Source organism: Streptacidiphilus sp. ASG 303 (assembly GCF_020991365.1).
Lineage (GTDB): Bacteria > Actinomycetota > Actinomycetes > Streptomycetales > Streptomycetaceae > Peterkaempfera.
Genome location: NZ_JAJLRA010000034.1, coordinates 1 through 54,810 on the forward strand (window position 1 = coordinate 1; position 54,810 = coordinate 54,810).

A 54,810-nucleotide genomic window follows, 5' to 3' on the forward strand; every position below is an offset into this window, starting at 1 on the left:
TGCCGGTGATCCCGCCACGGACGACCCCGCCCGTCGGCACCCGGCAGCAGCGGCGCGATCCGCTCCCACGCCGCATCCGTCAACTCACCACGACCCACCACAAGATCAATTATCAGACACGGCCTAGTGCCCCCGCCGCGCGGCCGGGCGCGGTCAGCGTGCCCGCGCCGCGCCGCCCCCAGCCGCCGCCGACGGCGCGGACGCCCTCGCGCGGGGGCGGCGGCCGCGGCCGGACCCCGCCGGACCGCAGGAGCGCGCCGCGGCCGGCGGAGGGCTCCGGCCGCGGCGCCACCGGCCCGGGGCCGCCTCAGGGCAGCAGGGCGAGTTTGCCGACGGTGGTCCTGGCCTCCAGTTCCGTCAGCGCCTCGCGGCCGCCTGCCAGTCCGTACACGGTGGGCCGGACCGGGGCGAGCACGCCGGCCGCGACCAGCTCGGACAGCTCGCCCCTCAGCTCGCCGAAGAGCTGCGGCGCGGCCTGGGCCAGCACGCCGATGTTGAGACCGATGACGTGGACCTGGTGCCCGTACACCAGCTCCCGGTTGGTGACCGGGGCCTCGCCGCCCGCCACGCCGTAGGCGACGACGCGGCCGGTGACCCGCTTGGCCGCGGCCAGGCCGGCGGCGAAGGCGGCGCCGCCGGCCGACTCCAGGACCACGTCGACGCCGGACCCGCCGGTCAGCTCCCTCACCTCGGCGGCGAGGTCGCCGCCGAGGGAGTCCAGGACGTGGTCGGCCCCCAGCGCCAGCACGGTCCCGTGCTTGGCCGGCGAGGCGGTGGCGATGACCGTCGCGCCGTAGTGCTTGGCGATCCTCACCGCGGCCTGGCCGGTCCCGCCCGCCGCGGCGGTGATCAGGACCGTCTGCCCGGAGGTGAGGCCGCCCAGGGTCCTGAGCGCGGCCAGCGCGGTGGGCCAGTTCACGACCAGCCCCAGCGCCTGCTGCTCCGTCCAGCCCGCGGGCACGGGCACGGCCGCGGCGGCGGTCAGGACCATGTACTCGGCGAAGGCGCCGCTCCCGACGCCGACGACGCGGGCCCCCGGTCGCGGGCCGGCCACCCCCTCACCGACCGCGACGACCTCGCCCGCGGCCTCGAAACCCGCCAGGTACGGCGGCCGCGGGCCGTCCCCGAACGTGCCGTACGCCTTCGAGACGTCGGCGAAGTTGACCCCGGCGGCGGCGACGCGGATCAGGACCTCGCCACGGCCGGGGCCCGGCACCGGCGCGTCGGTGACCAGGCGCATGTCCTGCGGGCCGTCGAGGGAGGTCTGCTGCAGCGCGCGCATGGTCGTGGGAATGCTCATCGGCGGTCGTCCCTTTCGTCTCCGGTGTGCACGAGGGGGGCCGGCCCGCCCGTCGTGCGGGCCGTGCCTCCCGCCATGTAGATCCCGGCCGCCGCACAAAGGAATCGGCCGCTCCCGGACCGGACAGGGCCGGCTTCCGCCGGACGCGGGCCCGCCGTCCGGTGGGACCGCACCCGCCGGTGTCCTCGCCGGCCCGCGCCGGCCGGGCGGCCGCCGGGGGCGCCGCCCGCCACCCCTCGCCGAGCAGGTGCCCCCGGGGGCCGGGCCGGCGGCGGTTGCGCGCGGGCGGCTCCTGTCCGTAGAACAGCGCACGACACCACCACGGCAAGGACGGAGCCCCCTCCCGATGGACACCGGACAGACCGGGACGACCACCTGCTACCGGCACCCGAAGCGGGAGTCGTACGTCCGGTGCACCCGCTGCGACCGCTTCATATGCCCCGACTGCATGCGGGAGGCCTCGGTCGGCCACCACTGCCCGGAGTGCGTGCGGGAGGGCAACCGGGGCGTCCGCGAGGCCCGTACGGCGTTCGGCGGCCGCCTCACGGCCGTCCCGGCGGTGACGTCGGCGCTGATCGCGCTCAACCTCCTCGCCTACCTGGTGGAGCTGGCCCGACCCGGCGTCGTCGCGCGGCTGGACGCCCTGGGGACCGGCCTGGTGGGGCCGGACGGCGGGCAGTACGTCGGCACGGGGGCCCCCTACCCGGGGTTCGAGGCCGTGGGGATCGCCCACGGGGAGTGGTACCGGCTGGTCACCTCGGCGTTCCTGCACGCGCTGCCCACCGAGGGCCTGTTCGGGATCACCCACATCCTCTTCAACATGTCCTGGCTGTGGCTCTTCGGCCGGGTGGCGGAGGAGCAGCTGGGCAGGGTGCGCTTCCTCGCCCTCTACCTGCTCTCCGCGGTCGGCGGCTCGGTCGCGGTCTACCTGATCTCCCCGGACCGGCCGACGATCGGCGCCTCGGGCGCCGTCTTCGGCCTCGCGGCGGGCTGGTTCGTCCTCACGCGCCGCCTGCGCCACGACCCGCTCGGGGGCGGCCGGATCCTCGTGTCCTTCCTGGTGTGGATGGCGATCTCGGCGCGGGTCACCTCGTGGCAGGGGCACCTGGGCGGCCTGCTCACCGGCGGCGCGGTGGCCCTGGTCCTCGCGTACGCGCCGAGGGCCCGGCGGGCCGCCGTGCAGGCGGCCGGGTGCGGGCTCGTCCTGCTGGTGCTGGTGGGCCTGGTCGTGCTGAAGACCCGTCAGCTGACCGGCGCGGCGTGAGACGGCGGCGGAACCCGGCGCCGGAACGGCGCCGGGGTCCGCCGGTGCGGGGCCGGGGTCAGCGCACGCCGGTCGCGGCGCGGGCGCGGCGCCGGCGCAGGGCGGTCCGCTCCTCGGGCGTCGTGCCGCCCCAGATCCCGGCGCGCTCGTCGACCTTCACGGCCCACTCCAGGCACGCCTCCTGCACGGGGCAGCCGCGGCAGACGGCCCTGGCCCGCTCCACCTGCACCAGCGCGGGTCCCGCACTGCCGACGGGGAAGAACAGTTCCGGGTCCGCCTCCCGGCACGCGGCGCGGTTCCTCCAGCTCATGTGTCCCACCTCTCCGTCCGTGTCGGTACCGGTGCGCCGCGGGCGGCGGGCCCGCGGCGTCAGAACCCTGCACGGAACGCCTGACCCGGATCCCGCCGTGCACACCCCCGGGGTGCGGACGACTTCGGACCGCACGGTGACGCGGCGTCCGCACGGAACGGTACGCGCCGAGGAGCGGCACGGCCGGAAGCCGCGCATGCGGCAGCCGGGGGGTTCAGGAGGCGCCGTCGAGGGCTGCGGCCACGGCCTGCAGCCGGCCGAGGGCGTGCGCCGCCCCGAGCCCGTCCAGGTAGTCGCGGACGTGGACGAGCAGGCCGCCACGGACGCGGAGCACCAGCACGCCGGGGAAGGCGAAGGGGCGGCCGTCCGGCTCCAGGGTCCCGGCGACGACCTGCTCGACGACGAGCACCTCGGGGTCGGCGCCCTCGTGGACGACGACGTCCCGGATCTCGCGCGGCCGGGCCGGGCTCGCGTCCCAGGCGGCCCGGTAGCCCGCCCGGACCTCCTCGCGCCCCTGGTGGCGCGCGGGCATGCCGGGGAAGGGGAACGGGAACTCGTGGACGGCGTCGGCCGCGTACAGGTCGGCGAGGTCGTCCGCGGACCGGTCGAGGACGGCCCGGTGGTAGCGGGCCAGGACCTCGCGCGGGGCGGAGCGGTCGGACTGCGGCATCGCGGGCTCTCCGTTTCGCGGGTCGCCCCGGGGTGCCCGGGGCGTGGACGGGCGCCCCGGCCGCCGGGCCGGCGGGGCGGGAACGCCCCCGCCCGCCGGCCCGGCGGCGGGGCGGCGCATCCGGCAGGACGACGGGGCGCCCGCGGCGGTTCCCGGTGCCCCCGCCACACTTCCGGCCCCGGCCCGCGGAGGACCGGCGCGTCAGTGGAGGCCGGCGCACCGGCATGCACAGACAGGCACCGGCGGGCACCGGCCGGGGGCGGGCCGGGCGCGGCGGAGGAGCGGAGGATCCGGCGGGCCCGGCCCCGGACGTCCCGGCCGGACCGTGGCCGGACGCACCGGGCGTCGCCTATGCTTCCCCGCATGGTCATGCTCGTCAGCCGCCGCCACGTGGACCTGCTCCGCGTCGCCAGCGCCTCCTGTCGCCGCGGCGCCTGACCCCTCGCCCCGCCCGCACGGGCGTCGCGCCTTCCCCTCCCTCCTCTCCACAGGACCGGTTCTGCCCCCGCGGCACCACCCGCGGCGGCAGCGCGTACGGCCACCGCCGGACCCCGCCGCGTCCCCGGACGACACCCGCTGGATGACCCATGCCCGAGCAGTCGCACCCGTCCGCCCCCGCCGGACCCCCGAAGACCGCCCTCTCCCCCGCCGCGAACCGGCCCGCGGCCGGCCCGTCCGTCGCGGACCTGCCCGTCGTGGACCTGCCCGTCGCGGACCTGCCCGTCGCGGACCTGCCCGTCGTGGACCTCTCCGCGGCGGACCGGGGTCCGCGGGAGCGGGCCCGGTTCCACGACGAGCTGCAGCGCGCAGCCCACGAGGTCGGCTTCTTCCACCTCGTCGGCCACGGCGTCGGCGCCGCCGAGACCGCCGCGCTCACGGACGCGGTCCGGGCGTTCTTCGCCCTCCCCGAGGCCGACCGCCTCGCCGTCTCCAACCTCCGCTCCCCGCACTTCCGCGGCTACACCCGGATCGGCGACGAGCGCACCGGCGGCAGCCGCGACTGGCGCGACCAGCTGGACGTCGGCGCCGAGCGCCCCGCCCGCGTGCCGGGCCCGGGCGAGCCGCCGTACTGGTGGCTGGAGGGCCCCAACCAGTGGCCCGCGGCCCTGCCGGAGCTGCGCGCCGCGGCCCTGGGATGGATCGACCGGCTGAGCACGGTCGCCTCCCGGCTGCTGCACGAGCTGCTGGCCGCGATCGGCGCGCCGCCCGACTTCTACGACCCGGTCTTCGCCGAGCGGCCGCACCTGCACCTGAAGCTGGTCCGCTACCCGGGCCGCGCGCCCGACGGCGCCGACCAGGGGGTGGGCGCCCACAAGGACTACGGCTTCCTCACCCTGCTGCTCCAGGACGAGGTGGGCGGGCTCCAGGTGCAGGGGCCGGACGGCGCCTTCCTGGACGTGCCGCCCCTGCCGGGTGCGTTCGTGGTCAACCTGGGCGAGCTGCTGGAGGTGGCCACGGACGGCTGGCTGCGGGCGACCAACCACCGCGTGGTGAGCCCGCCCGGCGGCCGGGAGCGGTTCTCGGTGCCGTTCTTCTACAACCCGCGCCTGGACGCGCGGATCGAGCCGCTGCCCTTCCCGCACGCCGGCCGCACTCCCGGCGCCACCCGGGACCCGGCGAACCCGCTCTTCGCCGAGTACGGCCTCAACGAGCTCAAGGGCTGGCTCCGCGCCCACCCGCAGGTGGCCGAGCGGCACCACCCGGGCCTGGCGGCGTCCTCCCGGGGCTGAGGCCCCGTCACGGGACCCGGTCCGGAGCCCCGGCCCGGGGAGCCGTACGACCGGCTCCCCGGAGCCTCCGGGCGCCGCGGCGACCGGTGCCGCCCGGAGGCCGCGACCGCAGGCGGGCGGGGGCCCGCGCCTGGGCGCTTCCGGCGGGGCGGGGCGTCGGCGGATGACCGTGCGCGCCGCACCGGCCGACAGGGAGGCCCGTCACCGGAACTCCATGGGGACGGAGCACATGACGCGTTCATGAAAGGTGGATTCCGGGACCATGTCTCCCCCGCGGAGGGCGGTCGCATGATGCCTGACAGCCCGTCGGACGGCCGGGCGGAGGTGTCAGGCCCCCGCCCGGGCAGAGCCCCCTCACCGGACGGCGGGCCCACCCACCCCGCCCCCACCCGGAGCCGTCCATGGCACGTCCCACCACGCCCCGCGCCCCCAGACGACACCCTCTCGGCCGGCACTCTCTCGGCCGGCACCTGCGCCGCTGGACGACCGCCGCCCTCGGCACGCTCGCCCTCGCCGCAGGCATGGTCACCGCCGCACCGCAGGCCTCCGCCGCCGGGCTCACCCAGGTGAGCAGCTTCGGCAGCAACCCCGGCAACCTGGCGATGTACGAGTACGCGCCCGCCAACCTGCCCAGCGGCGCGCCGCTGGTCGTCGCCCTGCACGGCTGCACGCAGAGCGCGCAGGCCTACTACGCGAACTCGGGCTGGGCGCAGTCCGCCGACAAGCTGGGCTTCGCCGTCGTCTTCCCCCAGACCAGCTCCTCCAACAACGCCCTGTCGTGCTTCAGCTGGTTCGACTCCGCCAAGAGCACCCGCGGCAAGGGCGAGGCGGCCTCGGTGAAGTCGATGGTCGACCACGCGGCCCAGCAGTACGGCTCGGACCGCGGCCGCGTCTTCGTCACCGGACTCTCCGCGGGCGGCGGCATGGCGGCCGACCTGCTGGCCGACTACCCGGACGTCTTCGCGGGCGGCTCGATCGCCTCCGGCATCCCGGCCCAGTGCGCCACGACCCAGAGCGCCGCGTCGAGCTGCCAGAACCAGAGCCAGAACCTCACCCCCGCGCAGTGGGGCGACAAGGTCCGCGCCTCCTACCCCGGCTGGACCGGCCCCTGGCCGCGCGTCGCGATCTGGCAGGGCACCTCCGACACCACCGTCTACCCGGTCAACGCCACCGAGCTGCGCGACCAGTGGACGAACGTGTGGGGCATCGGCCAGACCGCCTCCGGTACCCAGAGCCTCACCGGCGGCACCACGCTGAGCACGTACAACGACGGCTCGGGCAAACCGGCCGTCGAGCTCTACTCCATCTCCGGGATGGGCCACGGCCTGGCGGTCGACCCGGGCACCGCCGCCGACCAGTGCGGCGCGACCGGCGCGTACTTCCTCGACACCATCTGCTCCACCTACTACACGGCGAGGTTCTGGGGCCTCGACGGCTCCGGCGGGGGCGGCACCTCCTCCCTGCCGGCCCCGACCGGCCTGTCGGTCACCGGCACCACCGACACGACGGCCTCCCTGGGCTGGAACGCCGTCAGCGGCGCTGCCTCGTACGCCGTCTACCGCAACGGCGCCAAGGTCGGCTCGACGACCTCGACCTCGTACACCGACACCGGCCTGGCCACCGGGACCTCCTACAGCTACACCGTGGCGGCCGTGGACCCCTCCGGCGCCGCCGGGACGGCGTCCGCCGCCGTGAGCGCGACCACGACCGGCTACACCCCCACCTGCTTCACGGCCAGCAACTACGCCCAGACCACGGCCGGCCGCGCCCACCAGAACGGCGGCTACACGTACGCCAACGGGTCCAACCAGGCCATGGGCCTGTGGAACACCTTCACCGTCCACACCCTGGAGCAGACCTCGCCCGGCTACTACGTGATCGCCGACAGCGGCTGCCCCGCGTAGGGGGCGCACCCGTCCGGTGTCCCGCCGCACGCGGTGCGGCGGGACACCGCACGTCCGGGGCGCCGCAGGCCGGTCCGGGACGCGGCGCCGTTCCGGCGGGGGCCCGGCGAGCCGGACCACGGGCGCGCAGGCGCGCGGGCGGTCGGGTGGGGCTGCAACGGCCCGGCCGCCGGTGCGGCGGCCTCGGGTAGGGTCGGCGGCGGAGGCGGCGGGACGCCCGGCGGCACGGGGTTCCGACGGTGCGGGTACGACCCGCCGGGCCGCCGCAGATCCGGGTGCGGCCCCGGGTCCGACGGGCCCCGACCCGTGGGTAACATGTCCGCTCCCTGTCCTGCCGCACGCTTGTGGAGCAGCCATGCCAGCAGACCGCACACCGGTGCCCGTGACGAGGACCGCGCTCAGGACGGCCCTGTGCCTCGCGGGGGCGGCCGGCATCGCCGGCACCGCGTCGCAGGACATCGGCGAGCCGGGCCCGGTCGAGTTCTGGGTGTACTTCACCGTGCAGAGCAACCTGCTGCTGACGGGGTACTTCGCCGTGCTGCTGGTCCGCTCGCTGCGCCGCCCGGACGCCGACCCGGCGTTCCTCCCCGCCGTCAAGGGCGCGGTGACGCTGTACATCCTCATCACCGGCACCGTCTTCAACCTGCTGCTGGCCAACCCGGCCAGCCCCTTCTACACGGTGCAGCGCGAGTCGCACTACACGTGGGACAGCGTGCTGATGCACGTGGTGACGCCGCTCGCGGCCCTGCTGGACTGGCTGCTCTTCGGACCGCGGGGCGCGCTGCGGTGGCGGCACGCGCTGGTGTGGCTGGCGTACCCGCTGGCCTACCTGGCGTTCGCCCTGGTCCGCGGTGCGGTGGTCACGACGGGGATGCGCTACCCGTACCCGTTCGTGGACGTGGCGAAGGCCGGGTACGCGATGGTGTCCGTCAACTGCACGGTGCTGGCGGTCGCCTTCTACCTGCTGGGCACCGGCCTGGTCGCGGCCGACCGCGCGCTGACCCGGCGGGGGTCCGGCGCGGTGGCGGCGGCGTCCGTCCCCGGACCCGCCGGGGAGCCGGCGGAGCCGGAGACGGCCCCGGTCCCCGGGGCTCCGCTCTAGGCCCGGGGCGGCGCGGACGGCCGGTCCGGTGACGGGCCGTCCGCCGCCCGCACGCCGGGCCGCACCCGGGACCCGGCCCCGGGGCGGCCGGGGGGCGCCGTCCGGGCGCGCCCGTCCGGCTCCCGGCCCGCGAGGACGGGCGGACCCCCCGGGGCGGGCACGGGGGCGTGGACAGGACCGGGGAGGAGCGGGGGCGGGCCGGGCGGCCGGAGCGCCCGGAGCCGTCGCGCACAGGCGCCCCGCTGCACGGCGGCGAGTCCCGCGACCACCGCCCCCAGGACGAGCCAGCCCCCGGGGCCGGCGGCCATCACCACGCCGGTCAGCAGGGGCGGTCCGGCGGACTTCTGGACGGACTGGGACATCCCGGCCACCCCCAGGTAGGCGGCCCGGGCGTCCCGGGGTGCGAGCAGGACCGCCAGCTCCCACGAGCTCACCGAGCGCATCAGCTCCGCCAGGGTGACCAGCAGGGCCGCGGCGAGCATGAGGGCGGCCGCCGTCCAGGTCCCGCCGTGGGCGGCGGCCGCCACGACCGTGCAGCACGCACACGTCAGCACCCCGTACAGCGCGACCGCCCGTACCGCGCGGTGCGGCCCCTCGGCCCTGGCCGAGACGCCCATCTGCAGCGCCACGACCATCACGGTGTTGACGACCAGGAAGACCGGCACGAGGGCGTGCGGCGCCGGGGTGCGGTCCACCAGCCACAGCGGGAGTCCGACGCCGAGGATGGAGTCGTCGATGGTCATCGGGACGTCCAGCAGCACGAACAGGAGGTAGCCGGGGTCGCGCCACGGGCCGGCACGGCGGGAGGGCGGGCGGTCCCCGGGCTCCCCGCCGCCGCACCGCACGGCCCCGGCGTCGCCGTCCCGCGGTTCCCGGGTGCGCCGCACCAGCGCCGCCGCGGCGGCGAACGACAGCGCGTCGCCCAGCAGCAGGGCACTGTAGGCGCCGCGGGTGCCCACGGCCAGGCCGGCGGCCGCGATCGCGGCACCGAGGGCGTAGCCCGCGTTGGCCGCGCTGCGTGACAGCGCCTGGTAGGACGCCCGCCGCTCGCCCGCCGTCCGGACGGCGAACAGCATCTCCGACGTCTTGGCCGCCCGGTCGCACAGGGAGGTGACGGCGACGAGGGGGAGCAGCGCGCCGAAGCCGGTGCACGCCGGCAGCAGGCAGAGGGCCGACAGGCGGAGCAGGTGGCAGCCGATCAGCAGCGAACGTACGGGGAAGCGGCCGGCCAGCCGTCCGGCCAGGGGGGAGCCGGCGATGCCCGCCACCCCGGCCACGCCCAGCAGCAGGCCGACCTGCCGGGCGCTCAGGTGCACCACAAAGGTGAAGTAGAGGACGGAGGAGGAGGCCCACAGCCCGGTGCCGGTGCGGTCCAGGGCCAGGGCGAGCAGCATGGTCCGCGCGTCGCGGCCGCCCGGTGGACGGCGCAGCTGCGCCCACAGGCCTCGCCCGCGCCGCAGGGTCCTCCGCCCGTCTGCGCCCTGCCGCATCGGCTGCCCCCGAATGTATCTCGACGTCAAGATATCAGGGGAAGCCTGCCCGGATTTCGTCTCGATGTCAAGATACTTGACATCGACCTACCTGTCGCACCGCCGACCGGGACCCGCCGACGGGACCGCGCAGGCCGGGCCCCCACCCCTGCTCACGGACGGCACGGACGGCGCCCTGACGGACCGCCGCACGGCGGCGCGACGCGGAGGCACCGGACGGACAAGCCACATGGAAACGCCGTGACCGGCCGCCACGGGGGCGGCCGGTCACGGCGGACGGACCTGCGGCACGGCGCTCACCGCGCCGGGGGCGCCGGGAGCACACGGAGGACCGGGCGCGCCGGGCCGGGGTCCCGGCCCGGCGGCGCCGGGGTCGCGAGGGTCAGGAGCGGCGGCCGGAGCGGCGGCGGGTGAGGACCAGGGCGGCGCCGCCGACCAGGACGACGGCCGCACCGCCGGCCGCGAGGCCGAGGGTGTCGCCGGCGCCGGTCTCGGCCAAGCCGGGGCCGGTGCTGCTCGGGGAGGGGGCGGCGGAGGTGGGGGGCGCCGGGGAGACCGTGGGGTTGGTGGTCGGCAGGCCGCCGCCCTGGGAGGAGCTGGGCTGCGGGGACGACGGGGTCGCGGAGGGCGACGGCGAGTCGGAGGCCGGCGGGGCGCTGGACTCCGGGGCGCTGGGCTGCGGGGACGACACGCTCGCGGAGGGCGACGGCGAGTCGGAGGCCGGCGGGGTGGACTCCGGGGCGGAGGAGTTCGGCGGCGGGGTGGTCTCGGTGCAGCCCTTGGTTCCGCCGTTCCACGCGGCGATGAGGTCGTAGGGGGTGACGACCCCGCCCGGCTGGTACGGCAGGGGGCCGTGGCCGGGGGCGGTGCCGCCGTCGTAGACGGTGTCGTTGCCGTAGAGGTCGATCTGGCCGTAGCAGGTGCTGTCGAAGGACGCCTGGACCGTCAGCTTGTCGCCGTCGCCGCTCCCGTCCTCGGCCGCCACGTCGTCGGCGGTCAGGTAGACGGTGTCCGAGCCGAGGTAGGCCTGGCGGCCGGAGTTGCCCCAGTTGGGGCCCTCGGTGCTGTAGAGGGAGAGGGAGACCGGGTACCGGCAGCCCTCGCCGATCTGCTGCCCGGCGGCGAGCCGCACCTGGACGGCGGTGGGGGCGTCCTTCCAGCCGTGGAAGCCTCCCGCCGAGGTCCAGCCCTCGACGGGGCTCCCCTGGCCGTCGAGCGCGCGGTACTCGACCTTGGCCGACCCGCACTCGGGGGTGGAGGCGGCGGCCGGGGCCGCCCCGGACGCCGCACCCGCGAAGGAGGCCAGGACGGTGAGGGCGGATGCGGCCGCGAAGCGGGCGTGCCGACGAGAGGACAAGGGGACTCCCGGACTGGGTCGTGACGGGTGGGGCCCTACCTCCAGACGTGCACACGACAGATAGACGTGGCCATCCCGCCCCTGCGAAGGAGTGGAGGAGCATACGTGAAGGTGGGCGACCAGATTCTTGCGATCTATGACCGCATCCGTCAACCTTCGTCCGCACAAAGGCTTTTGGACCTCCGGCCGGAGTCCGGGACACGGAAGCCTCCGGAGAGAGGAACGCGGGCAGGGCGCGCATGGTTCACCCTGCCCGCCCGCCTTGCCCGCCCGCCCCGCACGCCCTGCCCGTCCGTCCGTCCGTCCGTCCGCCCACGGCAGCACGGCACCGGACCGGCCGGGGCGGGCCGGTCCGCCGTGCACACCGCCCCTGCGCGGAGCCGGCGCCGGCGCACGGGGCCCCGCCCCCTCCCGTCGGCCCGCGGGTCAGCCCGCGGGCCGGTCCCGCCGGGGCGCCCGGGCCGGGGGCGGCTCAGGCGCCGCCGCGGAACTGCGCCTTCAGGTAGGTGTCGAAGACGCGCGCACCGAGGAGCCGCCGGGTGTGGACGAGCGCCTTGGCGGCGGGGGTGACGACGTACCGGATCCGCGGGCGGGGGTGGGTGGCCGCGTGGTCGATGACCCGGGCGACCGCCTCGGGCGGCGCGGAGAGCGCGGTGGAGCGGTAGGACTCCGCCATCTGCCGGTCGACGGCGGCGGTGAGGGCGGCGTACGGGCCGTCCTTCGCGGAGGAGCCCGCCAGGGTGTGGGCGGCGGTGTCGCCGAAGGAGGTGCGGATGAGACCGGGCTCGACCAGGCTGACCCGGATGCCGAAGGGGGCGACCTCGAAGCGCAGGGCGTCGGTGAGCGCCTCCACCGCGTACTTGCTGGCGTGGTAGTAGCCGCCGCCGGGGAAGACGATCCGGCCGCCCATGGAGCCCACGTTGACGATCCGCCCCGCCCCGGCGGCGCGCATGCCGGGCAGGACGAGCTGGGTCATGCGGGCGAGGCCGAAGACGTTCGTCTCGAACTGGCGGCGCACGCCGTCCAGCCCGGTCTCCTCGACGGTCCCGTACTCGCCGTAACCGGCGTTGTTGACGAGGACCCCGACGGCGCCGTGCTCGGCCTCGACGGCGGCGACGGCGGCGCGCATCGACTCCTCGTCGGTGACGTCGAGGGCGAGGGTGCGGGCGCCGGCGTCGGCGAGGTCGGCGACGGCCTCGGTGCGGCGGGCCGTCGCGTAGACGGTGAGGTCGGGGCGGCGGGCGAGCCGGAGGGCGGCGGCCCGGCCGATGCCCGAGGACGTTCCGGTGATCAGTACGGCGGTGGTCACGGTCGCTCCAGGGTCGGGGTCGCGAGGTCGGGGTCCCGGGGTCGGGAAGGGCGGGAGGGGGCGGGTCCGGACAGGTCCGGGGCGGGCGGGGAGGCGCCGGGAGGTGCGGTGCGGCCGCAGGCAGGGTCAGGCCGGGCCGGGGCCGCCGACGGCCTCCGCGGGCAGGCCCAGGCCGGCGACGAGCAGGGCCACGCCGCGGCGCAGCAGCCGGACGGGGGCGCCGGGGTCGGAGAGGTCGCCCTCGACGCCGCGGGCGAAGGCCAGGAGGAGTCCGGCGAACTCCTCCGCCTCCCCCCTCGGCAGCGCGGTGCCCGCGGTGTCCGCGAGGAGGCCGCGCATGGCGGTGTCGTAGGAGGCGATCAGGTCGGCGGAGAGGCGGGAGTCGACGCCGAGCAGTTCGGCGGCGTGCGCGGGGCTGTCCTGCCACAGGCCCTGCACCAGGGCGAGCTTGGCCTCCAGGGCTGCGCCGAGGCGGTCGGCGAGGCCTCCGGGGGCCTGTGCGGCGGAGCGGGCGTCGGCCAGCGAGCGGTCCAGGAGCCGCGAGGCGAGCCGCCGGAAGGCGTCCTCCTTGTTGCGGACGTGCTGGTAGACGGCGGGACGGGACATGCCGGCCTGCCGGGCGATGTCGTCCATGGTGGTGCGCCGGACGCCGTGTCGGGTGAAGCAGGCGTAGGCGGCGTCCAGGACGAGTTCGGCCTTCTCACTGTCGGACATGCTGACAATCCTTGCATGAAATGTCAGCATGTCAAGCGACGAGACGCGGGACGCCCCGCCCTACGGGAGGCCGCCGGCGCCGCGCGCGGCGGCGTGGTGGAGCCTGCGGTAGGCGGCCGGCGGCATCCCGCACGCCTCGGTGAAGCACGAGTAGAAGCGGCTCTGCGAGCCGAACCCGGCTGCCTCCCCGACCTCGGCCACCGGCATGGCCGTGGTGACGAGGAGCCGCTGCGCCTCGGCGACCCGGCACTGCGTCACGTACGCGGTGAGGGTGGTGCCCACGACCTCCCGGAAGAGCCCCATCGCGTAGTGCGGGTGCAGCGGGACCGCCGCGGCGATCCGCTCGGCCGTCAGGGGCTCGCGGAAGTGCAGGGCGACGAACCGGGCCATCCGGGCTGCGCGTTCGACCGCTCCGTCCGCCCCCATCCCCGTTCCTGCTCCCGCCCCTGCCCCGCCGGCGTCCTCCGGCCCGCCGCCGCGTCCGGCCCCGTCCTCCGCCCCTCCCCCGTCGCGGCGGCCGGCGGACGCCGCCGCGACGAGCCGGCGCAGCCGCGCCTCGATCTCCAGCAGGGTGATACGGCGCAGCTCCCCGTCCCCGTCGGCCAGGTCGGCGGACCACTGGCGGAACAGGGCGGCGTCCGCCTCCTGCCGGTCCGCGGCCCCCGCCACCAGCGGCTGCCCCCGCAGCAGGGCCTGCACGGCGTGGTCGGGCAGGCCCCAGCGCAGGAAGACGGCCAGCGGGACGGTCAGCCACCGCACCGGGGTGCCGGGGTCGGCGCCGACGAGCTGGTGCGGCACGGCGGCCCAGAACGCCGCCATCGCACCGCGCTCCAGGACCACCCGGCGGCCGCCGAAGAGGTAGACCAGCTCGCTCCCGGCGGCCAGGTTGACCTCGATGTCGTCGTGCCGGTGGGCGTGGTCCATGAGGGAGGCCGGCCCCTGCCAGCAGGCGAGGCCGAAGACGTCGTCACGGGGGTCCGCGGAGAGGCGCATGTGAGGATCCGGGAAGGTCGCAGGAGGAAGGAGGAGGAAACCACAGGTCGGAGCGGGTTGAGTGGAGGACGCCAGAAGCTTTGCACCCGGATCCACCGATGTCGACCAGGAGAAGCCATGACCGGCACCACCACCCCCGCCCCCGCCGGCGCGGCGGCCGCAACCCCGACCAGCCCCTTCCACCTCTCCGACGAGGAGGTCCGCTTCTTCGACGAGAACGGCTACCTCGTCCTGCGCGACCGCATCCCCCGCGACCTGGTGCAGCGCCTCGCGGAGGCCTCCGAGCGCTGGATGGCGGACGGCCGCCGGGCGGAGGCCGAGGGCCGGAACACCGGCGACCACCACTTCGCCGACCGCCCGAGCGGCCGCGTGCTGTTCCGGGTCGACTACCTGCACGGCAAGGGCGAGCCGGTCTCCCTGGAGCTGCTCGGCTGCCCGGAGGTCCTCGGGATCGCGGAGAGCCTGGCCGGTCCGAACCTCGTCCCCACCTACGAGTCCCTGGTGCTCAAGGACGAGGGCGACGGCGCGGCCGTCCCCTGGCACCAGGACGCCGTGCACCCCCGCACGCACCGCATCTTCAACATCGACGTCTACCTCGACTCCTCGCTGGCGGGCGGCGGCGCGCTGCGCGTGGTGCCGGGCTCCCACCGCCGGCGGGCCGACGTGTGCGCACTCACCGACGAGCACGGCTGGGACGTCCCCGGCACGGTCGTGGTGGAGATGGAGCCGGGCGACGTCCTCGTCCACGACGTGATGGTGGTGCACGGCTCGGAGCCGGTCCTCGGCAACCGGCTGCGCCGCACCGTCTACTACGAGTTCCGGGCCGCCGAGCAGATCCTCGCCGAGGGCCCCTGGGACCGGGAGTGGGTCGACGCCCGCCTGCGGCTGCTGCCCCTCGCCCTGGACCGGTGGGCGGCCGTCCACCCGGACGGCCCCCGCTTCCCCTGGGCCGTCGACGACGCCCTGCGCCCGGAGCCGCGGGGCGACGCCGCGGCCGAGCTGCGGATCGTGCACGGCGTCCACACACCCGGCTCGTACTGCAGCGCCGGCGACGTCCCCGGCGGCGCAGCGGACGAGTGAGCCCGCACCGCGCGGGCGCGCGGGCGTGCGGCGGCCCCGGCCGCCGCACGTCCGGGCGGGAGCCGCGGGCACGGGGCCGGACGGGAGCCGCGGGCGGGGGCGGCCACGCCGCCCGCGCGCGCCGGGTACGGCGGACGTACGGTGGAAGGCGGAACCACCGGGAGGCGTCATGACCGACCTGCAGAACGCCGCGCACCGCACCCCGCCGGCCCTGATACCGCCGACCGAGACCCCCGAGTGCGAGAGCAGCACGACGGCCGGGATCTCGACACCGGAGTCGCCGGCCCTGCACAACGCGTGGAGCGGCCGCTGGCCGCTCGTCATCATCGGCCTCCTCGTGATCGTGGTGATCGGCTTCTTCGCGGCACGCATCGCCGCGTTCTGACCCCGGCCGCACCCGGGCCCGGCCACCGGCGCCGGACGGCACACCCGTGCGGGTGTGCCCTCCGGCGCCGCCCTGCTGTCCGGCCGCGTTCCCGCAGGCAGCGTTCCCGCCGGCCGCGTCCCCGCCGGGCCGGGGGCCAGGCCGGGAGACCGGGCGGACGCTCGGGAGCCGACCCCGCCCGCCCCGACCCCGCCCGCCCCGGACCGCGGCGCCCCCTCCCGGGCGTCTCCGCCGCAGGTCCCCCGGACGGTCCACGGGACGACCGCCATCCGGCCCTGTCCGGGGTGCGGCGCGGCCGGAGCCCTGCCGAGACTGACCGCATGGCAGAGCAGAGCCGACCGCGCCCCCGTCCCGCGGCGAAGAGCACGGAGAAGACGGCGGACAGGGCCGCGGGCAGGACCGCTGCACGACCGGCCCGCCGTCCGGGCGTCGGCCCTGCGGAGGCGGCCCGCAACGCGTGCGACGCCCTGGAGGAGCTCATCCGCCACCGCGTCGAGGGCGTCTCCGGCGTCGAGCGCACCGAGTACGGCTGGTGCGTCTCCGTCGACATGCTGGAACTCCCCCGCATCCCGGACACGACCAGCCTGCTGGCGACCTACGAGGTGCAGCTGGACCGCGACGGGGAGCTCGTCGGGTACCGCAGGGTCCACCGGTACCGCAGGGGTGCAGCCGACTCGTGACCGCCTCCACGCCGCCGGGACCGCACCGGACCCGGTCCGGGCCCGCCCCCGCGTGAACGACCTGAGAGGACGCCCCACCCATGAGCACCACCTACACCGACGAGGTCGTGTGCGTCCCCCGCACGGGCACGCTGTACGACACGCTGGAACTCATCCTCGACCGCGGCATGGTCATCGACGTGTTCGTGCGGGTGTCCCTCGTGGGCATCGAGATCCTGAAGATAGACGTCCGCATCGTCGTGGCGAGCGTCGACACCTACCTGCGGTTCGCCGAGGCGTGCAACCGCCTCGACCTGGAGCACGACACCCGGAGCGCGACCGTCCCCGAGCTGTTCAGCGGACAGGCGGCCAAGAAGATCGGCAAGCGCAAGGTGAAGAAGGCCGTCTCGTCCGTGGGCGACACGGTGCGGAAGGCCTTCTCCGGCGGGGACGGGGACGAGGACGAGCTCGAACCCGAGCCGGACGACCGCCCGCGCCGCCGCACCTCCTCCTCGTCCTCCTCCGACCGTCCCCGCAAGCGCACCGCGGCGGCCGCCCGGTGAGCGGCCACGGGGTCTACGTCTACGCGATCGTCCGGGCCGGCCGGGGCGGCCCGGGGCGGAGGTCGGCCGCGGAGGGCGGGCCGGGCGCGGGGAGGCGGTCCGGCGCGGCGGGGAGGTCCGGCGGCCGTCCGCTGCCGGACGGGGTCCGGATGCTGCGGGAGGGGCCTCTGGCGGCGGTCGTCGCCGACGCCCCCGAACGGGTCCGCCCCCGGCGCCGCGACCTGATGACGCATCAGGAGCTGCTGCTGGCGCTGGCGGAGGAGGGCGCCGTCCTGCCCATGCGCTTCGGCATGGTCGCGCGCGACGAGAACGTGGTGCGCGACCAGCTCGCCACCGGGCGCGAAGCCCACCTGGCGGCGCTGGACCGGCTGGACGGACGGGTCGAGATGAACCTCAAGGCGCTCCCCGCCTCCGACGCCCTCGCGGCGCTGGTCACCGAGGAGCCGAAGGTGCGCAGGCTCCGGGAGGAGGCGCGCCGCCGCCCGGGCTACGAGGCGAACCTCCGGCTGGGCGAGGCGGTGTCCGAGGCCCTGGCGCGCCGGGCGGCGGAGGCCGCGGACCGGGCGGTGCGCGAGCTGGCGGCGCTGGCCGAGGCGGCGGTCCCGGGGCCCGATGTCGCCGGGTGCGTCCGCAACGTCTCGTTCCTGGTGCGGCGGGAGGCGGCGGCCGGCTTCCTGTCGGCGGCGGACCGGCTGGCCGCGGCGTACCGCGACCGGGCCGAACTGAGGGCGGTCGGGCCGCTGCCCTGCTACAGCTTCGCGGCGCACGAGCCGTCGTCGGCAGCCGGGGCGGCGGTCTGACGGCGGCCCCGGACCGGTGGTCCGGCCGCGGCCGTTTGGCAGGAACGGAGCGGCAGCGGCGGTCCGGCAGCGCCGGTCCGGCAGGGGTGCGGCGTGTGGAGGACGACAGGAGGAGGACCGCGTGAGGAGGACGGTGTGGGACTGCTGACCGGGATCCTCTGCCTGCCGCTCGCCCCCGTCCGCGGTGTGGTCTGGGTGGCCGACCGGGCCGTGGAGGCCGCCGCGTGCGAGGTCCGCGACCCGACGGTGCTGCGGGCTCGGCTCGCCGCGCTGAACCAGGCACTGGAGGACGGGGAGATCGGCATGGAGGAGTTCGAGAAGGAGGAGGACCGCCTCCTCGACCTGCTGGAGGGGCGGCAGCCCGGCATGGTCCGGCCGCCCGGGGCGGTGGGGCGGTGAACGGCGGCCGGGGCGGCCCGGGGGGCGGCGTCGAGGTGTGGTCGGAGCACTCCGTCCCCGGCCCGTCCGCCACCAACCTCGCGGACCTCCTGGAACGCATCCTCGACAAGGGGATCGTCATCGCGGGCGACATCAAGGTCGACCTGCTCGACATCGAACTGCTCACCATCCGGCTGCGGCTGTTCATCGCCTCGGTGGACACCGCGAAGAAGGCCGGCATCGACTGGTGGGAGACCGACCCCGCGATGTCCTCCCGCGCCGCGCGCAGCGAGCTGCTGGAGGAGAACCGCAGGCTGCGGGAGCGCGTGGAGCTGCTGGAGGCGGTGGAGGACGGCTCCGACGACCCGGACGGCGAGGACGGGCTCCCGCCGCTCCGGCTGAGGACGAGGAAGAGGGAGTACCCCAGGCGATGACGGACACCGCACCGGCACCGGCCACCGCACACGACCGTCCGGCCGCCGCACAGGACGGCCCGGCCACCGCGCACGACCGTCCGGACCGCACCGTGGCGACCTGGGTCTTCGCCGTCGGCCGCGCCTACGGGGCGGAGGACCTCGCCGGGGCGGCGGGACTGTCCGCCGCCCCGGTGCGCCCGCTCGCCTTCGCCGGACTCACCGCCGTCGTCCAGGACGTGCCCGCGGCCCTCTTCGGGCGCGAGGCGCTGACCGAGCGGCTCTCCGACCCCGGCGAGCTGGAGCGCTGCGCTCGCGCCCACCACGCGGTGGTCACCGCGGCCGCGGCCTGCGGACCGACGGTGCCCATGGCGCTGGCGACCCTCTACCTCGGGGACGAGCGGGCCAGGGCCGCCCTGACCGCCGACGCCGGACGCTTCCGGACCGCCCTGGAGCGCGTCGGGGGCCGCGTGGAGTGGGGCGTCAAGGTGTACGCACGGCCGGACGCCGCCGGGGCGCGGCCCGGCGTCCCGGCCGGCGGGGTCCCCGGACCGGACGCCCCCGGTGCCGGGCGCGCCTACCTGGAGCGGATGCGCGGGGTCCAGCGGGCCCGGGAGGAGGGCCGGTCCTCCGCCCTGCGGACCGCCGAGGAGGTGCACGCCGCGCTCTCCGCACTGGCGGTCGCCGCCCGCAGGCTGCGGCCGCACGGCCCCGGCGCGTCCGGGGAGCGGCGCACCCAGGTCCTCAACGCCGCCTACCTGCTGCCCGAGTCCGGCGCGGACCGGATCGCGGCGGCCGTGGAGGAGCTGCGCGGACGGGCGGGGGCCGGGGTCGACATCGAGACGTCCGGGCCGTGGGTGCCGTACTCGTTCGCGGGGGAGGCGTAGCCGATGGGGGTCGCCGACCCGGTGCCCTGGGACGCGTCCGACCCCGGCCTCGCGCCGATCGGCGTACCGCTGGTGGACCTGCTGGACCGGGTGCTCGCCACCGGGGTCGTGATCAGCGGCGACGTCGTGATCGCCATCGCGGAGGTCCCCCTGGTCCGCCTGTCGCTGCACGCGCTGCTCTCCTCCGTGAGCAGGCGCGTGCCCGCGCCCTGGACGGACGGGGGGCCGCTGTGAGCACGTCCCGGCTGGACGTCGACGAGGAGTCGGTCGGGCGCGACCTGGTCGCGCTGGTCCTCACCGTGGTCGAGCTGCTGCGGCAGCTGATGGAGCGTCAGGCCGTCCGGCGGGTCGACGAGGGGGACCTGACCGACGACCAGGTGGAGCGGATCGGCCTGACGCTGATGATGCTGGAGCGGCGGATGCGGGAGCTGTGCGACGCGCACGGCCTGCGGATGGAGGACCTGAACCTCGACCTGGGGCCGCTCGGGACCCTGCTCCCGAACAGCTGAGGCCGGACCGGCCGCCCGTCCCGCACACCGCCGACCCGGCCGGACCGCCCCGGGCGGCACCGCCGCCGGGCCCTCAGCGGCTCCTGGCGGCCGACCGCCGCCTCGGACGCCTCGCGGGCTCCTCCTCGGGCTCCTCTTCCTCCTCGGGCTCCTCCTCGTCGGCGGGCTCCTCTTCCTCCTCCTCGGGCTCCTCTTCCTCCTCCTCTTCCTCGGGCTCCTCGCCCTCCTCGTACTCGTCCTCGGGCTCCTCCTCGCCCTCCTCGGGCTCCTCTTCCTCCTCCTCTTCCTCGGGCTCCTCGGGCTCCTCTTCCTCCTCCCCCTCCTCGGGCTCCTCGCCCTCCTCGTACTCGTCCTCGGGCTCCTCCTCGCCCTCCTCCGGCTCCTCGCCCTCCGCGCCTTCCACGCCTTCCTCCGGCTCCTCGCCCTCCTCGGGCTCCTCGCCCTCCTCGTGCTCCTGCTTCTCCTCCTCGAGGGCGTCCTCGTGGGACTTGACGACCTCGCTGTCCCGGATCTCCCCGCGCCAGCCCTCGACCTCGTCGGGGTTGAGCAGGGTCTTCGTCATGACGTGCCGCCGGAAGTGCTTGAGCTCCAGGCGGGCCCGCCGGCCCTGGGCGCGCCAGATGTTGCCCGTGCGCTCGAAGAGGCCCTGGGGGTGGTACTCCAGGACCACCAGGATCCTCGTCAGGTTCGGGGTGACCTCGTGGAAGGTGACGGCGCCGTCCACGTGGCCCTTCGGGCCCTCGGACCGCCAGACGATCCGCTCGTCCGGGACCTGGTCGACGATGGTCGCCTTCCAGGTGCGGTGGGACCAGAAGACCTGCGCCTTCCAGGTCGCCTTCTCGTCGGACTCGTGGTTGACGCCCTCCACCTTCTTCATGAACTCGGAGAACTGCCCGAACTCCGTCCACTGGTTGTAGGCGACACGCAGCGGGACGCCGACGTCGATGTCCTCGACGATGTTCGTCACCTTCACCTTCTTGCCGCCTCCGCCCTTCCCCCCGCCGCCGCCCCCGCCCCCGAAGGCCTGCTTGACCTTGTCCTTGATACCGCCCGCCCCGGCCCCCAGGGCGGCCCGCAGCGGCGACTTGCCCTCGGCGATGCTCTTGCCGCCCCTGAGCGCGGCCTTCAGACCCGGGTTGTCGGCCTTCTCCGCGTAGTCGGTGAGGCGGTCGGTGATGCCACCCATCCTGTCGGTCGCCGCGGAGACCGCCCGCTCCCCGAGGGCGGACATGACGTTCTGGGCCTGCTCACGCAGGCGGTCGGTCGGCAGCTCCTCGGCGATCCGGCCCAGTCCGCCGGACGCGCCGCTCTTCTCGCCCTCCGCCACGGCCGTCACCTCCCGCGCCGGGGCGCCGCGGACCGCGCGGCGGTCTTCTTGGCCGTACGGCCGGCGGTCTTCTTCGCCGCCGCCTTGCGCGGCTCGGCCTTCTTGGCCGCAGCCTTCTTCGCTGCCGCCTTCTTGGCGACGGCCTTCTTGGCGGCGCCCTTCCTGACCGGACCGCCGGCGCCCTCCCCCTCGCCCTCACGCCCGGCCCCGCGCCTGCCGCGGCGTGCCTTGGGCGCCCGCTCGGGCTCCTCTTCCTCCTCCTCGGGCTCCTCCTCCTCGGGCTCCTCCTCGGCCTCGGCGCCCTCTTCCTCCTCCGACTCCTCTTCCTCCTCTTCCTCCTCGGGTTCCTCCTCCTCGGCCTCGGCGCCCTCTTCCTCCTCCGGCTCCTCTTCCTCCTCGTACTCCTCCGGCTCCTCCTCGTACTCCTCTTCCTCCTCGGCGGGCTTCTTCCCGGCCCGCAGGAGGTCGGCGCGCTCCTGGAGGCGGTCGCTGAGGCTCTCCACCTGGCGGGTGGCGGCGGCCATCGCGGCCTTCTTGCCCGCCTCGACGACCTGGCCGCGGACGACACCGACGAGCTGCTCGACCTGCGGCGAGGACTTCAGGAGGTCCCCCGCCAGCGCTCCGGGCCCGGCGGACTGCCCGAGCTTCCTGCCCGCGGCCATCCCGGCGAGTGCGAGGACCCAGCGGGTCTTGTGGAAGCGGCCGAGCACGTAGCCCGCCGCCAGGCCGGCGGCAAGTGTGGTGTTCTTCATGACGGTGTCCCATCTGGCGCCCGGCCGCCCGGGCCGGGTCCGCGTGAGGGTGGTTCCGTAGCGCGTGGAGGGGCCGCACGGGAGAGGTGCGGTCGTCCGCGGGAACGGCGGAGCCGCTGCGGGGCGCGTGTACCGCGCCGGTCCGCCCGGTCCCAGCCGTGCACGGTCGGCGGCGCGTCGGGTCCGGAGACCGGTCCGCCGGGGCCGCACCGGGGGGTGGCGGCGTGTCAGAGTCCTCTCCTCCCATGCTCCACCCGGGGGACGGGGGCCGCACCTCGGGTGGCGGCGCGGGCGGGGCCCGGGCCCCGGGGAACGGGACGGCCCCGCGCCCCCGGATCGGGGACGCGGGGCCGCAGGGGCACCCGGAGCGGGTCAGATGTGGACGACCGGGGCGTGCGCCTCCTCGGTCCGCTGCTGCGGCAGTGCGGCCGAGGGCCGCCGGTACAGGAGCCCGGTGACGACCAGGCCGAGGGTGAAGATGCCGGCGGACCACCAGAAGGCCGTCGTGTAGCTGTGCAGCTGCGCCTGCGCGAGGGTGGCGGGGCTGGGGACGCGGCTCGCGAGGTACGCGGTGGCGGCGCTGGTGGCGAGGGTGTTGAGCAGGGCGGTGCCGATGGAGCCGCCGACCTGCTGCATGGTGTTGACGGTGGCGGAGGCCGCGCCGGCGTCGGCGGGGGCGACGCGGGCGGTCGCCTGGCTCATGGCGGGCGGCATCACGTGGCCGAGTCCGAGGCCGAGGACGAGCAGCGGCGGCAGCACGTGGGTGGCGTACGAGGTGGTGAGGCCGATGCCGGTGAGCCAGACCATGCCGGCGGCGGCGAGCGCCATGCCCGCGGGGACGGCGGCCTTGGCGCCCAGGCGGGGGACGGAGAGGTTGGTCGCGACCTGGGCGGAGACCATGAGTGCGGCGATCATGGGCAGGAAGGCGAGGCCGGTCTTCACGGGGGTGTAGTGCAGCGTGGCCTGGAGGTAGTACGTCAGGAAGAGGAAGACGCCGAACATGCCGGAGGCGGCGACCATGACGGCGGCGAAGGAGGCCCCGCGGTCGCGGTCCAGGACGATGCGCGGCGGCAGCAGCGGGTGCGGGGCGCGGGTCTGCCGGAACGCGAAGGCGGCGACGAGCAGGGCGCCGCCGGCGAGGAAGCCCCACGTCATCGGCGAGGACCAGCCGTGCGACTCGGCGTTGGACAGGCCGTACACGACGCCGAAGAGGCCGGCGGAGACGAGCACGGTGCCGGGGATGTCCAGCGTGGCCTCGCGGTTGCGACGGCTGCGCTGGAGCAGCAGCACGCCGCCGGTGAGGGCGAGGGCGGCGAAGACGAGGTTGACGTACAGGGTCCAGCGCCAGCTGAGGTGCTCGGTGAGCAGGCCGCCGAGCAGGAGGCCGATGGCGCCGCCGGTGCCGGCGATGGCGCCGTAGACGCCGAACGCCTTGGCCCGCTCGCGGGCGTCGGTGAAGGTGGTGTTGAGCAGGGACAGCGCGGCCGGGGCGAGGAGCGCGCCGAAGAGGCCCTGCAGGGCGCGGCCGCTGACGAGGAGGGTGAAGCTGCCGGCGGCCCCGGCGAGCGCGGAGGCGGCGGCGAAGCCGACCACGCCGACGAGGAACACCCGCTTGCGGCCGACCAGGTCGGCGAGGCGGCCGCCGAGCAGCAGCAGGCTGCCGAAGGCCAGGGAGTAGGCGGTGACGATCCACTGCCGGTCGGCGTCGGAGAAGCCGAGGTCGCGCTGGGCGGAGGGCAGCGCGATGTTCACGATCGTGGCGTCGAGGACGACCATCAGCTGGGCGAGGCCGACGACGGCGAGGATCCACCAGCGGCGGCTGGGCGGCTGGTCGGCTTCCCTGAGCGCGGTGGCCCCGGCGGGCGTGCGCTGCGACATGTGGCTGGTCATGGCGAGAATGCTCCAGGGAGGGGGGAGGTCGGCTGCGGGTCGGCTTCGGGTCGGCTGAAGGTTCCGCTGGGGGTTCCGCCGCACGGGGGCGGCGGGATGCGCCGAGGTGCACGCACGGGCCGGTCGCCGCGGGAACGGCTCGGGACGCACCCGGTGCAGGGGAGCGACGTGTCCTAGAATCAATTCAACACGTGATGATTCTGCATCCGTTGAATTTCTGCTGTCAACCGCACGGAGGACGAGCCGTGACCACCCGCCCCCGCGCCGGGCGCCGCCCGGGGGGCAGCGGCACCCGCGAGGCGATCCTCGACGCCGCGCGCCGCCGCTTCGCGGAGCTCGGCTACGACCGCACCACCCTGCGCGGCATCGCCGCGGACGCCGGGGTCGACGTCGCCCTGGTGTCCCACTACTTCGGCCCCAAACAGCGGCTCTTCGCCCAGGCCGCCTCCCTGCCCTTCGATCCGGCCCTGGTGCTCCCCGGACTGCTGGACGGCCCGCGCGAGGACATCGGCCGCCGGCTGGCGCGGCACGTCCTGGAGACCCTGGACTCCCCCACGGGCCGCAGGCGGATGACCGGGCTGATCAGGGCGGCCGCCTCGGAGCGGCAGGCCGCCGACGAGATCCGCGAGCGCGTCAGCCGCGAACTGCTCGTCCCGCTCGCCGAAGGCCTGGGGGCGCCGGACGCGCCGCTGCGCGCCTCCCTCGCCGGCTCGCAGATCGTGGGGCTGGTGATGGCACGGCACGTGGTCGGGCTGGAACCGCTGACCGAGAGCGCCTCCGGGGTGCTCGTCGACGCGGTCGCGCCGGTCCTGCAGCACTACCTCACCGGCACCCTGGCACCCTGACCGCGGCTCCGGGCCGACGCGGCACAGGCCCACGGGCGGCAGCGCGGGCGGACGGCAGCGCGGGCCCACGGACGGCAGCGCCGGCGGACGGCGGAGGCAGGCGGACGGGGGCGGCACGGACGGGGGCGGACGTGCGGACGCCCCCGCCGGTCGGGCGGGGGCGTCCGCACCTGCCGCCGGGGTGCGGGTGTGCCCGCACCCCGGCGGCAGGGGTCAGGGCTTGGCCTGGAAGGCCACCGCCGGGTCGTTCTGGGCCGCGGAGCCCCAGACCCGGTCGTACATGCCGGTGTCGCCGGTCAGCGTGTAGAGGAACCACGCCGTGGTGACACCGCGGGTGAGCTGGAGCTGGGCCGCGCGCGTGATGCCGCCGCTGTCGCAGCCGAACCCGGACGAGTCGGTGAACCCGCAGTGGAAGCCGCCGGTGATCGTGCGCAGCTGGGTGGCGGCGGGCTTGGCCGCGTACATCTTCTGCTGGTTGCCGGCGGGCGGCGCGATGGTGTCCTGGCTGCCCGCGACGTACTGGACCGGGGCCGCGATCGCCGCGGAGGCGGTGACGGCCGACGGGTTGGTCTCGGCCGCGGCGAGGGTGGAGACGCTGCGGACGGCCGGGTTGCGGGAGGCCGCGAGCAGGGCTGCGCCGCCCCCCATCGAGTGGCCGGACAGGCCGAGGCGGGCGGTGTCCACCCGGCCGTTGAAACGCGAGCCCGCCGCGGTGTTCTGGGCGGTGATCCAGGCCAGGGCCGCGTTGAGGTCGTCGGCGAAGGCGCTGTGACTCGGGAAGAGGCCGCCCTGCGACTTGGGGGCGACGGCGATGAACCCCCAGGAGGCGTACTGCTGCAGGGTGGTGGCGTACTTGGAGACGTCCTGGAAGAAGCCGTGGCCGAAGGCCAGGGCCGGGTGGCTGCCGTCGGCGACCGGGGTGCCGGCCCCGGCCGTGGTGGCGGGGTACCAGACACGGGCGGAGAACGAGCGGCCGGAGGCCGACACCGTCAGGTCGCTGTAGCCGACCGCGAAGGGGCCGGGGGCGGCGGGATCCGCCGCGGCGGGCGCGGCGGTCCGGGGCTCGGCGGACGCCGGCCCGGTCGCGGTGGACAGGGCTCCGGCGGCGAGGAGCAGGCCGGCGAGACCGGTGAGCACTCTTCGGAACAACATGGGGCCTCCGTGTGAGGGAACGGTGGTCCACATTGGAGCGACTAGTTGCATACATGACAAGAAGTCGCGACAAGATTCTTCCGACGAGGGCAAGGGGTGGCGCCCGGGGGGCCCGGCGGGTAAAGTCCGGCCGCCGCACCGGGCGGAGCCCCGCGCCGCCCCGCGAGGCGACCGGGAGACGTCCGGGGCCGGCAGGGTCCGGCCGGGGACCGGGCGGATCAGGCCAGGGCCAGGAAGAGCTTCTCCAGCTCCTGCTCCGTCATGGGCGGCGCGTCGCCGTCGGCGGCGGCCATGCACTGCCGCATGCCACTGGCCACGATCTTGAACCCGGCCCGGTCCAGCGCCCGCGAGACGGCGGCGAGCTGGGTGACCACGTCCTTGCAGTCCCGGCCCGCCTCGATCATGGCGATCACGCCGGCCAACTGGCCCTGGGCGCGGCGCAGCCGGTTGAGGACCGCACCCGTCGCCTCCTCGTCCACCTGCATCGACACTCTCTCCTTCCCTGCACGACGGAAGCCTCCAGGATACCCCGCCCGGTATAGAACCCGGCGTGCGCGAGGCGGACCCCGGGGCGGCCGGGCCATACCGGCGGGGGTATCGTCGACCCGGCACGTGAAATACGGGTGGGGGTATACGCTGTTGAGGCAGACATACCCCCCCTGGTATCGGACACGAGGAGATGCGCATGTACTTCGTCGAGACGCTGGCCGTGGAGGGGCTCGGCAACCGCAGCTACCTGGCCGGCGGTTCCGCCCACGCGGTGGCGGTCGACCCGCCGCGCGACGTCGACCGGGTGCTCGCCGCGGCGGCCCGGCGCGGCGTACGCATCACCCACGTCGTGGAGAGCCACCTCCACAACGACTACGTCACCGGCGGCCTGGAGCTGGCCCGCATCACCGGCGCGGCCTACCTCGTCCCGGCGGGCGCCCACGTCTCCTTCGACCGGGTGCCGGTCGCCGACGGCGACACCGCCGCCCTGGAGGACGGCCTGGTGCTGCGCGCGGTGGCCACCCCCGGCCACACCCCCCACCACACCTCCTACGTGCTGGAGGACGCCGGAACCCCGGTCGCCGCCTTCACGGGCGGTTCGCTGCTGATCGGCGGCGTCGGCCGCCCCGACCTGGTCGAGCCCCGGCTGACCGAGCGGCTCGCCCGGGCCCAGCACGCCTCCGCCCACCGCCTGGCGCAGCTGCCCGACGAGGTGCGCGTGCTGCCCACCCACGGTTTCGGCTCCTTCTGCTCCTCCTCCCAGGCCGAGGGCGGGTCGAGCACGATCGGCGGGGAGAAGGCCGCCAACGCGGCGCTGCTCAAGGACGTCGACTCCTTCGTCGCCGACCTGCTGGCCGGCCTCGACGACGTCCCCGCCTACTACGCCCACATGGGCCCCGCCAACGCCGCGGGCCCCGCCCCCGTGGACCTGACCGCCCCCCGGCGGGCCGACGCCGCGGAGGTCGCCGAGCGGCTCGCCGCCGGGGAGTGGGTCGTCGACCTGCGCAGCCGCACCGCCTTCGCCGAGGGGCACGTCGCGGGCGCCTTCAACTTCGAGCTCGACGGGCAGCTCGCCACCTACCTGGCCTGGCTGATCCCGTGGGGCAGGCCGGTGACGCTGCTGGCCGAGACCCCCGAGCAGGTCGCCGCCGCCCAGCGCGAGCTGGTCCGGGTCGGCATCGACCGCCCCGCCGCGGCCGCCACCGGCCGCCCGGAGGAGTGGACCGCGGACGGCGCCCTGCGCTCCTTCCCCCGCGCCGACTTCGCCGCCCTCGCCGCGGCCCTCGCGGCGGACGGGGACCCGGTGGTCCTCGACGTGCGCCGCGACTCCGAGCGTGCGGCCGCCCGCATCGGCGGCTCCGTCCACATCCCCCTGCACGAGCTGCGGGGGCGGATGGCCGAGGTGCCCGCCGGGACGGTGTGGGTGCACTGCGCCGGAGGGATGCGCGCCGCCGTCGCCGCCTCCCTGCTGGACGCGGCCGGCCGCGACGTGGTGGCCGTGGACGACTCCTTCGACAGCGCCCGCGCCGCCGGCCTGGTCACCGCGGCCTGACGTCCGAGACCCCCTGGAGCACGACCATGCCGATCTTCGCCCGCACCCCCGGCCCCGGACGGATCACCGTCACGGACGCCCACGAACGCGCCCGGACGGGCGGGGCGGTGCTGCTCGACGTCCGCGAGGCCGACGAGTACGCCGCAGGCCACGCCCCCGGCGCCCTGTGGCAGTCCCTCGCCGCCGTCGCCGCGGGGGCCCCGCTGCCCGACGCGGCCGAGGGCCGCACCGTGCTGGCGGTCTGCCGCTCCGGCAACCGCTCCCGGCGCGCCGCCGAGATCCTCGCCGCCCGCGGCGTCGAGGCCCTGAACGTCACCGGCGGGATGCACGCCTGGGCCGCCGCCGGACTCCCCGTCCACGACGGCACCGGCAGCAACGGACAGGTCATATGACGGCCCTGGTCCTCGCCCTGGTCGCCGGTGCGGTCGTCGGCCTCGCCCTCGGCGGGCTCGGCGGCGGCGGCAGCATGCTCGCCGTCCCCGCCCTGATCTACCTGCTGGGCTTCGCGCCCGCGCAGGCCACCACCGCGGCCCTGCTCATCGTCGCCGTCACCTCGGCGACCGGCCTGGTCGCGCACGCCCGCGCCGGGCGGGTCCGCTGGCGCACGGGGGCGCTGTTCGCCGCGGCGGGCCTGCCGGCCGCGGCCGCGGCAGGCGCCCTGTCCTCGGCGGTCCCCGGGGCCGTGCTCACCCTCGCGTTCGCGCTGCTGGCCGCCGTCGCGGCCTGGCGCATGCTCACCCCCCGGCGCCCGGCGGGCCCGCCCCGGGCGGCCGGTCCCGGCCGGTCGGCCGCCGCCGGCGCCGGCCTCGGCGCCGTCACCGGACTGCTCGGCGTGGGCGGCGGCTTCCTCGCCGTCCCCGCCCTGGTCTCCGTCCTGGCGCTGCCGATGGCCGAGGCCGTCGGGACCAGCCTGCTGGTGATCACCGCCAACAGCGCGGCCGCCCTCGTCCCCCGCCTGGGGAGCGCAGGTAGCCTCGACTGGGCCGTCGTGGCCCCGTTCACCGCCGCGGCGGTGCTCGGCGCCTGGGACGGCAAGCGCCTCGCCGACAGGCTCTCCGGACCCGCCCTCCAGCGGATCTTCGCCTTCGCCCTGCTGGCCGTCGCGGCGCTCATGCTCCTCGACGCCCTCACCTGACCCGGCCCGCCGCGGGGACGGCCCGGCCCCACGGGACCCCGCCCGCACCGCAGACCCCCGTCCCACAGCAGACCCCCCCGCCGCGGATCCCCATCGCGGATCCCCGGCAGCACCCGGACCCCGGAAGGAAACGGCAGCGTGTCCACCACCACCCCCCTGACCACCGACCAGCTCCACCCCCGCCTGGAGGAGCTCACCGTGATCGACGTGCGCTCCCCCGGCGAGTACGCGGGCGGCCACATCCCCGGCGCCCACAACATCCCCCTCGACCAGCTCCAGCGCGCCCTCCCCGCCCTGCGCGCGGCCGCAGACCGCGGCGGGCTCGCCGTGGTCTGCGCCTCCGGCGCCCGCTCCGAGGCCGCCTGCCGGCAACTCGCCGCGGCCGGCGTCCCCGCCGCCACCCTCACCGGCGGCACCTCCGCCTGGGCCGCGGACGGCAAGCCCCTTGACCGGCCCGCGGGCGCCCGCGCCACCTGGGCCATGGACCGGCAGGTCCGCCTCGCGGCCGGCTCCCTCGTCCTGGCCGGACTGCTCGCCGACCTCGCCCGGCCCGGCGCCCGCTGGTTCTCCGCCGCCATCGGCGGCGGCCTGGTGTTCTCCGCCGTGAGCAACACCTGCGCCATGGGCAACCTGCTCGGCAGGCTCCCGTACAACCGCCCGCGCACCGCCGCCGCCGACCTGGACGAGACCCTGGCCGCCCTGCAGCGCTGACCCGGCGGCCGGCCCGGCACCCGGACGGCGGACGCATCGCGCGCCGCCGTCCGGGCAGGCAGCACCCCACGGCCCCTCCCGGCACGTGCCCCGGCCCTCCGCAGGGCCCGGCAGGGGGGCGCCGGCCCGGAGGGGACGCCTCCGGCGGACACACCAGGAGGACGCATGGACGGGCGCACGGAGGCGGCCTACGGCCGCACGGTCGAGCTGGACCTGCCGTTCGAGGCGGCGGTGGCCAGGACCAGGGAGGCGCTGGCCGGGCAGGGCTTCGGCGTGCTCACCGAGATCGACGTGCAGGCCACGCTGCGGGAGAAGCTGGGCGCCGAGATGGAGCCCTACCTGATCCTGGGCGCCTGCAACCCGCCGCTGGCCCACCGGGCGCTGGAGGCCGACCGGTCGATCGGCCTGCTGCTGCCCTGCAACGTGGTGGTGCGCGGCACCGGGGAGGGCACCTCCGCCGTGCAGGCCCTGGACCCGCAGACGATGGTGGGGCTGAGCGGGAACGCAGCCCTGGGGCCGGTCGCCGACGAGGCGTCCCGGCGTCTGGACGCCGCCCTCGACGCGCTCGCCTGACCGGCCGGAGCCCGGCCGCGCCCCCGCACCGGCGCACCTCCCCGCCTCCGCACCTCGGCACCGACGCGCCTCCGCAGCGCCGCACGGACGTACCGGCGCGCCTCCGCACCGGCGCACCGGCCCGGGGCCCTCCCCCGCGGTGCGCCGGCGTCGGCACGCCTCCGCGCCGCCTCCCCGCCGACATACAGCGGTCACCGACTATCTCTGTATCCGAGGTAACCTGTCGGCAGGAGCCCGCACCGGGCGGACGCGAGAGGGAGGCCGAGCACACCATGGAGCCGTCACCGGTCCGCCGGCACCCCTGGCCGGCCCTGCTGGTGCAGGAGCGGCCGCGGCCCCGGCGCGTCCGGGAGCACCCGGGCGCCTGGCGCCTGGCGGTGGCGACGGTCTGCCTCGGCGCGTTCATGGGGCAGCTCGACGCGAGCATCGTCACCCTCGCCTACCCCTCCCTCGGCGCCGGCTTCGGCGCCTCCCCGGCCGCCGTCGAGTGGGTGTCGCTCGTCTACCTCCTCGTCCTGGCCGCCCTGCTGGTCCCGGTGGGACGGCTGGCCGACGCACGCGGCCGCAAGCTCTGCTACCTGTACGGGTTCGCGGTGTTCACGGCGGGCTCGGCGGCCTGCGGGCTCGCCCCCTCGCTGCCCTCCCTGATCGCCTTCCGCGCGGTGCAGGCCGTGGGGGCGGCGATGCTCCAGGCGAACAGCGTCGCCCTGGTGACGACGAGCGCCCCGCGGGAGCGGATGCGGTCGGCCCTCGGCATGCAGGCCGCCGCCCAGGCCCTCGGCCTGGCCCTGGGTCCGACGGTGGGCGGGGCCCTGGTGGGGACGGCCGGCTGGCGCTGGGTGTTCGGCATCAACGTGCCCGTCGGCGTCGCGGCCCTCGCCGCCGGCCACTACCTGCTGCCGCGGACCCGGAACCGGACCGGCGCCGCGGCCCCCGGACGGGGCCGTTCCGACCCGGCGGGCCTGCTGCTCATGGCGGCCGCGACCACCTGCGCCCTGCTGGGCCTGTCGGCCGCCTCCGGCCTCGGACTGCCCGGATGGGCGGTCGCCTCCCTCTTCGTGCTGGCCGCCGCGGCGGGGTGGGGCTTCGCCGCCCGCCAGCGCCGCGCCGCCGACCCGCTGGTCGACCCGGCCGTCCTGCGCGGCCGGGCCGTCCCGCTCGGCCTGGCCGGGGCGCTCTGCGGCTACCTGGTGCTGTTCGGACCGCTGGTGCTGGTGCCCGCGGTCCTGGACGGGCACGGGGAGACGGCGCTGACGGCGGGCCTGGTCCTCACCGCGCTGCCCGCCGGCTTCGCCCTGGCGGCGGTGGGCGCCGACCGGGTCCTGCCGCGCGGCCTCGGGGACCGGGGGCGCTGCCTGCTGGGGGCCGCCGCCGCCGCCGCGGCGCTGGCGGGGCTGCTCGCCGCCCCTCCGACCGCCGCCCGGCTCGCGCCGCTGCTCGCCCTGCTCGGCGTGGGCCTGGGCGTGTTCACCCCGGCCAACAACTCCGCGGTCATGCGGGCGGTGCCCGCCCGGGCCGCCGCGGCGGGGGGCGGCCTGGTCAGCATGGCCCGGGGCCTGGGGACGGCCCTGGGAGTGGCGGTGGTCACCCTCGCCCTGCACCTGGCGCCGGACGGCGCGGCGGGCTTCCGGTGGGCGGTGTCCGTCCTGCTCGCCGCGGCGGCGGGGGCGGCCGCGACCGCCGCGTACGGCGCGGGCCGCCGCCCGGCCGGCTGACACCGGGCGGACGGTGCGGCCCCGGCAGGCCCGGCGGAGACGCATGCGGCGAGGTCCGCGCCGGCGGGTCCCCCTGCCGGACGGCCGGGGCCCGCGGCGCGGCGGACCGGTCGGCCGGGACGGGGGGACCAAAGCCCCTCATCCTCCGGGCCGCCGCCCGCGACGCTGGGGGGAGAGGCCCGCCGACCGCCTTCCGGGCCTCGGGGACGGTGAGGGCGATGATGTGGTACGACGGCGGCTGGGGCTGGGGCGGCTGGTTCGCGATGGCCGTGGCGATGGTCGTGTTCTGGGGCCTGGTCGTCGCCGGCGTCCTGGCGCTCGCCCACCTGCTGGGCCGCAACCGCACGGGCCCGCGGCCCGGCGCGGACACGCCGGTGTGGGGGCAGGCCGCCGGGAAGCCCGCGGGAGGGCCCGCGGCACCCGCGGAGGACGTCCTCGCGGACCGGTTCGCGCGCGGGGAGATCGACGAGGAGGAGTACCGCCGGCGGCTCGCGGTGCTGCGGGAGCACCGGTGAGCCCGGTGCCGGCCGTCGGCAGGCGGACCGTCGCGGCCGGTGCGGCCGCCGCCGTGGTCCTGGGCCTCGCCACGACGGGCGTCCTGGCCGCCACCGGCGCGTTCCGCACCTCCCCCGCCCCGCACCCGGGCCGGTACGGGGGCCCGGCGGCCGCGGCACGGTGCGCCGTGCCCGCCCTGCCCGGGCGGACGGTGGACGTGGTCCTGACCGACATGGGGCCGGGCATGATGCAGGGGCCGGGACCCGGCCCGGGACCGGGCGTGACGCCCGCGCCGGACGGCTCGGCGCCCTGGGGGCCGGGTCCGCACGGCGGCAGGATGCGGGTCCTCGCCGCACCGCAGGAGGTGCCGGCGGGCACGGTGTCGTTCCGGGTCGTCAACGCCGGGATGCGCCTCCACGAACTGGTCGTCCTGCCGCTGCCCGCGGGCGGGGACGCCGGGCGGCTGCCGGTCGGCGCCGGCGACCGGGTCGACGAGGCGGGAAGCCCCGGCGAGGCGTCGCGCAGCTGCGGGGCGGGGGCGGGCGGCGGCATCGTCCCCGGTGCGGCGGCCTGGACGACGCTGACGCTGCGGCCCGGCCGGTACGCGCTGGTCTGCAACCTCCCCGGCCACTACCGCGCCGGGATGCACACGGAGCTCGACGTCACCGCCCGCTGACCGGGTCCGCGCAGCGGTGCGGGCCGGCGGACGGCCCGCACCGGGGGCCGCACCGGGGGCCGTACCGGAGGCCGCTCCGGGCGGACGGCCGCTCCGGGCGGGCCGTCACGCCTCGCCCTCCGCGCTGAGGTGCGGGACGATGCGGTCCAGCCAGCCCGGCATCCACCAGGCGTGGCGGCCCAGCAGCGTCATCACGGCGGGGACCAGCAGCAGGCGCACCACGGTCGCGTCGATGAGGACGCTGACCGCTAGGCCCAACCCCATCATCTTGACCACGATGTTGGTGCTGATCACGAACGCCGCGAAGACGCTCACCATGATGAGCGCGGCGCAGGTGATCACCCGCGCGGTGATCTCCAGGGCGTGGGCGACGCTCCCGCGGCTGTCCCCGGTGCGCAGCCACCCCTCGTGGACGCGGGAGAGCAGGAAGACCTCGTAGTCCATGCTCAGGCCGAAGACGATGGCGAACATCATCATCGGCACGTAGCTCTCGACGGGGACCGTGCCGGAGACGCCCAGCGCCGGGCCGCCCCAGCCCCACTGGAAGACCGCCACCAGGACCCCGTACGAGGCCGAGATGGAGAGCAGGTTGAGGACCGCCGCCTTGAGCGCGACGAGGGGGCCGCGGAAGACGCCGAGGATGATGAGGAAGGCGAGGCCGACGACGACCGCGATGACCAGCGGCAGCCGGGAGGCGATGAGGTCGCGGAAGTCGACCTGGGCGGCGGTGGTCCCGGTGGTGTACGCGCGGGCTGCGGTGCCGGAGACGGCCTGCGGCAGGACGCGGTCGTCCAGGCGGTTGACGAGGTCCGTGGTGGCCGCGGACTGCGGCGCGGCGGCCGGGACGACGGTGGACACCAGCACCTCGCCGTCGCCGACGGGCTGGACCGGGGTGGCCCCGGCGGCGCCGGGGACGCCGGTGAGGGACTTCTGCACCTGTCCGGTGAGGGCGGCCCGGTCCGCGGCGGGGACGCCGCTGCGGTCCACGACGACGGTCAGCGGGCCGTTGACGCCGACGCCGAAGGCGGAGGTGACCAGGTCGTAGGCGCGGCGGTCGGTGAAGCCCGCCGGGTCGGCGCCGTCGTCGATGTGCCCGAGCCGGAGGGAGAACAGCGGCACGGTCAGGACGGCCAGCACCGCGACGCCGCCCGCCAGGAACCACCAGGGGCGGCGCTCCACCCGCTGCGCGTAGCGGCGCCAGCCCCCGCCCGCGCCCGCGCCGGTATCGGTGCCGGTGCCGGTGGCGTCCGGGGCGGCGGGGGTCTCGGCGACGGGCGTGCGGACGCGGTACCGGTCGATCCGGCGCCCGATGAGGCCGAGCAGCGCCGGGACGAGGGTGAGCGCCCCCGCCACGGCGGTGATCACGGTGATCGCCGCGGCGGCGCCCATCCGGCCGATGAAGCTGACGCCGGAGGCGTTCAGGCCGACGAGGGCGACGACGACCGTGCAGCCGGAGACCACGACGGCGTGGCCGCTGGTGGCGACCGCGCGGGCCGCGGCGGCCTCGGGACCGGCGCCGTCCATGAGCTGCTGCCGGTGCCGGGTGAGCAGGAAGAGGGCGTAGTCGATGCCGACGCCGAGCCCGATCATGGTGGCCAGGGTGGGCGAGACGCTGGCGAAGGTGAGCACCCTGGAGACCAGGCCGAGGACGCCGACCCCGACGACGACGCCGACCAGGGCCGTGAACAGGGGCACCCCGGCGGCCAGGACGCTGCCGAAGCCGATGAGCAGGACGACGACCGCGACGGCGAAGCCGACCGACTCGCTCAGGACGTCGGCGGGCCTGGGCCGGGCGAGTTCGCCGAGCGGCCCGCCGTACTCGACCTGGACGCCGGCGGCGCGCAGCGGGGCGACGGCGGCGTCGACCTGCGGCAGGTAGCCGGGGCCCAGCGCCTCGGGGTTGGTGTCGAACCGGACGGTGGCGTAGGCGGTGCGGCCGTCGGCGGAGAGCGGGCCGAAGGACTGCGGCGGCGCGGACGCAGGGCTGCCCGGGGAGCCCTGGGCGGGGGGTGCGGAGGAGGGCAGGGGGTTCTGCACGGAGAGCACGTGCGGGAGCCGCGCCAGGGACCGGACCGCCTGGTCGACCTGGCTGCGCACCGCCGTCAGCGGCGTCCCGGCGTCGTGCAGCACGACCGTGCCGGTCTGGCCGGCGACGGCGGGCGCGTGCCGGGTCAGGAGGTCGGCGCCCTCCTGGGCCGAGGTGCCGGGGAGGGAGAAGTTGTCGGAGTACGTCCCGCCGAAGGCGCGGTCGGCGGCCACGGAGGCGGCGAGGACGAGCAGCCAGGCGCCGAGGACCACCAGGTGGTGGCGGGCGGACCAGGAGCCGGTCCGGCGCAGCCGGCCGGCGGGTCGGGCGTCCGTCTCGGCGGCGGGGCTGGCGCCTCGGTCGTACGGCATGGACGGCTCCCGGGAGGGTGGCTGACGGGGGACGGCTCGGGGCGGCGGACGGACGGGCGGCGGACAGGCGGGCGGCGGTAGGCGGTCGGCGGGGCGGCCGGGTCGCGGTGCGGGGGCGGTGCGGCGCCGTGACGGCGGGCGACGGTATGCACCCTAGATCCGCTTTTCAACGGTTCCGGGGATCCCGGACGGCGCGGCCGGACGCGCCGCCCGCCGGGAGGGGCGGACCGGCCGGACCGGCGCAGGAGGCGGCCGCTGCGGCGCGGTGCGTGCGCCTCACCGGCACCCGGGCCATCCGGCCGGGTATGCGGGTGGCCACCGCCCGGACGCGCCCCGCGGACGCGCCGCGCGGGGAGGACGGGCCGCGGGACATCACCCGGGGAGCCCGGAGCGGGCAGCGGGGCCGGGACCGCCGTCCGCGCCCTCGGGCGGTGGACGGCCGCGGCGGGGGGCGGGTGGCCGTGGCGGGGGCGGGTGGCCGTGGCGGGGGCCGGCGGCCGTGGCGGGGGCCGGCGGCCGTGGCGGGCGGTGGTCGGCCCCGCCGCGGCCGCACCCCGTCGGGCGCGGCCGCGGCGGGTGCGGACCGGGCGGCTCAGCGGCCGGGCGCCGCCCCGACGGAGCGCCAGGCGCCGAACGCCAGCCCGTCCTCGTCGTCCTTCCGGCGGCAGATCGACAGGCCCCCCTCCGGTCCGATCGAGGCGAGCGTCAGCCGGCCGGAGCCGTCCGCGAGCATCCCCGGCGTCCCCGTGCCCGGACCGCCGGTCGGCGTCCACCAGACGTCGCTCTCCTCGGCCTCGGTGGGGTACGCCGCGACCTCCGCACGGCCGTCCGCGCCGCGCTGCACCAGGACCGTGCAGTCGTGCCCGTCGACCAGGGTCCGGGCGGCCGCCACCGGACCGGAGCCCGCCGTGCAGCCGACCGCTGCCGGCTCCGAGGGCCCGTCCCCGTCCGCCGGGGCGCGCCAGGCGTGCACGCCCCCGTCCTGCGTCCGCCAGAACCAGGTGGCGCGTCCGGGAGCGGTCTCCAGGGCGACGTAGCTGCGGACGTCCGCCTTCGCCTCGGGCTGCCCCAGCCGCTCGAAGGGCTTGCCGGCCGCCGGACGGCGCCAGTGCACCGCCCCCTTGCCGTACGGCGCGAGCAGTTCGGCACTGCCGTCGCTCCCCGCCCGGGCCGCGACCGGGGCGGAGATCCACTGGCCCTGCATCCCCTTCCACCAGTTCCAGCGGCCCTGGGTGTCGCGGATGCGCACCCACAGGCCCTTGCCCCGGTGCTGGAAGAAGAGCATCAGCTCGTTGTCCGGGCCCACCGCGAGGCGCGGCGCCCCCTGGCCGGGGGTCACCTGCTCGACGGCGTCGGGCAGGTTGAGGGGGTGCCACTCGGACAGCGGGCGCCCGGACTGGAACTGCGTCGCCACCAGGATCTGGGACCGGACGCCCTCGGCTCCGCCCGGCCGCAGGGCGGCCAGGTGGACGTAGCCGAGGTCGGGGTCCTGCGCGAGCGTCACCTCGACCGCTCCGTCCGGCAGCGGCAGCGTGTCCGGACCGGTCCACACGTCGGAGCCCGGTGTCTGCTCGGTCCAGCGCACCAGCGCCGCCCCGGCCGTGGCATAGGCGCTGAGCCGCCCGTCGCGGCCGAGCGCCAGCCACTGCGGGGCCAGCGGCACCACGGGCACCGCGGACGCCGCCGCTCCGGGCGTCCGCTCCTGCGGGGTGCTCTCCGCTCCGGCGCGTCTCCGCATCGAGGCCACGTCCCTGCTCCCTGGTCGTCACGGGTCCGGCGGCCCCCGCACCCGTGCGCGGGGACACCTTCCCGCCTCGCAGGACCCGTCCCTATCCTCCCGGAAGGGCGGGCAGCACGGTACACCCGAGGGGGTCGGCGGCGCCGCGCCGTGTCGCCGGTGCCGCCACCCCGGAGGCGGCCGGGCGGCCGGACGGCCGTCAGGACGACCGGACGGGCCGCCGCCCGCCGGCGCCGTCGTGCGCGGGGGCCAGGGGCCGGCGTCCCACTGCGGGCGGCGGCCGCACCCCCGCCCCCGGGGCACGGGCGGGGGGACACCGCCCCGGGCCGGACGGTCCGTCCGGCGGTGCGAGGCGGTCCGGTGGGGTCCGGCATGATGACCGTTCATGGAGCAGCAGCGGACGGACGGGGCGCGCAGGGCGACGGCGGCGGACGCCGAGGAGCTGGTGAGGCTCCGCGAGGTGATGCTGGCCGAGGTCGCGGGGACGGTGGGCGACGGGTGGCAGGAGGCCTCCGTCGAGATCCTCCGGGCCCGGCTGTCGGCGGCGGACCCGGCACTGGTCGCCTTCGTCGCGGACCGGCCGGACCGGCCGGGCGCGCTGGCCGCCTGCGTGGTCGGCACCGTCGAGTACCGGCTCGGCGGCCCGGGCAACCCCGGCGGGCGGACCGGGTACGTCTTCAACGTGGCGACCGATCCCGGCCAGCGGCGGCGGGGCCACTCCCGGCGCTGCATGACGGCGCTGCTCGGCTGGTACCGCGCCCAGGGGGTCAGGACGGTCGACCTGCGCGCCTCGCAGCAGGGCGAGCCGCTCTACCGCTCGCTGGGCTTCGTCCGCACGCCCGACCCCGCGATGCGGCTGCGGCTGCCGGCGGCGCCGGACGCCTGACCCGCCCGGGCCCCGTCCGGCCTGCGGCGCGGGGCGGCGGGCCGGCGCGGGTGCCGGACGCGGCGGCCCGGTCCGCAACAGCCCGGTCCCCGGCGGCCGGGAGGGCGCGGACCGGTCCGGGCGGGCGTCCCCGGAAGCCGGGCGGCAGGAGGACCCGGAGACCGTGCAGGTTGCGCAGGTCCGGCACCGGGACGGCCCGCCAGCCGCGGGCGTAGGAGGGCGGCACGCCGCCGGGGGCCGCGAGGAGGGCCACGGGGAGGCGGCGCACGGTGGCCAGGACGGCGGCGGGCGTGGCCGAGGCGTCGTGGCCGCCGGTCTGCCGGGAGGCGCATCCGGCGTAGTAGGCGGCCGGCGGGGCGTGGTCGCCCGTCAGGAGGCACGGCGGGCGGACGCCCAGGCGGTGCAGGGCCGCGGCCAGGCGGGCGTAGTCGCCGCTGGAGGTCCTGGCACCCGCGACGACGCTGCGGAGGACCGCCTGCTGCACCGCCAGGTGGCCGGCCAGGGCCAGGACGAGCACCGCCGCCGCGGCAGGGCGCAGGGCCGGGCGCACCCGGCCGGGCAGCCACAGCAGGCCCTGGGCGACGGGGAGTGCCAGCAGCGCGTAGGCGGGGAGCAGGAAGCGGGGCGCGGCGTAGTCGACGCCGAAGAGGTACGGCGCCGCCAGGCAGCCCGCCGCGGCCGTGGTCAGGACCGCCTCCGCGCGGCGGCCCGCGGCGCCCGCCGCCGCCAGGCCGCCGGCGGCGAGGAGCGGCAGGGCGAACCACCAGGCGCCGGTGGCCCGGTGCCGCCAGGGGCCGGTGCAGGGGCGGCAGAGCGTGCGTCCGGCCAGGGCGCGCAGCTGGTCGTCGACGGCGAGGTGGGGGCCCAGGCCGCCCTCGATCGCGCCCGCGCGGTGCAGTCGGGCGAGGACGCCGCCGTACCGGAGCTCGGCCTCGGCCACCCAGGGCGCGGCGCCCGCCGCGAGGCCCGCGGCGAGCGCGGCGAGGACGGCCGGACGGCGCCAGCGGCGGACCAGCAGGACCGAGGCGGCGAGCGGCAGCGCGAGCCAGGCGGCGTCCGGCGGCCGCATCAGGGCGACGGCGGCCGTGGCGGCGGCCAGGCCGGGCAGCGCGGCGCGGTCGGCGGGACCGCGCACGGCGCGCAGGTGGAAGCCGACGGCGGCCAGGGCCGCGAGGGCGCTCCACAGGTTCGGCATGGCCGCCGGGCCGTAGAAGAGGGTGGTCCACAGTCCGGCGAGGAGCAGTCCGGCCAGGGCCAGGGTGCGGACCGGCAGCAGCCGCCGCCACACCGCGAGGGCCGCCGCCAGGGCGCAGCCGGAGAGGACGGCGAGGAAGACCCGCAGGACGGTGGTGGACGGGCTCAGCGCGACGGCGGGGGCGGCGAGCCAGCTGATGCCGCGGGCGCGCGGGGCGCTGAAGAAGGCGGCGGGCACGCGCGGGTCGACCTGGCTGACGTAGACCGTCTCGTCCCAGCCGAGGCCGGTGCCCGGGACGACGAGCAGCAGCTGGGCGGCGGTGAAGGCGGCGGCGACCGCGGCGAGCGGCAGCAGGGACCGGGCGCGGGCGGCCGGGGACGGCTGGGTCCGGTCCCGCTCTCCTCCCGGCGGCGGGGTCCGACGGCGGGTCCGGGGCGCCCGGGTGCGCGGCGCAGGGGTCTGCGGCGTCGGGCTCTGGGGCGTCGGCTGCACGGCTGGACCTCGGGGGCGCGCGGGGGAAGGGGGCGGTGTCTTCCTAACACCCGCACCGGGGGCGGGCGACCGGGCGGAGCACGGCCTGTGGGCCGGTCGGAGCAGCGGCGGGCGGCCGCCGGAAGGCGCGGAGCGGCGGTCCGGTCCAGGCTCGGGGACGAGGACGAGGACGAGGACGAGGCCGGGGACGGGGGTCCCGGGCGGGGGCCATGCGGTGGAGGAGGCGGTGTGGAGCAGGTGGTGGAACCGATGGGCGGCCGGGCCGAGGTGGTGGTGATCGGCGTCGGCAGTGAGTTCCGCCGCGACGACGGCGTCGGGTGTGCGGTGGTGCGCAGGCTGGACGGCCGGCTGGGCGAGGGGGCGGCGCTGGAGCTGTCCGACGGGGATCCGGGCCGGTTGATCGCGCTCTGGGAGGGCGCGGGCCTGGCGGTGGTGGTGGACGCGGCCCACGCGCATCCGGGACGTCCGGGGCGGGTGCACCGGCTGGAGACGGCGGGCGGGGCTGACGGGAGCGGGAGCGCGGGCCGGGGTCAGGGCGCGGGCGCGGGGGCGGGTGCGGGCAGGGATGTCCGCGCGGACCTGCGGGACCGGCCCGGGACGGCCGGCGGGGCGGGTGCGGACGAGCCAGGGGCCGGGGGGGCGGGGATCGGCGGGGCGGGTGCGGACGGGACGGGGGCCGGCGGGACGGGCGCCGCCGCCCCGGCGGGCCGGTCCGGGCAGGCGAGCTCGCACGGCCTGGGGCTGGGCGAGGCGGTCGAGCTGGCCCGCGCCCTGGACCGGTTGCCGGAGCGGCTGGTCGTGTACGCCGTGGAGGGCCGGGACACCTCGTGCGGCACCGGGCTGTCCGAGCCGGTGGCGGAGGCGGTGGGTCCGCTGGCGGACCGGATCGCGGCGGAGGTGGCCGGGTACCTCGCCCGGACCGGCGGCGGGTGAGGGCCCGGCGGCCGGACGGGGACGGGGCGCGGACGGCACCGGGCGGGGACGCGGCGGGCGGGGTACCCGCGGGGCGGGCACGCGGCGCGGAACCGCCTTTCGGCCCTTCCCGGGGGCCCGGTCGGCGGCCGGGGCGGATGATGGAGGGGAGCACACCGGTACAGAACCGGATGAACCGGAAGGGGCGGCGATGGCGGCCACCGACGGCGCCGACGGCGCGGTCATCGGCACCGGGGGCCTGGCGGCGCTGGTCCGGCTGCTGCGGGAGCGCGGCCGGACCGTCGTCGGCCCCACGGTGCGCGACGGCGCCGTGGTCCTCGCCGAGCTGGAGTCCGCCGACGAGCTGCCGTACGGGTGGGGGGTGGAGCTGGAGGCCGGGCGGTACCGGCTGCGGCGGCGCGCGGACGGCGCGGCGTTCGCGCACAGCGCCGGGCCGCAGTCGTGGAAGACCTTCCTGTACCCGCAGCGGGTGCGGCGCTGGAGCGCCGACCGCGGCCCGGACGGCGCCCTGGCGGTGGCCGCGGAGCCGGAGCCCGCGGTGTCGTACGCCTTCCTCGGCGTGCGGCCCTGCGACCTGCGGGCGATCGCCGTGCAGGACCGGGTGCTGACCGGCGGCCGGTACGCCGACCCGGACTACCGGGGCCGCCGCGCGGGCGCCTTCCTGGTGGCGGTGGAGTGCACCGAGCCGGGGGCGACCTGCTTCTGCGCCTCGATGGGCTCGGGGCCGGGCGCCGGACCCGGGTACGACCTGGCGCTGACCGAGGTGGTCGACGCGGACGGCCACCGCTTCCTGGCGCGGCCGGGCACGGACGAGGGCGCGGAGATCCTGGCCGCGCTCCCCCGCCTCCCGGCCGACGGCGGCGCCACCGCGCAGGCGGCCCGCACGGCGGTCGCCGGGGCGGCGGACCGGATGGGCCGGTCGATGCCGCCGGTGGACCTGCGGGCGCTGCTGCGCGGTACCCTGGAGGCCGACCGCTGGGACGACGTGGCGGCGCGCTGCCTGACCTGCGGCAACTGCACCATGGTCTGCCCGACCTGCTTCTGCACCGCACCCGAGGACGTCACCGACCTGACGGGGGACCACGCCGAGCGGTGGCGGGTCTGGGACTCCTGCTTCGACCTGGAGTTCTCGCACCTGGCGGGCGGCCCGGTGCGCTCCTCGGGGCGCAGCCGGTACCGGCAGTGGCTCACGCACAAACTGGGCACCTGGCACGACCAGTTCGGCAGCTCGGGGTGCGTGGGGTGCGGCCGCTGCATCGTGTGGTGCCCGGTCGGGATCGACATCACCGAGGAGGTCCACGCCCTGCACGCCGAGGCACGGGGCGGGTGCGGCGCCGGCGGGTGCGGGTGCGGCGCGGCAGAGGACGGCGCGGCAGAGGTCGGTGCGGGCGGGGTCGGCGCGGGCGGACCGGGCGCGGCGCCGGGGACCGGGCCGTGAGCACGCCCGCGGGCGGCGCCCTGGCCGCGCTGACGGCGGGTCAGCGGGAGCGGCTGGCCGCACTGGCCCGGGAGGCGGCGTTCCCGGCCGGGGCCCGGATCTTCGAGGAGGGGGAGCCCGCCGACCGGTTCTGGGTCGTCCTGGAGGGCCGGGCCGCGCTCGACGTCTCCGTTCCGGGCGGGCCGCGGCCGGTGGTGGAGACGCTGGGGCCGGGCGACCTGCTGGGCTGGTCCTGGTTCTTCCCGCCGTACGTGTGGCACCTGGGCGCGGTGGCCGACGGGCCGCTGCGGGTCCGGGAGTTCGACGCGGCGGCGGTGCGGGTGGTGTGCGACGAGGACCCGGTGCTCGGCTACGCCCTGGCCCGCGCCGTGGGCGGCGTGGTGGCGCACCGGCTCAAGGCCACCCGGATGCGGCTGTTGGACCTGTACGGGCCGCGGCCCGGCGGGGGCGCGCCGTGACGGCGCCCGCCGCGGCCGTCCGCGGCTCCGCCGCCGTCCCGCTCCCCTACCGGGTGGTGCGCCGCGACGAGGAGACGGCGGACACGGTGACGCTGGCCCTGGAGCCGGCCGGGGAGGGCCTGGAGCCGTTCCGGCCGGGGCAGTTCGCGATGGTGTACGCCTTCGGCCGCGGCGAGGTCCCGGTGTCGGTGAGCGGCGTGGAGCGCGGGGGGAGCGGCGGACGGCGCGGCGAGCGGCTGCTGCACACGGTGCGGGCGGTCGGCGCGGTGTCGGCGGGCCTGCACGGTCTGCGGCCCGGCGACGGGGTCGGCGTGCGGGGCCCGTACGGGACGGGCTGGGAGCCGGCGGCGGCGGAGGGCGGCGACGTGCTGGTGGTGGCGGGCGGCCTCGGGCTGGCGCCGCTGCGCCCGCTGGTGCGGGAGCTGCTGGCCCGGCCGGAGCGGTACGGGCGGCGCAGCGTCCTGCTCGGCGCCCGCACGCCCGCCGACCTGCTGTACCGGGAGCAGGTCCGGGCGTGGTCGGCCGCCGAGGGCCTGCTGGTGGGCGCCGCCGTGGACCGGCCGGGGCCGGGCTGGGACGGCGACGTCGGCACGGTGGTGGCGCTGCTGGGGCGCGCCCGGTTCCACCCGCCGGACACGGCGGCGTTCGTCTGCGGGCCGGAGGTGATGATGCGGGCGACCGCGCGGGAGCTGGTCCACCGGGGGGTGCCCGCGCACCGCATCCGGGTCTCCCTGGAGCGCACCATGCACTGCGGCACGGGCCACTGCGGGCACTGCCAGCTGGGTCCGGTGCTGCTCTGCCGGGACGGACCGGTCCTCGGCTGGGACCGCGCCGGGCCGCTGCTCGGCGTGCGGGAGCTCTGAGCGCCGTGGAGGGACGGGAGCAGGAGCACCGGCCGCGGCTCGCGGTGTGGAAGCTCGCCTCGTGCGACGGGTGCCAGCTCACCCTGCTCGACTGCGAGGACGAGCTGCTGGCGCTGGCCGGTCGGGTGGAGATCGCGCACTTCCTGGAGGCGTCCAGCGCACCCGGGCCGGGCCCGTACGACCTGTCGCTGGTCGAGGGGTCGGTGACGACGGCGGAGGACGCGGAGCGGGTCCGGCACATCCGGGCGGTCTCCCGGCGCCTGGTCACGATCGGCGCCTGCGCCACGGCGGGCGGCATCCAGGCGCTGCGCAACTTCGCGGACGTGGAGGAGTTCCGCGCCGCCGTGTACGCCCGGCCGGAGTACGTGGCGACCCTGGCGACCTCCACGCCGGTCTCGGCGCACGTGCCGGTCGACTTCGAGCTGCAGGGCTGCCCGATCGACCGCGGGCAGCTGCTGGAGGTCCTCACGGCGCACCTGGCGGGCCGGAAGCCGGGCATCCCGGCCCACAGCGTCTGCTTCGAGTGCAAGCGGCGGGGCACGACCTGCGTCACCGTCGCCCACGGCACGCCCTGCCTGGGGCCGGTCACCCATGCGGGCTGCGGGGCGCTGTGCCCCGCGTACGGGCGCGGCTGCTACGGCTGCTTCGGCCCGTCGGACTCGCCGAACCTGCGGGCGCTGGTGCCGCTGCTGCGCAGCGACGGGGCGGACCGGCGGGACGTGGTGCGGCTGCTGCGGACCTTCAACGCGGCCGCGCCGGCCTTCGCCGAGGCGTCGGCGGAGGTCGAGGCGTCGGCGGAGGCCGAGGCGTCGGCGGAGGCCGGGGCGTCGGCCGGCGGTCCGGCGGAGGCGGGGGCGCCCGCCGGGAACGGCGACGAGAACGGTACGGAGGGCCCCGGCGAGGACGGGCCCCGCGACGGACGGAGCACCCCGTGACCCACCGCGGCTCCCGCGTCCTGCACGTCGGCTCCCTGGCCCGGGTCGAGGGCGAGGGCGCCCTGCACCTGGCGGTGGACGGCGGCGCCGTCACCGCCGCCCGGCTGCGGATCTACGAGCCGCCGCGGTTCTTCGAGGCGTTCCTGCGCGGCCGCGGCCACACCGAGCCGCCCGACATCACCGCCCGCGTCTGCGGCATCTGCCCGGTGGCGTACCAGCTGAGCGCGTGCGCCGCCGTCGAGGACGCCTGCGGGGTCACCGTCGACGGCTCCCTGGCGGAGCTGCGGCGGCTGCTCTACTGCGGGGAGTGGATCGAGAGCCAGACGCTCCACGTCCACCTGCTGCACGCCCCCGACTTCCTCGGCCGGGCGGGCGCCGTCGAACTGGCCCGCACCCACCGGGCCGAGGTCGAGCGGGGCCTGCGGCTCAAGCAGGCCGGGAACGCCCTGGTGGAGGTGCTGGGCGGCCGGGCGATCCACCCCGTCAACGTGCGGCTGGGCGGCTTCCACCGCACGCCGCACCCCCGTGAGCTGGCGCCCGTCCGCGAGCGGCTGCGGCGGGCCCTGGACGATGCGTGGGGGGCGCTGCGGTGGGTGGCGGGGTTCGACTTCCCCGACGCGCACGCCGACGAGGACCTCCTCGCCCTGGCCGAGCCCGGCCGGTACGCGATCGCGGGCGGCGTGCCCACGGTGGTGCCCGGGACGGGGGCCGGCGGGGGCGGGGCCGGGGGCGGCCGGGCGGACGTGCGGACGTTCCCGGTGCGGGAGTTCGCAGCGCACGTGGCGGAGGAGCAGGTGCCGTACTCGACCGCGCTGCAGTCGCGGCTCGACGGGCGGCGGCACCTCACCGGGTCGCTGGCCCGGTACGCCGTCAGCGGGGCGCTGCTGTCGCCGCTGGCGCTGGAGGCCGCGCGGGAGGCGGGGCTCGGCGACCCGCGCGAGGGGGCCGTGTGCCGCAACCCCTTCCGCAGCATCCTGGTGCGGTCCGTGGAGGTGCTGTACGCGGTGGAGGAGGCGCTGCGGATCATCGACGCGTACGAGCCGCCGCCGCGCCCGTACGTCGAGGTGCCGCCGCGGGCCGGGACCGGCCACGGCGCGACCGAGGCGCCGCGCGGCCTGCTCTACCACCGCTACACCCTGGACGCGGACGGGACCGTCGCCGAGGCGTCGCTGGTGCCGCCCACCGCCCAGAACCAGGGCGCCATCGAGGAGCACCTGCGCCGGGTGGCGCAGTCCCGGCTGGACGCCGCCGGGCCGGAGGGGGCGGACGACGCCGAGCTGACGGCGTGGTGCGAGCGGGCCGTGCGCAACCACGACCCGTGCATCTCCTGCTCCGCCCACTTCCTGGACCTGGCCGTGGACCGCCGCTGAGCGGCGGGCCGCACGTGCCGCGGCCGCCCGGTCGGGTGGGACCAGGGCGGCCGCGGTGCGCGTGCGGGGGGGGGCTCAGCGCAGGTTCTTCAGCGCCTTCTGGAAGGCGGCGGCGTGGCGCGCCTCGTCCTTCGCGGTGTCGGCGAAGAACCGGGCGACGGCGAGGTCGCCGGCGGCGCGGGCCCGCTTCGCGAAGCGCGGGTACATCGTGTCCGCCTCGTAGCGCTCGTTCACGACGGTCCGCCCCAGGTTGACGCGGGTGCTGCGGACGAGCCCGGCCAGGACGGCCTCACCGGCGAAGTGCTCGCGCAGCTCGACGGCGGCCGAGCCGGAGAAGAGCCGCGCCAGGGCCGGGTTGCCGCTGCGCAGGGCGCGGGCGGCGTACTGCAGGTAGAGGGCGTTGGCGCGGGCCTCGCCGTGCATGGCGGTGTCCAGGTCGGCCTTCGTGCGGGCGGCGCGGACCTTGGGCATGCCGGCGGGCACCGCCACGGGGTCGAGCTTCGGCGGGGCGGGGATGCGGCCCTTGCCGGTGAGGACGACGGCGAGCGCGGCCTTGAACCGCTTGCAGTGGGCGGCCTCGTCGCGGGCGATCTCCGTGAAGAGCTCGGCGGCCTTCAGGTCGCCCGCGCGGCGGGCGGCGCGGGCGAAGCCCGGGTACATGACGGTCGACTCGTAGGTCTCGCCCTTGATCGCGGCGCGCAGGTTCGCGGCGTTGCTCCCGACCAGGCCGGCGAGCGCCGCCCCCTCGCGGAAGTGCTCGCCGAGCTCGACGGCGGCGGTGCTGCGGTACAGGCGGCCGACCGAGGCGAGGCGCTGCCGGTCGGCCTGGGCGGCGAAGAAGGTGTAGGAGGCGTTGGCGAACGCCTCGCCGCGCAGGGAGGCCGTCAGGTCGACGCGGGTGCCCGGGTGGAGGGCGGCGGCGGCCCGGGGGCGGCTCGCGCTCGGCGGGGCGGCGGAGGCTGCGGTGCAGACGGACGCGCCGGCGGCCAGCGTACAGGCGGCGGCGAGCAGGGCCTGTATCCGGTGGTTCATGACGTGGCTCCTTTGCCTGGCGCCGTCGGACGGCGCCCGCAGCCCATCAGAGCAGGGGCGGCCGGGCGGAGCGCCCGGAAGTGCGCCGTCTGGGTGAGCGGAGCGTGTTCTTCCACGTACGGAAAGTCACCGCACGGCCCGGTCCCGGTGGTGGGGGCGGGAGGCCGCGGCCATGCTGGGCGGTGTCGGTTCAGCATGCGGCGGAGGAGGCACCCGTGGCCCAGGAGGACCTGCGGAACCCCGTGGTGGTCGGGGTCGACGGGACGGACGAGAGCGGGCACGCCGTGTCATGGGCGCTGGAGGAGGCCGCCCGGCACGGGCTGCCGGTGCGCCTGGTCCACGCCTTCGAGTACCCGCCGCCCCTGCTGCCCTTCTACGACGCGGCCACCGGCCTGGGCGAGGACCACCTGCGGGAGGTCGCCCGCGGCGCGATGGCCCGCGAGCTGTCCTGCGCGGTCGGCCGGGCCCGGACGCTGCCGGTCACGGGCGAGGTCGTCGACGGGCCGCCCGTCGACGCTCTGCTGGCGGAGGGCCGCCGCGCCGCGCTGCTCGTCGTCGGTACCCGCGGCTTCGGGGCGTTCGGGGAGCTGCTGGTGGGATCCACCGGTACGGCGCTCGCGGCGCAGGCCGTCTGCCCGGTCGTGGTGGTGCCCGCGCCCCGGCCCGAGAACGTCCCCGGCGGGCCGGTGGTGGTCGGCGTGGACGGCTCGGCCTGCTCGCAGGCCGCCGTGGCGCTCGCCTTCGGGGAGGCGTCGCTGCGGGGCGTGCCGCTGGCGGCCGTGCACGCGTGGCGGGAGTCGCTGCGCGGGCTCGCGGAGGGGGCGGCGGACCGGGAGCGGGGTGCGCAGGGGGAGGAGGCGGAGCACGGGATGCTGCTGTCGGAGGCGCTGGCGGGCAACCGGGGCCGGTACCCGGACGTGGAGGTCGACGGCGGCGCGGTGCGCGGCCACCCGGTGCGGGCCCTGCTGGAGGCGTCGCGGGGCGCGTCGCTGCTGGTGGTCGGCGCGCGCGGCGCCGGGGGCTACGAGGGCATGCCGCTGGGGTCGGTCGCGCAGGGCGTGCTGCACCACGCGAACTGCCCGGTCTGCGTGGTGCCGCCGGCCTGACCGGCCGGGTCCGGCGGGTGCGGCCCGGCCGGTGGGCGCGGAGGGACGGACGGGCGGGCCGCGGGCGCGGGCCGCCCGTCCCGTGCCGTCAGTCGACGGGGTGCGGGTAGCGGAGCAGGACGCCGAGCCCGTCGTCCAGCGGCAGCTCCTCGCGGTCGACGACGACCAGTTCGGCGCCCGTGCCGACCACGGCGCGGATCAGGGCGGCCCCGGCCGGCTCCTCCCAGCAGGACTGGACACCGGCCTCGTGCAGCTCCCCGGCGGTGAGGGCGACCTGCCGGGGCGCCATGCCGACCCAGAGCGTCCCGGGGAGGTCCGGCGGGTCGTTGACCAGCAGGGACTCCGCACGACCGGCCCGCAGCGCGCCGACGGTGGCGGCGAGCCCCTCCTCGGCGCCGCGGCCGCGGGCCCGCTGGGACAGGAACCGGTCCACGCGGTCCCTGTCCCGCCCGGGCATGCGGCCCCGGAAGACGTAGCCGAGCTCCTCCTCCAGGAGGGCGCGGCCGGGGCCGGACCCCGCCCCCGCGTCCTGGAGGCCCACGACGCGGTCCCGCAGCCGCCGGGGCAGCTCGCGGACGAGGACGCCGCGCACCCACGGGTCGGCGGCGACGACCAGGGCCTCGGCGTCGCCGCGGTCCGCGAGGCCGGTCAGCTCCTCGGCGAGCCGGGCCGCGGCCTGGCGCCACTCCCCCGCCGGGATGCGGCGCCGGACGCGTCCGCCGCCCGCGGCCCGGGTGGCGGGCCACCGTCCGACCTGCACCTCGACGTCCAGGTCGTGCGGGGACTCCCGGGACGACGGCCCGGTGTCCGCCTCCCGTTCCGCGCGGCGCACGGCGACCGCCGCGTAGGGGATGTCGGGGGCGTGCTGGAGGGCCAGCGGCAGGGCGTCGGGCAGCATCGTGTACCGGGCGGTGTCGCGGGCCGGGGGCTCGGGCAGCTCCTCGGTGAGGGCCAGCCGGCCGTGCGCGGCGAAGACGGCCTGGCCGTGCCGGCCGGACACGTCGCGGTCGGTGCCGACGACGTGGGCCAGCGCGCCCGTGGTGGCCATGTCGGCGCCCTGCGCGGCGAGGTCGTCCCGCAGGTGGCGCCACCGCAGGCCGATGGCCCGCTCGGGGTCCTCGATGTCCCGGGAGGTGTCCAGGTACGCGCACGCGAAGGGGCCCTGACGGGCGTACAGCGGGCTGAGGAACGTCAGTTTCACGGGTCGCCTCCTCGTCGGACCACCGGGACGGCCGCCCTCCCCGGGCGGGCGCCCCGTGCTCCGGCCGGGCGCGCCCGTCCGCTCCGCAGACCTCCTGACACGCTACCCGCGGCGGGGCCCTGCTCCACCGGGCCGAACGGCCCCGTCGCCCGGCCGGTGGGCCTGCGGGCCTGCGGGCCTGCGGGCTCCCGACGACGGGCGCCCGGCACCGCGGGCGGACCCCTGCGGACGGACCACTGCGGGCGGTCGGGCCCGGGTGCGGCGGGCCGATCGGCCCTATGGGCGTGCGCCGCGGCCGTCGAGCCTGGAGGTACGGGCCGTGGGGACGGCCCGCGGGCGAGAGGAGGCGGTCGTGCCGGTGACACCCGGGCAGCCGGTTCCTCCCGGACGGGCCGCCCCCGCCGCGCGGGCGGTCCCGGAGCGGCACGCGGGTCGGGACACGCGTGCGGACCGGGACCCGCAGGCACCCGCGGACGGCGGGCGGCCGGCCCCGGGCGGCGGCCTGTGGCGGGCCGCCGCCCACGAGACGCACACGGCGGTGGTCTTCTTCGCCGCGGACCGCGCCTACAAGGTCAAGAAGCCGGTCGACCTGGGATTCCTGGACTTCACCACCCCCGCCGCGCGCCGCGCCGCCTGCGAGCGGGAGGTCGCCCTCAACCGCCGCTTCGCCCCCGACGTGTACCTGGGCCTCGGCGAGCTGTCGCCGCCCGGCGGCGGCCCCCCGGAACCCCTGGTGGTCATGCGGCGGATGCCCGAGGACCGGCGGCTGGCGCACCTGGTGCGGACGGGGGCGCCCGTCGACGACCACCTGCGCCGGGTCGCCCGGCTGCTGGCGCGCTGCCACGCGGACGCCCCGCGCGGACCGGACGTCGACCGGGAGGGCACGGCCGGGGCGCTGCTGGGGCGCTGGGAGGCGAACCTCGCCCAGCTGGACGACCTGGGCCCGGAGCCGAGCCTGAAGGACACGGCCGCGGAGGCCGGACGCCTGGTGCGGCGCTACCTGTCCGGGCGCGGCGCCCTGTTCGAGCGGCGGATCCGGGAGGGCCGGGTCGTCGACGGGCACGGCGACCTGCTGGCGCAGGACGTCTTCTGCCTCGACGACGGGCCGCGCGTCCTGGACTGCCTGGAGTTCGACGACCGGCTGCGGTACGTCGACGGCCTCGACGACGCCGCGTTCCTCGCCATGGACCTGGAGCGGCTGGGCGCCCCGGCCGCCGCGGCGTTCCTCCTGGAGCGGTACGGCGAGTACTCCGGCGACCCGGCGCCGCCGTCGCTGTGGCACCACTACGTGGCGTACCGGGCGTTCGTCCGGTGCAAGGTGGCGCTGGTGCGGGCCGGGCAGGGCGACCCCGGGGGCGCCGCCGAGGCGTACGGGCTGGCCGGGGCCGGGCTGCGCCACCTGCGCACGTCGGCGGTCTCCCTGGTGCTGGTGGGGGGCCTGCCGGGCAGCGGCAAGTCCACCCTCTCGGGCGCGCTGGCCGACCGGCTGGGGCTGACCCTGCTGAGCAGCGACCGGCTGCGCAAGGAGCTGGCCGGCCTGCCGCCGGACCGGCCCGCGCCGGCGGCCTGGGGCGAGGGCCTGTACACCCCGGAGCGGACCCGGCTCACCTACGACGCCCTGCTGGAGCGGGCCGCCGCGCTGCTGGCGCAGGGAGAGTCGGTGGTGCTCGACGCCACCTGGACGACCCGCGAGCGGCGGGAGGCGGCCGCGGAGACCGCCCGGCGGGCCTGCGCGGACCTGGCGGAGCTGCGCTGCGAGGTGCCGCGGGAGCTGGCGGAGGCGCGCCTGGGCGGGCGGCCGGCGGGGGCGTCGGACGCCGACGCGGCGGTGGCGGGGGAGCTGGCGGCGCGGGCCGACCCGTGGCCGCGGGCCTCGGCGGTGGACACCGGCGGGTCCCTGGACGCGGCGGTCTCCCGGGCCGTGGCGGTGGTGCGCCCGTACGGCACCGGGCAGGCCCCGCCGTTCCGGCGCCCCTTCATGGAGCCGGACTGACGCGGGGGCGGCACGCACGGGGCCGGGGTCCCGCGACCGGGGGAGGACGTGACGGGGGGGGGGGCGACACGGCGGGGGGACGACGTGACGGGGACAGGCACGGGAGCGGCGACGCGCCCGGTCGGAGAGGAGCGGTCATGAAGGCGAGCATCGGGGACCGGCTGATCGTCGAGAGCGCCACGACGGGCGTCGCCCGCCGCGACGGCGAGATCGTCGGCGTGCACCACGCCGACGGCACCCCGCCGTACGACGTGCGGTGGTCCGACACCGGGCACGTGTCGATGGTCTTCCCCGGACCCGACGCGCACGTCCACCACTACGCCGGGCACGGTGCCGGGCAGGAGGAGCGGACCGGGACGCCCGCCTGACAGGCCCGTGCGGCGCCCCCGGCGGGCCGCCGCACGTGCGTGCGCAGGACGGGCATGTCCAGGACGGGCATGTGCAGGACGGCGGGTTCCCGGCGGCGCAGGCGGGTGCCGGCGGCCCGGGGCGCGGGCCGGCCCTCAGCCGGCGGCGGACCCGCCGGCCCGGGCGCGGATGCGCCGCCCGCTGAGGCGCTCCATGCCGATCCGGATCCACAGCGGCCGGTCCCCGCCCGCCCAGGGCGGTGAGGCGGCGAGCGCCGCGAGGCGGCGCTGCCCCGCCTGGTCGGTGACCTGCACGGCGTGCCCGGTGACGAGCACGCTCCAGCCCTCGCTGAGGGTCTCGTCGATGTGGTCGACCTCGAAGGAGACCGCCGCGCCGGCGCCCGCGGCCCGCGCCGTCTCCGTACCGGGTGCGGTGCGGAAGACGACGGCGTCCTCGTCGACCGCGTAGTTGACGGGGATCGCGGCGGGCCCCTGCTCCGTGGTGAGCACCACCCTGCCGACGCCGCGGGCGGCGAGGTGGGCGCGGCACTCCGCCGGCTCCAGGACCAGCAGTTCGGTGCCGGGCGCCGCCCAGCCCGCTCCGGGCGGTACCGCGGCCTGCTCGCCGCGGAGTTCGGCGGCGGTGGTGTCCAGGGCCCCGGCCAGCCGGAACATGCCCTCCCGGTTGGGCCCGACGGGCCGCTCCTCCAGGTACTCCAGGTAGCCGGGCGACATCCCGGCCCGGTGGGCGACCTCCTGGCGGCTGAGGCCGAGCTGCTCGCGGCGGCGGCGCAGCCGCCGGCCGAGCTCGGTGCTGTCGGACCGGCCGCCGGCGCCCGCTCCGGCGGGCGTGCTGTGCTCCGGCACGGATGCTCCCATGGACGTCAGGCCTCGTGGAGGTGGTGGACCGGGCGGGGCGCCGTGCTGTCGACGGTGCCGGCCTGGATGAGCCGGTGGCCCAGGTCGACCAGGGCGCGTCCGACGGCGAACTCGTCGCCGATCTCGGGCACCTGCGGGTCGCGCGGGCTGCGGCGGGCCTCGCCGTGGCCCTCCAGGACGTTGTCGCCGGTGTCGAGCACGACCCGTGCGGCGGTGGCGTCGCCCTCCTCGAAGAGGTAGAGGCGCACCTGCCAGGACTTGGTGTGTGCGGCCATGGCCTCGCTCCTTGCGGCTCCTCGCGGCTCACCGCGTCCGGGGCCGGCTGCCCGGACCCGCCCCGCGGCTCCTGGTCCTTCCCTCCCCTGCGGCTCCTCCCCCGGTGGTGCGGCCCCACTCCCCCGCACCGGGCCCACTCCCACTGTGCGGCGGGGGCCCGGGGCCTGCCAGGGACCTTCGGCCCATCCGGGTGCACCGTGCACGGGGTGATGCTCGAAGGTGCGGAGCGCCCCCGGTGGAGGGAGCTGTGATGCCGGCACTGCGCGTGCGACCGAACGTCACGGACTACGGGCAGGCGTGCCGCGACTTCTCCTGGCAGCGGGCGCGGTCCCTGCTGAGCGGCCTGCCGCACGGACGCGGCCTGAACATCGCCCACGAGGCGGTGGACCGGCACGTCCTGGCCGGGCACGGCGACCGGACGGCGCTGCGCTGCGTGGCGGCCGACGGCTCCGCGGAGCCGGTGTCGTACGCGGAGCTGGCCGCGCGCACCGGCCGCTTCGCGAACGTGCTGCGCGGCCTGGGCGTGGGGCGCGGCGACCGGGTGGCGTCGCTGCTGGGGCGGTGCCCGGAGCTGTACGCGGCGGTGCTGGGGACGCTGAAGAACACGTCGGTGTTCTGCCCCCTCTTCCCCGCGTTCGGCCCTGCGCCGGTCGCGGAGCGGCTGCGCCTGGGCGGCGCCCGGGTGCTGGTGACCACCGAGGAGCTGTACCGGCGGAAGGTCGCCGGGGTGCGGGAGGGGCTGCCGGAGCTGGAGCACGTCCTGGTGGTGGGGCCGTACCGGGACCCGGTGCCGGGCGGGCGCTCCCTGGAGGAGCTGCTGGCCGCGGCGGAGGAGCACTTCACCGTGCCGCCCACCGACCCGGGGGAGACGGCGCTGCTGCACTTCACCAGCGGCACCACGGGCACGCCCAAGGGTGCGCTGCACGTGCACGAGGCGGTGGTCGCCCACCACGCGACGGCGGCGACGGCGCTGGACCTGCACCCGCACGACGTGTTCTGGTGCACGGCCGACCCCGGCTGGGTCACCGGCATCTCGTACGGGGTGGTGGCACCGCTCACCCACGGGGTGACGGTGGTCGTCGACGCGGGCGAGTACGACGCCCGCCGCTGGTACGGGATCCTCGCCGGGGAGCGGGTCACCGTCTGGTACACGGCGCCGACGGCGGTGCGGATGCTGATGCGGGCAAGCCCGCGCGGCGGGCCCGCGGAACTGCCGCGCTCGTTCGACCTGTCGGCGCTGCGGCTGGTCGCGAGCGTCGGCGAGCCGCTCAACCCGGAGGCGGTGCGGTGGGGGCAGGAGGTGCTGGGCCTGCCGGTGCGGGACAACTGGTGGCAGACCGAGACCGGCTGCATCATGATCGCCAACCTGGCCTCGGACGAGGTGCGGCCCGGGTCGATGGGCCGGCCGCTGCCGGGGGTGGAGGCGGGGCTGCTGGCGCGCGGTCCCGACGGGCGCGCCCTGGTGGAGGACGGCCGGGTGCGGCCGGTGGCGGGGCCGGACGAGGTGGGCGAGCTGGCGCTGCGCCCGGGGTGGCCGTCGATGTTCCGCGGCTACCTCCACGACGAGGAGCGGTACCGGGCGTGCTTCGCGGACGGCTGGTACCTCACCGGGGACCTGGCGCGGCGGGACCGCGACGGCTGGTACTGGTTCGTGGGCCGGGCCGACGACGTGATCAAGTCGGCGGGGCACCTGGTGGGGCCGTTCGAGGTGGAGAGCGTCCTGATGGAGCACCCGGCGGTGGCCGAGGCCGGGGTGGTCGGGCGGCCGGACCCGGTGGCGGGCGAGGTGGTCAAGGCGTTCGTCTCGCTGCGGCCCGGGCACGAGCCGGACGAGGCGACGGCCCGCTCGATCACGGCCTTCGCGCGGCGGCGGCTCGGCCCGGCGATCGCGCCCCGGGAGGTCGCCTTCGCGGCGGACCTGCCCCACACCCGCAGCGGCAAGGTGATGCGGCGGCTGCTGCGCGCCCGCGAGCTGGGGCTGCCGGAGGGGGACGTCTCGGCGCTGGAGACGCCGGCGGCGCCGGAGGCGCGGGGGGCGCCGGAGGCGCGGGGGGCGCCGGAGGCGCGGGGGGCGCCGGAGGCGCGGGGGGCGCCGGAGGCGCGGGGGGCGCCGGAGGCGCGGGGGGCGCCGGAGGCGCGGGG

The 54,810-nt window shown here is 77.6% G+C and carries 55 protein-coding genes and 1 pseudogene; 35 read left to right on the plus strand and 21 right to left on the minus strand.

Annotated features, from left to right (window positions below; genetic code table 11):
* The coding region (locus LO771_RS31510; protein ID WP_374228235.1) for a transposase at positions 1 to 101 on the minus strand (101 nt) is incomplete at its 3' end.
* A 206-nt stretch (positions 102 to 307) separates the two neighbouring features.
* Complete coding sequence (locus tag LO771_RS26890) at positions 308 to 1,300, minus strand: zinc-binding dehydrogenase (RefSeq protein WP_230747307.1); 993 nt, start codon at positions 1,298 to 1,300, stop codon at positions 308 to 310.
* A gap of 346 nt (positions 1,301 to 1,646) precedes the next feature.
* Between LO771_RS26890 and LO771_RS26895 the strand changes: the two genes are divergently transcribed.
* Positions 1,647 to 2,564 (plus strand): rhomboid family intramembrane serine protease, encoded by a 918-nt coding sequence (locus LO771_RS26895; protein ID WP_230747308.1) that lies wholly within the window; start codon positions 1,647 to 1,649, stop codon positions 2,562 to 2,564.
* A gap of 58 nt (positions 2,565 to 2,622) precedes the next feature.
* Here LO771_RS26895 and LO771_RS26900 read toward each other — a convergent pair whose 3' ends face one another.
* Both LO771_RS26900 and LO771_RS26905 read right to left on the minus strand, forming a co-directional pair.
* Positions 2,623 to 2,874: a WhiB family transcriptional regulator gene (locus LO771_RS26900; RefSeq protein ID WP_230747310.1), complete on the minus strand. Its 252-nt coding sequence runs from the start codon at positions 2,872 to 2,874 to the stop codon at positions 2,623 to 2,625.
* Positions 2,875 to 3,088: 214 nt separating this feature from the next.
* Positions 3,089 to 3,544 (minus strand): nuclear transport factor 2 family protein, encoded by a 456-nt coding sequence (locus tag LO771_RS26905; protein WP_230747311.1) that lies wholly within the window; start codon positions 3,542 to 3,544, stop codon positions 3,089 to 3,091.
* A 363-nt stretch (positions 3,545 to 3,907) separates the two neighbouring features.
* Between LO771_RS26905 and LO771_RS31750 the strand changes: the two genes are divergently transcribed.
* The 4 genes from LO771_RS31750 (at position 3,908) to LO771_RS26920 (ending at position 8,280) form a co-directional block, all read left to right on the plus strand.
* Positions 3,908 to 3,982, plus strand: a complete 75-nt coding sequence (locus LO771_RS31750) for a putative leader peptide (RefSeq protein ID WP_374228261.1) — start codon at positions 3,908 to 3,910, stop codon at positions 3,980 to 3,982.
* A gap of 149 nt (positions 3,983 to 4,131) precedes the next feature.
* Positions 4,132 to 5,274: an isopenicillin N synthase family oxygenase gene (locus tag LO771_RS26910; protein WP_230747312.1), complete on the plus strand. Its 1,143-nt coding sequence runs from the start codon at positions 4,132 to 4,134 to the stop codon at positions 5,272 to 5,274.
* A 521-nt stretch (positions 5,275 to 5,795) separates the two neighbouring features.
* The gene (locus LO771_RS26915) at positions 5,796 to 7,178 is read left to right on the plus strand and encodes a PHB depolymerase family esterase (protein WP_230747384.1); all 1,383 of its coding nucleotides are present in this window, start codon (positions 5,796 to 5,798) and stop codon (positions 7,176 to 7,178) included.
* 355 nt (positions 7,179 to 7,533) lie between these two features.
* Positions 7,534 to 8,280, plus strand: a complete 747-nt coding sequence (locus LO771_RS26920) for a Pr6Pr family membrane protein (protein WP_230747314.1) — start codon at positions 7,534 to 7,536, stop codon at positions 8,278 to 8,280.
* Here LO771_RS26920 and LO771_RS26925 read toward each other — a convergent pair.
* The 5 genes from LO771_RS26925 to LO771_RS26945 form a co-directional block, all read right to left on the minus strand.
* Entirely contained in the window at positions 8,277 to 9,770 is a 1,494-nt protein-coding gene (locus tag LO771_RS26925) for an MFS transporter (RefSeq protein WP_230747315.1), read from the minus strand. The genes LO771_RS26920 and LO771_RS26925 overlap by 4 nt on opposite strands.
* 382 nt (positions 9,771 to 10,152) lie before the next feature.
* Positions 10,153 to 11,127 (minus strand): LPXTG cell wall anchor domain-containing protein, encoded by a 975-nt coding sequence (locus LO771_RS26930; protein ID WP_230747316.1) that lies wholly within the window; start codon positions 11,125 to 11,127, stop codon positions 10,153 to 10,155.
* Between the two features lie 472 nt (positions 11,128 to 11,599).
* Positions 11,600 to 12,436 carry an oxidoreductase gene (locus LO771_RS26935; protein ID WP_230747319.1) on the minus strand — a complete coding sequence of 279 codons (837 nt, stop codon included), beginning with the start codon at positions 12,434 to 12,436 and terminating at the stop codon, positions 11,600 to 11,602.
* Positions 12,437 to 12,562: 126 nt separating this feature from the next.
* A complete protein-coding gene (locus LO771_RS26940; RefSeq protein WP_230747321.1) occupies positions 12,563 to 13,150 on the minus strand; it encodes a TetR/AcrR family transcriptional regulator in 588 nt (195 codons plus the stop codon).
* Between the two features lie 60 nt (positions 13,151 to 13,210).
* On the minus strand, positions 13,211 to 14,143 hold the full coding sequence (locus LO771_RS26945) for a helix-turn-helix domain-containing protein (protein WP_230747322.1): 933 nt from the start codon (positions 14,141 to 14,143) through the stop codon (positions 13,211 to 13,213).
* A gap of 117 nt (positions 14,144 to 14,260) precedes the next feature.
* Between LO771_RS26945 and LO771_RS26950 the strand changes: the two genes are divergently transcribed.
* From LO771_RS26950 to LO771_RS26995, 10 genes are all read left to right on the plus strand, one after another.
* Positions 14,261 to 15,223 (plus strand): phytanoyl-CoA dioxygenase family protein, encoded by a 963-nt coding sequence (locus LO771_RS26950; RefSeq protein WP_230747324.1) that lies wholly within the window; start codon positions 14,261 to 14,263, stop codon positions 15,221 to 15,223.
* Positions 15,224 to 15,392: 169 nt separating this feature from the next.
* Positions 15,393 to 15,608, plus strand: coding sequence for a DUF6480 family protein (locus LO771_RS26955; protein WP_230747326.1), 216 nt, complete (start codon positions 15,393 to 15,395; stop codon positions 15,606 to 15,608).
* Positions 15,609 to 15,928: 320 nt separating this feature from the next.
* A complete protein-coding gene (locus LO771_RS26960; protein ID WP_230747328.1) occupies positions 15,929 to 16,288 on the plus strand; it encodes a gas vesicle protein in 360 nt (119 codons plus the stop codon).
* Between the two features lie 80 nt (positions 16,289 to 16,368).
* Positions 16,369 to 16,830, plus strand: a complete 462-nt coding sequence (gene gvpJ, locus LO771_RS26965; protein ID WP_230747329.1) for a gas vesicle protein GvpJ — start codon at positions 16,369 to 16,371, stop codon at positions 16,828 to 16,830.
* Complete coding sequence (locus LO771_RS26970) at positions 16,827 to 17,630, plus strand: GvpL/GvpF family gas vesicle protein (RefSeq protein ID WP_230747331.1); 804 nt, start codon at positions 16,827 to 16,829, stop codon at positions 17,628 to 17,630. The genes gvpJ and LO771_RS26970 overlap by 4 nt, the downstream gene beginning before the upstream one ends.
* Positions 17,631 to 17,765: 135 nt before the next feature.
* Positions 17,766 to 18,029 carry a gas vesicle protein GvpG gene (locus LO771_RS26975; RefSeq protein ID WP_230747332.1) on the plus strand — a complete coding sequence of 88 codons (264 nt, stop codon included), beginning with the start codon at positions 17,766 to 17,768 and terminating at the stop codon, positions 18,027 to 18,029.
* A 35-nt stretch (positions 18,030 to 18,064) separates the two neighbouring features.
* Positions 18,065 to 18,442: a gas vesicle protein gene (locus LO771_RS26980; RefSeq protein WP_230747386.1), complete on the plus strand. Its 378-nt coding sequence runs from the start codon at positions 18,065 to 18,067 to the stop codon at positions 18,440 to 18,442.
* Complete coding sequence (locus tag LO771_RS26985) at positions 18,439 to 19,308, plus strand: GvpL/GvpF family gas vesicle protein (protein ID WP_230747333.1); 870 nt, start codon at positions 18,439 to 18,441, stop codon at positions 19,306 to 19,308. The genes LO771_RS26980 and LO771_RS26985 overlap by 4 nt, the downstream gene beginning before the upstream one ends.
* 3 nt (positions 19,309 to 19,311) lie before the next feature.
* The gene (locus LO771_RS26990; RefSeq protein WP_230747334.1) at positions 19,312 to 19,542 is read left to right on the plus strand and encodes a gas vesicle protein; all 231 of its coding nucleotides are present in this window, start codon (positions 19,312 to 19,314) and stop codon (positions 19,540 to 19,542) included.
* Entirely contained in the window at positions 19,539 to 19,817 is a 279-nt protein-coding gene (locus LO771_RS26995; RefSeq protein WP_230747335.1) for a gas vesicle protein K, read from the plus strand. Before LO771_RS26990 ends, LO771_RS26995 begins: the two co-directional genes overlap by 4 nt.
* A gap of 73 nt (positions 19,818 to 19,890) precedes the next feature.
* Here LO771_RS26995 and LO771_RS27000 read toward each other — a convergent pair whose 3' ends face one another.
* The 3 genes from LO771_RS27000 to LO771_RS27010 form a co-directional block, all read right to left on the minus strand.
* Entirely contained in the window at positions 19,891 to 21,144 is a 1,254-nt protein-coding gene (locus LO771_RS27000) for an SRPBCC family protein (RefSeq protein WP_230747336.1), read from the minus strand.
* Positions 21,145 to 21,149: 5 nt separating this feature from the next.
* A complete protein-coding gene (locus LO771_RS27005) occupies positions 21,150 to 21,896 on the minus strand; it encodes a histone protein (protein ID WP_230747337.1) in 747 nt (248 codons plus the stop codon).
* Between the two features lie 372 nt (positions 21,897 to 22,268).
* Positions 22,269 to 23,774 carry a DHA2 family efflux MFS transporter permease subunit gene (locus tag LO771_RS27010; RefSeq protein WP_230747388.1) on the minus strand — a complete coding sequence of 502 codons (1,506 nt, stop codon included), beginning with the start codon at positions 23,772 to 23,774 and terminating at the stop codon, positions 22,269 to 22,271.
* Positions 23,775 to 24,031: 257 nt separating this feature from the next.
* Here LO771_RS27010 and LO771_RS27015 point away from each other — a divergent pair, with 257 nt between their 5' ends.
* Positions 24,032 to 24,631: a TetR family transcriptional regulator gene (locus LO771_RS27015; protein WP_230747339.1), complete on the plus strand. Its 600-nt coding sequence runs from the start codon at positions 24,032 to 24,034 to the stop codon at positions 24,629 to 24,631.
* Positions 24,632 to 24,844: 213 nt separating this feature from the next.
* On the opposite strand, the gene LO771_RS27020 is transcribed toward LO771_RS27015, so the two are convergent.
* Positions 24,845 to 25,783, minus strand: coding sequence for a dienelactone hydrolase family protein (locus LO771_RS27020; RefSeq protein WP_230747342.1), 939 nt, complete (start codon positions 25,781 to 25,783; stop codon positions 24,845 to 24,847).
* Between the two features lie 218 nt (positions 25,784 to 26,001).
* Positions 26,002 to 26,268 carry a metal-sensitive transcriptional regulator gene (locus LO771_RS27025; protein WP_230652139.1) on the minus strand — a complete coding sequence of 89 codons (267 nt, stop codon included), beginning with the start codon at positions 26,266 to 26,268 and terminating at the stop codon, positions 26,002 to 26,004.
* A gap of 200 nt (positions 26,269 to 26,468) precedes the next feature.
* Between LO771_RS27025 and LO771_RS27030 the strand changes: the two genes are divergently transcribed.
* From LO771_RS27030 to LO771_RS27065, 8 genes are all read left to right on the plus strand, one after another.
* On the plus strand, positions 26,469 to 27,824 hold the full coding sequence (locus LO771_RS27030) for a rhodanese-like domain-containing protein (RefSeq protein ID WP_230747344.1): 1,356 nt from the start codon (positions 26,469 to 26,471) through the stop codon (positions 27,822 to 27,824).
* A gap of 26 nt (positions 27,825 to 27,850) precedes the next feature.
* Positions 27,851 to 28,216 carry a rhodanese-like domain-containing protein gene (locus LO771_RS27035; protein WP_230747346.1) on the plus strand — a complete coding sequence of 122 codons (366 nt, stop codon included), beginning with the start codon at positions 27,851 to 27,853 and terminating at the stop codon, positions 28,214 to 28,216.
* Positions 28,213 to 28,959, plus strand: a complete 747-nt coding sequence (locus LO771_RS27040) for a sulfite exporter TauE/SafE family protein (protein WP_230747348.1) — start codon at positions 28,213 to 28,215, stop codon at positions 28,957 to 28,959. Before LO771_RS27035 ends, LO771_RS27040 begins: the two co-directional genes overlap by 4 nt.
* 138 nt (positions 28,960 to 29,097) lie before the next feature.
* Entirely contained in the window at positions 29,098 to 29,670 is a 573-nt protein-coding gene (locus LO771_RS27045; RefSeq protein WP_230747350.1) for a rhodanese-like domain-containing protein, read from the plus strand.
* 165 nt (positions 29,671 to 29,835) lie between these two features.
* Complete coding sequence (locus LO771_RS27050) at positions 29,836 to 30,243, plus strand: DUF302 domain-containing protein (RefSeq protein WP_230747352.1); 408 nt, start codon at positions 29,836 to 29,838, stop codon at positions 30,241 to 30,243.
* A 272-nt stretch (positions 30,244 to 30,515) separates the two neighbouring features.
* On the plus strand, positions 30,516 to 31,958 hold the full coding sequence (locus LO771_RS27055) for an MFS transporter (protein WP_230747353.1): 1,443 nt from the start codon (positions 30,516 to 30,518) through the stop codon (positions 31,956 to 31,958).
* A gap of 218 nt (positions 31,959 to 32,176) precedes the next feature.
* A complete protein-coding gene (locus LO771_RS27060; protein ID WP_230747355.1) occupies positions 32,177 to 32,473 on the plus strand; it encodes an SHOCT domain-containing protein in 297 nt (98 codons plus the stop codon).
* Complete coding sequence (locus LO771_RS27065) at positions 32,470 to 33,129, plus strand: hypothetical protein (protein WP_230747357.1); 660 nt, start codon at positions 32,470 to 32,472, stop codon at positions 33,127 to 33,129. Before LO771_RS27060 ends, LO771_RS27065 begins: the two co-directional genes overlap by 4 nt.
* Before the next feature lie 105 nt (positions 33,130 to 33,234).
* Here the strand turns inward: LO771_RS27065 and LO771_RS27070 are convergent, their stop codons facing one another.
* Positions 33,235 to 35,526, minus strand: a complete 2,292-nt coding sequence (locus tag LO771_RS27070; RefSeq protein WP_230747359.1) for an MMPL family transporter — start codon at positions 35,524 to 35,526, stop codon at positions 33,235 to 33,237.
* Between the two features lie 592 nt (positions 35,527 to 36,118).
* A complete protein-coding gene (locus tag LO771_RS27075; RefSeq protein WP_230747360.1) occupies positions 36,119 to 37,273 on the minus strand; it encodes a hypothetical protein in 1,155 nt (384 codons plus the stop codon).
* 376 nt (positions 37,274 to 37,649) lie between these two features.
* Between LO771_RS27075 and LO771_RS27080 the strand changes: the two genes are divergently transcribed.
* Positions 37,650 to 38,150, plus strand: a complete 501-nt coding sequence (locus LO771_RS27080) for a GNAT family N-acetyltransferase (protein ID WP_230747362.1) — start codon at positions 37,650 to 37,652, stop codon at positions 38,148 to 38,150.
* Here the strand turns inward: LO771_RS27080 and LO771_RS27085 are convergent.
* Positions 38,032 to 39,837 carry a hypothetical protein gene (locus LO771_RS27085; protein ID WP_230747364.1) on the minus strand — a complete coding sequence of 602 codons (1,806 nt, stop codon included), beginning with the start codon at positions 39,835 to 39,837 and terminating at the stop codon, positions 38,032 to 38,034. The two genes, LO771_RS27080 and LO771_RS27085, sit on opposite strands and share 119 nt — an antisense overlap.
* 228 nt (positions 39,838 to 40,065) lie before the next feature.
* On the opposite strand from LO771_RS27085, the gene LO771_RS31755 reads away from it, so the two are divergent.
* From LO771_RS31755 to LO771_RS27120, 6 genes and pseudogenes are all read left to right on the plus strand, one after another.
* A complete protein-coding gene (locus LO771_RS31755; RefSeq protein WP_374228259.1) occupies positions 40,066 to 40,770 on the plus strand; it encodes a hydrogenase maturation protease in 705 nt (234 codons plus the stop codon).
* A 190-nt stretch (positions 40,771 to 40,960) separates the two neighbouring features.
* Complete coding sequence (locus LO771_RS27100) at positions 40,961 to 42,208, plus strand: 4Fe-4S dicluster domain-containing protein (RefSeq protein ID WP_230747366.1); 1,248 nt, start codon at positions 40,961 to 40,963, stop codon at positions 42,206 to 42,208.
* Positions 42,205 to 42,666: a cyclic nucleotide-binding domain-containing protein gene (locus tag LO771_RS27105; protein WP_230747368.1), complete on the plus strand. Its 462-nt coding sequence runs from the start codon at positions 42,205 to 42,207 to the stop codon at positions 42,664 to 42,666. The genes LO771_RS27100 and LO771_RS27105 overlap by 4 nt, the downstream gene beginning before the upstream one ends.
* The gene (locus LO771_RS27110; protein WP_230747370.1) at positions 42,663 to 43,529 is read left to right on the plus strand and encodes an FAD/NAD(P)-binding protein; all 867 of its coding nucleotides are present in this window, start codon (positions 42,663 to 42,665) and stop codon (positions 43,527 to 43,529) included. Before LO771_RS27105 ends, LO771_RS27110 begins: the two co-directional genes overlap by 4 nt.
* Before the next feature lie 5 nt (positions 43,530 to 43,534).
* Positions 43,535 to 44,284 (plus strand): annotated as a pseudogene (locus tag LO771_RS27115) (oxidoreductase); the annotation flags it as partial.
* Positions 44,285 to 44,460: 176 nt separating this feature from the next.
* A complete protein-coding gene (locus tag LO771_RS27120; RefSeq protein WP_230747374.1) occupies positions 44,461 to 45,834 on the plus strand; it encodes a Ni/Fe hydrogenase subunit alpha in 1,374 nt (457 codons plus the stop codon).
* Positions 45,835 to 45,909: 75 nt separating this feature from the next.
* Here the strand turns inward: LO771_RS27120 and LO771_RS27125 are convergent, their stop codons facing one another.
* Positions 45,910 to 46,866, minus strand: coding sequence for a ferritin family protein (locus LO771_RS27125; RefSeq protein WP_230747375.1), 957 nt, complete (start codon positions 46,864 to 46,866; stop codon positions 45,910 to 45,912).
* Positions 46,867 to 47,081: 215 nt separating this feature from the next.
* Here LO771_RS27125 and LO771_RS27130 point away from each other — a divergent pair, with 215 nt between their 5' ends.
* The gene (locus LO771_RS27130; protein WP_230747376.1) at positions 47,082 to 47,972 is read left to right on the plus strand and encodes a universal stress protein; all 891 of its coding nucleotides are present in this window, start codon (positions 47,082 to 47,084) and stop codon (positions 47,970 to 47,972) included.
* An 88-nt stretch (positions 47,973 to 48,060) separates the two neighbouring features.
* Here the strand turns inward: LO771_RS27130 and LO771_RS27135 are convergent, their stop codons facing one another.
* The gene (locus LO771_RS27135; protein ID WP_230747378.1) at positions 48,061 to 49,173 is read right to left on the minus strand and encodes a hypothetical protein; all 1,113 of its coding nucleotides are present in this window, start codon (positions 49,171 to 49,173) and stop codon (positions 48,061 to 48,063) included.
* 502 nt (positions 49,174 to 49,675) lie between these two features.
* Between LO771_RS27135 and LO771_RS27140 the strand changes: the two genes are divergently transcribed.
* Both LO771_RS27140 and LO771_RS27145 read left to right on the plus strand, forming a co-directional pair.
* Positions 49,676 to 51,166, plus strand: coding sequence for an AAA family ATPase (locus tag LO771_RS27140; RefSeq protein ID WP_230747389.1), 1,491 nt, complete (start codon positions 49,676 to 49,678; stop codon positions 51,164 to 51,166).
* A gap of 137 nt (positions 51,167 to 51,303) precedes the next feature.
* Positions 51,304 to 51,534, plus strand: coding sequence for a DUF1918 domain-containing protein (locus LO771_RS27145; RefSeq protein WP_374228260.1), 231 nt, complete (start codon positions 51,304 to 51,306; stop codon positions 51,532 to 51,534).
* A 135-nt stretch (positions 51,535 to 51,669) separates the two neighbouring features.
* Here the strand turns inward: LO771_RS27145 and LO771_RS27150 are convergent, their stop codons facing one another.
* Positions 51,670 to 52,380, minus strand: a complete 711-nt coding sequence (locus LO771_RS27150; protein WP_308189015.1) for a pyridoxamine 5'-phosphate oxidase family protein — start codon at positions 52,378 to 52,380, stop codon at positions 51,670 to 51,672.
* Between the two features lie 17 nt (positions 52,381 to 52,397).
* Entirely contained in the window at positions 52,398 to 52,667 is a 270-nt protein-coding gene (locus LO771_RS27155) for a dsRBD fold-containing protein (RefSeq protein ID WP_230747380.1), read from the minus strand.
* A gap of 251 nt (positions 52,668 to 52,918) precedes the next feature.
* Between LO771_RS27155 and acsA the strand changes: the two genes are divergently transcribed.
* Positions 52,919 to 54,810, plus strand: a 1,892-nt coding sequence (acsA, locus tag LO771_RS27160) for an acetate--CoA ligase (protein ID WP_230747382.1), incomplete at its 3' end; no start/stop codon positions are given.

Excerpts from the sequence above, each read along its gene's own strand:
- LO771_RS26890 (WP_230747307.1), bottom strand. The coding sequence starts at position 1,300 with ATGAGCATTCCCACGACCATGCGCGCGCTGCAGCAGACCTCCCTCGAC.
- LO771_RS26895 (WP_230747308.1), top strand. The coding sequence starts at position 1,647 with ATGGACACCGGACAGACCGGGACGACCACCTGCTACCGGCACCCGAAG.
- LO771_RS26900 (WP_230747310.1), bottom strand. The coding sequence starts at position 2,874 with ATGAGCTGGAGGAACCGCGCCGCGTGCCGGGAGGCGGACCCGGAACTG.
- LO771_RS26905 (WP_230747311.1), bottom strand. The coding sequence starts at position 3,544 with ATGCCGCAGTCCGACCGCTCCGCCCCGCGCGAGGTCCTGGCCCGCTAC.
- LO771_RS26910 (WP_230747312.1), top strand. The coding sequence starts at position 4,132 with ATGCCCGAGCAGTCGCACCCGTCCGCCCCCGCCGGACCCCCGAAGACC.
- LO771_RS26915 (WP_230747384.1), top strand. The coding sequence starts at position 5,796 with ATGGTCACCGCCGCACCGCAGGCCTCCGCCGCCGGGCTCACCCAGGTG.
- LO771_RS26920 (WP_230747314.1), top strand. The coding sequence starts at position 7,534 with ATGCCAGCAGACCGCACACCGGTGCCCGTGACGAGGACCGCGCTCAGG.
- LO771_RS26925 (WP_230747315.1), bottom strand. The coding sequence starts at position 9,770 with ATGCGGCAGGGCGCAGACGGGCGGAGGACCCTGCGGCGCGGGCGAGGC.
- LO771_RS26940 (WP_230747321.1), bottom strand. The coding sequence starts at position 13,150 with ATGTCCGACAGTGAGAAGGCCGAACTCGTCCTGGACGCCGCCTACGCC.
- LO771_RS26945 (WP_230747322.1), bottom strand. The coding sequence starts at position 14,143 with ATGCGCCTCTCCGCGGACCCCCGTGACGACGTCTTCGGCCTCGCCTGC.
- LO771_RS26950 (WP_230747324.1), top strand. The coding sequence starts at position 14,261 with ATGACCGGCACCACCACCCCCGCCCCCGCCGGCGCGGCGGCCGCAACC.
- LO771_RS26955 (WP_230747326.1), top strand. The coding sequence starts at position 15,393 with ATGACCGACCTGCAGAACGCCGCGCACCGCACCCCGCCGGCCCTGATA.
- LO771_RS26960 (WP_230747328.1), top strand. The coding sequence starts at position 15,929 with ATGGCAGAGCAGAGCCGACCGCGCCCCCGTCCCGCGGCGAAGAGCACG.
- gvpJ (WP_230747329.1), top strand. The coding sequence starts at position 16,369 with ATGAGCACCACCTACACCGACGAGGTCGTGTGCGTCCCCCGCACGGGC.
- LO771_RS26985 (WP_230747333.1), top strand. The coding sequence starts at position 18,439 with ATGACGGACACCGCACCGGCACCGGCCACCGCACACGACCGTCCGGCC.
- LO771_RS26990 (WP_230747334.1), top strand. The coding sequence starts at position 19,312 with ATGGGGGTCGCCGACCCGGTGCCCTGGGACGCGTCCGACCCCGGCCTC.
- LO771_RS27005 (WP_230747337.1), bottom strand. The coding sequence starts at position 21,896 with ATGAAGAACACCACACTTGCCGCCGGCCTGGCGGCGGGCTACGTGCTC.
- LO771_RS27010 (WP_230747388.1), bottom strand. The coding sequence starts at position 23,774 with ATGTCGCAGCGCACGCCCGCCGGGGCCACCGCGCTCAGGGAAGCCGAC.
- LO771_RS27020 (WP_230747342.1), bottom strand. The coding sequence starts at position 25,783 with ATGTTGTTCCGAAGAGTGCTCACCGGTCTCGCCGGCCTGCTCCTCGCC.
- LO771_RS27025 (WP_230652139.1), bottom strand. The coding sequence starts at position 26,268 with ATGCAGGTGGACGAGGAGGCGACGGGTGCGGTCCTCAACCGGCTGCGC.
- LO771_RS27030 (WP_230747344.1), top strand. The coding sequence starts at position 26,469 with ATGTACTTCGTCGAGACGCTGGCCGTGGAGGGGCTCGGCAACCGCAGC.
- LO771_RS27035 (WP_230747346.1), top strand. The coding sequence starts at position 27,851 with ATGCCGATCTTCGCCCGCACCCCCGGCCCCGGACGGATCACCGTCACG.
- LO771_RS27040 (WP_230747348.1), top strand. The coding sequence starts at position 28,213 with ATGACGGCCCTGGTCCTCGCCCTGGTCGCCGGTGCGGTCGTCGGCCTC.
- LO771_RS27050 (WP_230747352.1), top strand. The coding sequence starts at position 29,836 with ATGGACGGGCGCACGGAGGCGGCCTACGGCCGCACGGTCGAGCTGGAC.
- LO771_RS27055 (WP_230747353.1), top strand. The coding sequence starts at position 30,516 with ATGGAGCCGTCACCGGTCCGCCGGCACCCCTGGCCGGCCCTGCTGGTG.
- LO771_RS27060 (WP_230747355.1), top strand. The coding sequence starts at position 32,177 with ATGATGTGGTACGACGGCGGCTGGGGCTGGGGCGGCTGGTTCGCGATG.
- LO771_RS27070 (WP_230747359.1), bottom strand. The coding sequence starts at position 35,526 with ATGCCGTACGACCGAGGCGCCAGCCCCGCCGCCGAGACGGACGCCCGA.
- LO771_RS27080 (WP_230747362.1), top strand. The coding sequence starts at position 37,650 with ATGGAGCAGCAGCGGACGGACGGGGCGCGCAGGGCGACGGCGGCGGAC.
- LO771_RS27100 (WP_230747366.1), top strand. The coding sequence starts at position 40,961 with ATGGCGGCCACCGACGGCGCCGACGGCGCGGTCATCGGCACCGGGGGC.
- LO771_RS27125 (WP_230747375.1), bottom strand. The coding sequence starts at position 46,866 with ATGAACCACCGGATACAGGCCCTGCTCGCCGCCGCCTGTACGCTGGCC.
- LO771_RS27145 (WP_374228260.1), top strand. The coding sequence starts at position 51,304 with ATGAAGGCGAGCATCGGGGACCGGCTGATCGTCGAGAGCGCCACGACG.
- LO771_RS27155 (WP_230747380.1), bottom strand. The coding sequence starts at position 52,667 with ATGGCCGCACACACCAAGTCCTGGCAGGTGCGCCTCTACCTCTTCGAG.